The organism is Bradyrhizobium sp. JYMT SZCCT0180 (assembly GCF_018130165.1).
Classification (GTDB): domain Bacteria; phylum Pseudomonadota; class Alphaproteobacteria; order Rhizobiales; family Xanthobacteraceae; genus Bradyrhizobium.
In genome coordinates, this window is sequence record NZ_JAFCLZ010000021.1 from 113222 (window position 1) to 169949 (window position 56728).

Annotated in this window: 54 protein-coding genes (2 of these 54 cut by a window edge); 24 read left to right on the top strand and 30 right to left on the bottom strand. The window is 62.7% G+C overall.

The features are described 5' to 3' along the window. The 3 genes in view from JQ641_RS28085 to JQ641_RS28095 are tightly spaced (at most 26 nt apart) and all read left to right on the top strand, a layout consistent with a single transcriptional unit that may run on beyond the window. On the top strand, nt 1-1150 hold the 3' portion of the coding sequence (locus JQ641_RS28085) for a thiamine pyrophosphate-binding protein (RefSeq protein WP_211999112.1). It extends 650 nt beyond the left edge of the window; 1150 of the gene's 1800 nt are visible here — the last part of the coding sequence; the start codon falls outside the window, past its left edge; the stop codon is at nt 1148-1150. 19 nt (nt 1151-1169) lie between these two features. After that, the gene (locus tag JQ641_RS28090; RefSeq protein WP_211999113.1) at nt 1170-1874 is read left to right on the top strand and encodes an SDR family oxidoreductase; all 705 of its coding nucleotides are present in this window, start codon (nt 1170-1172) and stop codon (nt 1872-1874) included. Between the two features lie 26 nt (nt 1875-1900). Continuing rightward, entirely contained in the window at nt 1901-2284 is a 384-nt protein-coding gene (locus JQ641_RS28095; RefSeq protein WP_211999114.1) for a cupin domain-containing protein, read from the top strand. Nucleotides 2285-2297: 13 nt separating this feature from the next. Here JQ641_RS28095 and JQ641_RS28100 read toward each other — a convergent pair whose 3' ends face one another. From JQ641_RS28100 to JQ641_RS28115, 4 genes are all read right to left on the bottom strand, one after another. Beyond that, a complete protein-coding gene (locus JQ641_RS28100) occupies nt 2298-2522 on the bottom strand; it encodes a hypothetical protein (RefSeq protein ID WP_211999115.1) in 225 nt (74 codons plus the stop codon). Nucleotides 2523-2703: 181 nt separating this feature from the next. Further along, nucleotides 2704-3504: an SDR family NAD(P)-dependent oxidoreductase gene (locus JQ641_RS28105; RefSeq protein ID WP_211999116.1), complete on the bottom strand. Its 801-nt coding sequence runs from the start codon at nt 3502-3504 to the stop codon at nt 2704-2706. 1 nt (nt 3505) lies between these two features. Next, nucleotides 3506-4060, bottom strand: a complete 555-nt coding sequence (locus tag JQ641_RS28110) for a carboxymuconolactone decarboxylase family protein (protein WP_211999117.1) — start codon at nt 4058-4060, stop codon at nt 3506-3508. 64 nt (nt 4061-4124) lie between these two features. Continuing rightward, nucleotides 4125-5069 (bottom strand): hypothetical protein, encoded by a 945-nt coding sequence (locus JQ641_RS28115; RefSeq protein ID WP_211999118.1) that lies wholly within the window; start codon nt 5067-5069, stop codon nt 4125-4127. Nucleotides 5070-5280: 211 nt separating this feature from the next. Here JQ641_RS28115 and JQ641_RS28120 point away from each other — a divergent pair, with 211 nt between their 5' ends. After that, nucleotides 5281-8754, top strand: a complete 3474-nt coding sequence (locus JQ641_RS28120) for an indolepyruvate ferredoxin oxidoreductase family protein (RefSeq protein WP_211999119.1) — start codon at nt 5281-5283, stop codon at nt 8752-8754. Nucleotides 8755-8895: 141 nt separating this feature from the next. Continuing rightward, nucleotides 8896-9300, top strand: a complete 405-nt coding sequence (locus tag JQ641_RS28125) for a hypothetical protein (protein ID WP_211999120.1) — start codon at nt 8896-8898, stop codon at nt 9298-9300. Nucleotide 9301: 1 nt separating this feature from the next. Here JQ641_RS28125 and JQ641_RS38540 read toward each other — a convergent pair whose 3' ends face one another. Next, nucleotides 9302-9430, bottom strand: a complete 129-nt coding sequence (locus JQ641_RS38540) for a hypothetical protein (RefSeq protein ID WP_283815225.1) — start codon at nt 9428-9430, stop codon at nt 9302-9304. Nucleotides 9431-9565: 135 nt separating this feature from the next. Between JQ641_RS38540 and JQ641_RS28130 the strand changes: the two genes are divergently transcribed. Together JQ641_RS28130 and JQ641_RS28135 are read left to right on the top strand one after the other, a co-directional pair. Then, entirely contained in the window at nt 9566-10384 is an 819-nt protein-coding gene (locus JQ641_RS28130; protein ID WP_211999121.1) for an aldo/keto reductase, read from the top strand. 101 nt (nt 10385-10485) lie between these two features. Beyond that, the gene (locus tag JQ641_RS28135) at nt 10486-11658 is read left to right on the top strand and encodes an acetyl-CoA C-acyltransferase (RefSeq protein ID WP_211999122.1); all 1173 of its coding nucleotides are present in this window, start codon (nt 10486-10488) and stop codon (nt 11656-11658) included. 112 nt (nt 11659-11770) lie between these two features. Here JQ641_RS28135 and JQ641_RS28140 read toward each other — a convergent pair whose 3' ends face one another. Beyond that, nucleotides 11771-12007, bottom strand: a complete 237-nt coding sequence (locus JQ641_RS28140; RefSeq protein WP_211999123.1) for a hypothetical protein — start codon at nt 12005-12007, stop codon at nt 11771-11773. 330 nt (nt 12008-12337) lie between these two features. Between JQ641_RS28140 and JQ641_RS28145 the strand changes: the two genes are divergently transcribed. Continuing rightward, nucleotides 12338-13618 (top strand): amidohydrolase family protein, encoded by a 1281-nt coding sequence (locus tag JQ641_RS28145; RefSeq protein ID WP_211999124.1) that lies wholly within the window; start codon nt 12338-12340, stop codon nt 13616-13618. A 1-nt stretch (nt 13619) separates the two neighbouring features. On the opposite strand, the gene JQ641_RS28150 is transcribed toward JQ641_RS28145, so the two are convergent. Beyond that, nucleotides 13620-14540, bottom strand: coding sequence for a DMT family transporter (locus JQ641_RS28150; RefSeq protein WP_349628637.1), 921 nt, complete (start codon nt 14538-14540; stop codon nt 13620-13622). 1 nt (nt 14541) lies between these two features. Next, entirely contained in the window at nt 14542-15786 is a 1245-nt protein-coding gene (locus JQ641_RS28155) for an aminotransferase-like domain-containing protein (RefSeq protein ID WP_211999126.1), read from the bottom strand. A gap of 348 nt (nt 15787-16134) precedes the next feature. Here JQ641_RS28155 and JQ641_RS28160 point away from each other — a divergent pair, with 348 nt between their 5' ends. Beyond that, nucleotides 16135-17856, top strand: a complete 1722-nt coding sequence (locus JQ641_RS28160) for a cation:proton antiporter (RefSeq protein ID WP_211999127.1) — start codon at nt 16135-16137, stop codon at nt 17854-17856. 139 nt (nt 17857-17995) lie between these two features. Next, on the top strand, nt 17996-18820 hold the full coding sequence (locus tag JQ641_RS28165; protein ID WP_211999128.1) for a hypothetical protein: 825 nt from the start codon (nt 17996-17998) through the stop codon (nt 18818-18820). Between the two features lies 1 nt (nt 18821). Here JQ641_RS28165 and JQ641_RS28170 read toward each other — a convergent pair whose 3' ends face one another. The 3 genes from JQ641_RS28170 to JQ641_RS28180 all read right to left on the bottom strand — a co-directional run bounded on the left by JQ641_RS28170 (nt 18822) and on the right by JQ641_RS28180 (nt 22004). Then, nucleotides 18822-20339, bottom strand: a complete 1518-nt coding sequence (locus JQ641_RS28170) for a tripartite tricarboxylate transporter permease (protein WP_211999129.1) — start codon at nt 20337-20339, stop codon at nt 18822-18824. A gap of 169 nt (nt 20340-20508) precedes the next feature. Next, entirely contained in the window at nt 20509-21015 is a 507-nt protein-coding gene (locus JQ641_RS28175; RefSeq protein WP_211999130.1) for a tripartite tricarboxylate transporter TctB family protein, read from the bottom strand. Further along, entirely contained in the window at nt 21012-22004 is a 993-nt protein-coding gene (locus tag JQ641_RS28180) for a Bug family tripartite tricarboxylate transporter substrate binding protein (protein ID WP_211999131.1), read from the bottom strand. Before JQ641_RS28180 ends, JQ641_RS28175 begins: the two co-directional genes overlap by 4 nt. Before the next feature lie 199 nt (nt 22005-22203). On the opposite strand from JQ641_RS28180, the gene ribB reads away from it, so the two are divergent. From ribB to JQ641_RS28200, 4 genes are all read left to right on the top strand, one after another. Continuing rightward, on the top strand, nt 22204-23280 hold the full coding sequence (ribB, locus tag JQ641_RS28185) for a 3,4-dihydroxy-2-butanone-4-phosphate synthase (protein WP_211999132.1): 1077 nt from the start codon (nt 22204-22206) through the stop codon (nt 23278-23280). A 219-nt stretch (nt 23281-23499) separates the two neighbouring features. Further along, the gene (locus JQ641_RS28190; RefSeq protein WP_192735144.1) at nt 23500-24714 is read left to right on the top strand and encodes an acyl-CoA dehydrogenase; all 1215 of its coding nucleotides are present in this window, start codon (nt 23500-23502) and stop codon (nt 24712-24714) included. 194 nt (nt 24715-24908) lie between these two features. Next, on the top strand, nt 24909-25835 hold the full coding sequence (locus JQ641_RS28195; RefSeq protein WP_211999133.1) for an MBL fold metallo-hydrolase: 927 nt from the start codon (nt 24909-24911) through the stop codon (nt 25833-25835). Between the two features lie 34 nt (nt 25836-25869). After that, a complete protein-coding gene (locus JQ641_RS28200) occupies nt 25870-26985 on the top strand; it encodes a L,D-transpeptidase family protein (protein ID WP_349628638.1) in 1116 nt (371 codons plus the stop codon). A gap of 552 nt (nt 26986-27537) precedes the next feature. On the opposite strand, the gene JQ641_RS28205 is transcribed toward JQ641_RS28200, so the two are convergent. The 4 genes from JQ641_RS28205 to JQ641_RS28220 form a co-directional block, all read right to left on the bottom strand. After that, a complete protein-coding gene (locus JQ641_RS28205) occupies nt 27538-27738 on the bottom strand; it encodes an ABC transporter substrate binding protein (RefSeq protein ID WP_211999134.1) in 201 nt (66 codons plus the stop codon). Nucleotides 27739-27777: 39 nt separating this feature from the next. After that, nucleotides 27778-28623, bottom strand: a complete 846-nt coding sequence (locus tag JQ641_RS28210) for a DUF1499 domain-containing protein (RefSeq protein WP_211999135.1) — start codon at nt 28621-28623, stop codon at nt 27778-27780. Nucleotides 28624-28771: 148 nt separating this feature from the next. Continuing rightward, the gene (locus JQ641_RS28215; RefSeq protein ID WP_249150767.1) at nt 28772-29671 is read right to left on the bottom strand and encodes a LysR family transcriptional regulator; all 900 of its coding nucleotides are present in this window, start codon (nt 29669-29671) and stop codon (nt 28772-28774) included. 440 nt (nt 29672-30111) lie between these two features. Beyond that, entirely contained in the window at nt 30112-31740 is a 1629-nt protein-coding gene (locus JQ641_RS28220) for a fatty-acid--CoA ligase (RefSeq protein ID WP_211999136.1), read from the bottom strand. An 82-nt stretch (nt 31741-31822) separates the two neighbouring features. Here JQ641_RS28220 and JQ641_RS28225 point away from each other — a divergent pair, with 82 nt between their 5' ends. Then, a complete protein-coding gene (locus tag JQ641_RS28225; RefSeq protein ID WP_502755003.1) occupies nt 31823-32965 on the top strand; it encodes an extensin family protein in 1143 nt (380 codons plus the stop codon). A 278-nt stretch (nt 32966-33243) separates the two neighbouring features. On the opposite strand, the gene JQ641_RS28230 is transcribed toward JQ641_RS28225, so the two are convergent. Then, nucleotides 33244-33927, bottom strand: a complete 684-nt coding sequence (locus tag JQ641_RS28230; protein ID WP_211999138.1) for a L,D-transpeptidase — start codon at nt 33925-33927, stop codon at nt 33244-33246. A gap of 398 nt (nt 33928-34325) precedes the next feature. On the opposite strand from JQ641_RS28230, the gene JQ641_RS28235 reads away from it, so the two are divergent. Both JQ641_RS28235 and JQ641_RS28240 read left to right on the top strand, forming a co-directional pair. Next, on the top strand, nt 34326-35303 hold the full coding sequence (locus JQ641_RS28235; RefSeq protein WP_192735137.1) for a magnesium transporter CorA family protein: 978 nt from the start codon (nt 34326-34328) through the stop codon (nt 35301-35303). A gap of 232 nt (nt 35304-35535) precedes the next feature. After that, a complete protein-coding gene (locus JQ641_RS28240; RefSeq protein ID WP_211999139.1) occupies nt 35536-35766 on the top strand; it encodes a hypothetical protein in 231 nt (76 codons plus the stop codon). A gap of 40 nt (nt 35767-35806) precedes the next feature. On the opposite strand, the gene JQ641_RS28245 is transcribed toward JQ641_RS28240, so the two are convergent. The 3 genes from JQ641_RS28245 to pdxH form a co-directional block, all read right to left on the bottom strand. Next, entirely contained in the window at nt 35807-36577 is a 771-nt protein-coding gene (locus tag JQ641_RS28245; RefSeq protein ID WP_211999140.1) for a class I SAM-dependent methyltransferase, read from the bottom strand. 66 nt (nt 36578-36643) lie between these two features. Beyond that, nucleotides 36644-37396 carry an SDR family NAD(P)-dependent oxidoreductase gene (locus tag JQ641_RS28250; RefSeq protein ID WP_211999141.1) on the bottom strand — a complete coding sequence of 251 codons (753 nt, stop codon included), beginning with the start codon at nt 37394-37396 and terminating at the stop codon, nt 36644-36646. Between the two features lie 115 nt (nt 37397-37511). After that, nucleotides 37512-38153: a pyridoxamine 5'-phosphate oxidase gene (pdxH, locus tag JQ641_RS28255; protein ID WP_211999142.1), complete on the bottom strand. Its 642-nt coding sequence runs from the start codon at nt 38151-38153 to the stop codon at nt 37512-37514. A gap of 128 nt (nt 38154-38281) precedes the next feature. On the opposite strand from pdxH, the gene JQ641_RS28260 reads away from it, so the two are divergent. Together JQ641_RS28260 and JQ641_RS28265 are read left to right on the top strand one after the other, a co-directional pair. Next, on the top strand, nt 38282-38680 hold the full coding sequence (locus JQ641_RS28260; protein WP_502755004.1) for an RT0821/Lpp0805 family surface protein: 399 nt from the start codon (nt 38282-38284) through the stop codon (nt 38678-38680). A 121-nt stretch (nt 38681-38801) separates the two neighbouring features. Further along, the gene (locus JQ641_RS28265) at nt 38802-39755 is read left to right on the top strand and encodes a DnaJ C-terminal domain-containing protein (protein WP_211999144.1); all 954 of its coding nucleotides are present in this window, start codon (nt 38802-38804) and stop codon (nt 39753-39755) included. Nucleotides 39756-40126: 371 nt separating this feature from the next. Here the strand turns inward: JQ641_RS28265 and JQ641_RS28270 are convergent, their stop codons facing one another. Both JQ641_RS28270 and JQ641_RS28275 read right to left on the bottom strand, forming a co-directional pair. Further along, the gene (locus JQ641_RS28270; RefSeq protein ID WP_211999145.1) at nt 40127-40900 is read right to left on the bottom strand and encodes an anti-sigma factor family protein; all 774 of its coding nucleotides are present in this window, start codon (nt 40898-40900) and stop codon (nt 40127-40129) included. 82 nt (nt 40901-40982) lie between these two features. Continuing rightward, nucleotides 40983-41471: an RNA polymerase sigma factor gene (locus JQ641_RS28275; protein ID WP_211999146.1), complete on the bottom strand. Its 489-nt coding sequence runs from the start codon at nt 41469-41471 to the stop codon at nt 40983-40985. Nucleotides 41472-41739: 268 nt separating this feature from the next. On the opposite strand from JQ641_RS28275, the gene JQ641_RS28280 reads away from it, so the two are divergent. Continuing rightward, the gene (locus tag JQ641_RS28280) at nt 41740-42339 is read left to right on the top strand and encodes a histidine phosphatase family protein (RefSeq protein WP_211999175.1); all 600 of its coding nucleotides are present in this window, start codon (nt 41740-41742) and stop codon (nt 42337-42339) included. Between the two features lie 177 nt (nt 42340-42516). After that, a complete protein-coding gene (gene aroC, locus JQ641_RS28285) occupies nt 42517-43602 on the top strand; it encodes a chorismate synthase (protein WP_211999147.1) in 1086 nt (361 codons plus the stop codon). 82 nt (nt 43603-43684) lie between these two features. Here the strand turns inward: aroC and JQ641_RS28290 are convergent, their stop codons facing one another. Then, nucleotides 43685-43885: a hypothetical protein gene (locus JQ641_RS28290; protein WP_211999148.1), complete on the bottom strand. Its 201-nt coding sequence runs from the start codon at nt 43883-43885 to the stop codon at nt 43685-43687. Nucleotides 43886-44360: 475 nt separating this feature from the next. Here JQ641_RS28290 and JQ641_RS28295 point away from each other — a divergent pair, with 475 nt between their 5' ends. Further along, complete coding sequence (locus JQ641_RS28295) at nt 44361-44600, top strand: hypothetical protein (RefSeq protein WP_211999149.1); 240 nt, start codon at nt 44361-44363, stop codon at nt 44598-44600. Nucleotides 44601-45014: 414 nt separating this feature from the next. Here the strand turns inward: JQ641_RS28295 and JQ641_RS28300 are convergent, their stop codons facing one another. Continuing rightward, entirely contained in the window at nt 45015-45962 is a 948-nt protein-coding gene (locus tag JQ641_RS28300; RefSeq protein ID WP_211999150.1) for an ABC transporter substrate-binding protein, read from the bottom strand. A gap of 1300 nt (nt 45963-47262) precedes the next feature. On the opposite strand from JQ641_RS28300, the gene JQ641_RS28305 reads away from it, so the two are divergent. Next, nucleotides 47263-48447, top strand: a complete 1185-nt coding sequence (locus tag JQ641_RS28305; protein WP_211999151.1) for an adenylate/guanylate cyclase domain-containing protein — start codon at nt 47263-47265, stop codon at nt 48445-48447. Between the two features lie 19 nt (nt 48448-48466). On the opposite strand, the gene clpS is transcribed toward JQ641_RS28305, so the two are convergent. Together clpS and JQ641_RS28315 are read right to left on the bottom strand one after the other, a co-directional pair. Next, on the bottom strand, nt 48467-48772 hold the full coding sequence (clpS, locus tag JQ641_RS28310; protein ID WP_211999152.1) for an ATP-dependent Clp protease adapter ClpS: 306 nt from the start codon (nt 48770-48772) through the stop codon (nt 48467-48469). Nucleotides 48773-48916: 144 nt separating this feature from the next. Beyond that, entirely contained in the window at nt 48917-50233 is a 1317-nt protein-coding gene (locus JQ641_RS28315) for a tetratricopeptide repeat protein (RefSeq protein ID WP_211999153.1), read from the bottom strand. A 253-nt stretch (nt 50234-50486) separates the two neighbouring features. Here JQ641_RS28315 and JQ641_RS28320 point away from each other — a divergent pair, with 253 nt between their 5' ends. Further along, nucleotides 50487-51356, top strand: a complete 870-nt coding sequence (locus tag JQ641_RS28320; protein WP_211999154.1) for a DUF1194 domain-containing protein — start codon at nt 50487-50489, stop codon at nt 51354-51356. 10 nt (nt 51357-51366) lie between these two features. Here JQ641_RS28320 and JQ641_RS28325 read toward each other — a convergent pair whose 3' ends face one another. The 5 genes from JQ641_RS28325 to JQ641_RS28345 form a co-directional block, all read right to left on the bottom strand. Then, a complete protein-coding gene (locus JQ641_RS28325) occupies nt 51367-52617 on the bottom strand; it encodes a class I SAM-dependent RNA methyltransferase (protein WP_211999155.1) in 1251 nt (416 codons plus the stop codon). After that, nucleotides 52610-53365, bottom strand: coding sequence for a TlyA family RNA methyltransferase (locus tag JQ641_RS28330; RefSeq protein ID WP_211999156.1), 756 nt, complete (start codon nt 53363-53365; stop codon nt 52610-52612). The genes JQ641_RS28325 and JQ641_RS28330 overlap by 8 nt, the downstream gene beginning before the upstream one ends. A 2-nt stretch (nt 53366-53367) precedes the next feature. After that, nucleotides 53368-53931, bottom strand: a complete 564-nt coding sequence (locus JQ641_RS28335) for a nucleoside 2-deoxyribosyltransferase (protein WP_211999157.1) — start codon at nt 53929-53931, stop codon at nt 53368-53370. 99 nt (nt 53932-54030) lie between these two features. Continuing rightward, a complete protein-coding gene (gene dxs / locus JQ641_RS28340; RefSeq protein ID WP_211999158.1) occupies nt 54031-55977 on the bottom strand; it encodes a 1-deoxy-D-xylulose-5-phosphate synthase in 1947 nt (648 codons plus the stop codon). 330 nt (nt 55978-56307) lie between these two features. Continuing rightward, nucleotides 56308-56728, bottom strand: the 3' portion of a protein-coding gene (locus tag JQ641_RS28345) for a hypothetical protein (RefSeq protein ID WP_211999159.1). Its footprint extends 878 nt past the window's final position; only the last 421 of its 1299 coding nucleotides appear in the window; its start codon lies off the right edge, out of view; the stop codon is at nt 56308-56310.

Sequence of the window (56728 nt, forward strand, 5' to 3'; positions counted from 1 at the left end):
GGTGATGATCGTGGGGCAGGGCGTCCGTTACGGCGGCGCGGCCGAGGAATTGCTGAAACTCGCCGAGCGACTGCAGATTCCGGTGGCGGCTTCCGCCAGCGGGCTTGGCGCGATCGACTGCAACCATCCGCTCGCGCTTGGCCTCGTCGCACGCGCTGGTCATTACCAGGCCAACCACGCGACGCGCCAGGCCGACGTGCTGCTGGCGATGGGGATGCGGTTCGACGATCGCACCTCGAGTTCGTGGATTCCTGGCTATTCCTTCACCATTCCGCCGACGCGGCTGATTCATGTCGACATCGACCCCGAGGAGATCGGCCGCAACTATCCGGTCGCGCTCGGGCTGATGGCCGACGTGCGGACGTTCCTGCGGCAGGTTCATGCCGAACTCGATCGCCGCGCCGATCTGACAGGGAAGGCCGACAGCCGCAAGAAATGGCTGGCGCAGATCGATACCTACCGCCAGGAATGGGACAAATTCGTTGCACCCGGATTTTCCGACGACACCATGCCGATCAATCCGCAGCGCGCCGCGCTCGAGATCGACAAGGCGCTGCCGGAGAATGCGATCCTGGTCAGCGACATCGGCGTGCACCACAATTGGCTGCTGAGTTTTTGCAAGCCGAAGCGGCCGGACTCGCTGATCGGTTCGATGGGGTTCGGCCCGATGGGTTTTGGTGTCGCCGGCGTGATGGGCGCGAAATTCGCAGCCCCCGACCGGCCGTGCGTATCCGTGTGCGGCGACGGCGCCTTCTTCATGCATGCCAACGTGCTGGGAACGGCGGTCGAATATAATCTGCCCGTGGTCTGGGTGGTCTGGAACAACTACGCCTATGCCTCGATCCGCGGGCTGCAGCGCGGTTATCTCGGCGGCCGTGAACTCGCGACCGACTTCCACGATCCCGTGACCGGCCAGCGCTACAATCCGGATTTTGCCGCGATGGCGCGCTCCTGCGGCGTCGAGGGCGTGCGGGTCGATCGCGCCGGCGATATCGGCGAGGCCATCCGCAAGGGCATCGCCGCCAACAAGCCCTATCTGATCGACGTCGATATCGCCGCCGATATCAATCCCACCGGCGCCGGCGTCTGGGAATTGCCTGGCCTTGGCCAAAGCAAGGCGGGCATCGGCACCCGCTATCAGCCCGTCTGATTTTACTTAAGGAGAGCGCATGTTGCTTGCAGGCAAGAAAATCGTCGTCGTCGGTGGTTCCTCCGGCATCGGTCTTTCCACCGCGGAAATGGCCAAGCGCGAAGGCGCCGACGTTATTGTTTCGTCGCGGAATGTCGAGCGCCTCGACAAGGTGGCGGAAAAGCTCAACGCGATCGCGATTCCGGCCGATGTCACCAGCGATGAAAGCGTCGCAAAGCTGTTTCGTGCCTGCGGCCCGGTCGATCACGTCGTGGTGACTGCCGCGCAACTTCGTACCGGTCCGTTCAAGACGGTCGCGATGGAGGACGTGCGGTCCACGATGGAAAGCAAGTTCTGGGGCGCATGGCGCGTGGCGCGATCGGCCGAGATTCGCCCCGGCGGATCGCTGACCCTGGTCTCCGGCTTCCTCAGCGTTCGCCCGCGGCCGAATTCGGCCATCGTCAGTGCGGCCAATGGCGCGCTCGAATCGTTGGCAAAAGCGCTGGCGCTCGAACTGGCGCCGGTGCGCGTCAATGCCGTCTCGCCCGGTGTGATCGATACGCCGATCCGCGCCGCGATGCCCGAGGAGGCGCGCCGTGATATGCTCGCCAAGACCGCCGCGGCGTTACCGGTCGGCCGGGTCGGGATCGGCGACGATATCGCGCGGCAGATCCTGTCGTTCATGGCGAACGGCTTTGCGACGGGATCGATCGTCTATATCGACGGCGGCGCGCTGGTGATCTGATCGTCGCGGTAACTGAGGAGCACCAAATGGCTTCAGAAGATCACGGCGCTTTCATCCGCAACATCGCCGAAGTGCCTTGGCGCGAATTCCCCAATCATTTTGGCGGCGCGCTGTCGAAACCGCTGGTCATGCCGGAGACGGCGGGCTCGCGTCACATCGATTACCGGATTTCGATGTACCAACCGATGGCCCATGTCATCAGGCACAAGCACAAGATCCAGGAACAGATCTATCACGTGCTCGAGGGCGAGGGGCTGATGGAAATCGCCGGCAAGAACCACGTTGTGCGCAAGCACGATTTTATTTTCCTGCCGCCGGGCGTGGAACACGCGATTTCAAATTCCGGCCTGGTCGATCTGGTGTTCCTCGTCATCACGTCACCGGTGACGGACGACGAGAAGCCGCTGTGACACGACGGCGACATTACGCCGCAAGATCGAGCAGCAGGCACGATGAACCTCTAATCAGCACCTTGCGTCCGTTTGACGTGAGGGCCGGCACATCGCCGTTGATCGCAACGAGTCCAAGCGCAATCAGGCCTTGAATTGTGAATCGATTCATCCGCTGTGGCCGGGATGCGGCGTTGCGTAGATTCTTCAGCACTTCCCACTGGGCGGGCGTCAGATCGTAGTCGACTTCGTCGTTCATGGCGTCCAAGGACTCCCTCACGTTCTCAAGGCGCGTGATAGCGGCCGCTGATGAAATTCGTGCGACCACAACGAGTCAGGATTTGGACGTGCGATGAAACGCCGTCACATCATCGTGTCATTGGAAACCTTCAACTGTTCCGAATCGTGACGTGCTGCACTGCGTCAAAGCGCCATAGTCCTTAACCGCGCCGCACGCTGGCGCCGCCGTCGACCGGTAACGTCACGCCCGTGATGAAACTTGCTTCGTCGGAGGCGAGAAACAGCGCGGCATTGGCGACGTCCCAGCCGGTGCCCATCTTCTGGCGCAGCGGAACCTTGCTGTCGCGCTCCGCTTCGACCTCGGCGCGGGTCTTCTTGAATTCGCGCGCGCGGGTGTCCACTGCCATCGGCGTGTTCATCAGGCCGGGCAGGATCACGTTGGCGCGAATGCCATACTGTGCGTTCTGGTAGGCGAGCTGTTCGGTAAAGGCGATCATCGCCGACTTGGTCGCCTTGTAGGCGACGTATGGATAGGTCGTGATCGCTGCCATCGAGGAGATGTTGATGATGCTGCCGCTCTGTTGCTGGCGCATGATCGGAATGACATGCTTGGCGGCGAGGATGCAGCTCTTCAGATTGATCGCGACGCAACGGTCGAACGCCTCCTCGGTGATGTCTTGCAGTTCGGCATCGCCGCCGGACAGGCTGACGCCGACATTGTTGTGCAGGATATCGACGCGGCCCCACCGTCCATGCGCATCCGCCACCATCGCCTTGATGTCGGTATTTTTGGTGACGTCGGCCTTGAAGGCGATCGCCGTGCCCTGTTTGGCCGCGATCAAGTCGACGGTCTCCTGCGCCGATTCGAGATGGTGATCGACGCACAGCACCCTGGCGCCCTCGCGCGCGAAGGTGAGCGCGGTGGCGCGGCCGTTGCCGATGCCCTCGCCGGGGCTCTGGCCGGCGCCGACGACGATGGCGACACGATCTTTCAGGCGCATTTCATTCCACTCCCGGGATCGGGTACTGTTGCAGTACCTCTTTGTAATAGGGCTCATTGTCGATCTTCATCGTCGCCAGCACGCGCACCACGGCGCAGTAGAACGCGATGGTGACCACGAGGTCGGTCATGTGCTCGTCGGAGAGGTCTTGCTTGATCTCGGCGAAGGTCGCATCCGACATGGCCAACTCGCGCACCATCTCGCGGGCGCCGCGCAAAATTGCTGTCGCCAGCGGTTCGAGGTTCGAGGGTTTGCCCTCGGTCTCGGCCATCATCGCCTTGATGTCGTCGTCGGTGACGCCGAACTCCTTGCCGATCTTCACGTGATGGGTGAATTCGTATTCCGACTTCTCCATCCAGCCGACTTGAAGAATCGCAAGTTCGCGCAAGCGCGGGTCGAGCTTGCTCTTGAAGCGGATATAGCCGCCGATGCCGTTGAAGGCGCGTGCCATGTCGGGCGAGTTGACCAGCAGCTTGTGCAGATTGGTGTTGCGCTTGAGCATGTCGCGATATTCGGGGGCGACCTGGTCGGCTTCGAGATAGGGCAGGCGGGCCATTTTTGTTGTTTTCCTTATTGGCAAGTTCGTCCGGCCGCGCCGGCCGCGACCGCGCTAGGTCGGCTCAGCCATAGAGCGCTTTATGCTCGCTCGCGTAATTGGCGTAGGAATCCTTGATGCTCGCGAGATTGAGCAGCATCGTGGCGACGGGCTTGTCGTCGCTGCCGAACACCGTGGTGCGCACCCACATGCTCTCGGTCCGGCGGCTGCCGCTCAGCGCAACCACCTCGCGTTCGGTGACGTAGTTCTCGCCGGCGAAAAGCGGCCCGCGCAGAAGGCGGATTTCCTGATCCGCGAACAGTCCGACCGCGGGGCCTCGCACCGGCAACCGATCCTCGCGCGCGCGGTATTGAAACAGCACGCTCAGCATCTCCATGGGGATAATAGCCCGGCCCCAGGGATTGAGTTCCTGCGAATAATACGCCGAAGGTTCGGTGATGACCTTCAGCTTCTCGGCCAGCGAAAACGGATAGAGATCGCCCATGTTCTGGTCGAAATCCATTTTCACCGTTTGCCGGCCGGTCTTCATGCCGACCTTGAGGTCGGCGAGAATCACGGGGTCGGCGAGCGGCTTGAGTTCGCCGAGCCGCCGGTGCAGCGCCGTGTCCGTGCCATCGCCGCCGACCGACGCAGTTCCGCGCAAAATCTCGGTGCCGTCGCGTTTGGTCATGCCGATGGTGCAAACGGTCTGGCCCGGCTTCGGCTTCTCGATGTTGGCCTGGACTTCCTCGCCCTCGAAAGCGGGATTGCGATAATGCGCCGAGAGGCAGCCGGTCTCGAACCAGGCCTGGCCCCAGATCCGTTCGCACAGCGGCGCGAACTGGCTGAAATGGGTCGGGCCTTCGATCGTGCCGCCCTGAAATCCCAGCTTTTGCGCTGTCGCGTCGTCGTGGATCGAGGCGTGCGAATCGTAGACCTGCGCATGAAGCATCTGCTTCGGGCTGCGCCACGGCCCGACGAGCACGTCGCCGCTCTCCAGAATCTCGGTCGTGAATGCCGCTTCTGTCATCTCTAGGCTTCCTTGGCTCTCCCGTTGTCGCCAGCGTTTCAAAGAAGACGGGGTTCGGCAAGGGTACGACCGTAATCCACATCGCAGCCGAGATATGTCCTGCCGCCATGCATTCAGGCTGGGCACGCATAGCAAAACCGGTGCATTCTGGCCTGAATTAGACCGGTTCAAAATCGCCGGCAGAGCGATAGACGCGATGGGGAGCGAAAAAATGGCGTTGATGGACGTTGGGCTGGACGACAAGTACCGGCTGGATGCGAAACGCATCTTTCTTTCCGGTACGCAGGCACTGGTCCGGTTGCCGATGTTGCAGCGCGAACGCGACCGCGCGCAGGGGCTCAACACCGCAGGTTTCATCTCGGGTTATCGCGGTTCACCGCTCGGCATGTACGATCACGCGCTGTGGCGTGCGAAATCCTTCCTCAAGGAGCACAACATCGAGTTCGCGCCTGGCCTCAACGAGGATCTGGCGGCGACGGCGGTGTGGGGCAGCCAGCAGGTCGGAATGTTCCCGGGCGCCAAGGTCGATGGCGTATTCGGAATCTGGTACGGCAAGGGTCCCGGCGTCGATCGCTCGATGGACGCGCTCAAGCATGCCAATTCGGCCGGCACCTCGCCCAATGGCGGCGTGATCGCGCTGGCCGGTGACGATCATGGTTGCCAGTCCTCGACGCTGGCGCATCAGAGCGAGCAGGTGTTTGCGGCGGCACTGATGCCGGTGGTCAATCCCGCAACGCTGCAGGATTATCTCGACCTCGGCATTTTGGGATTTGCGCTGTCGCGTTATTCCAGTTGCTGGGTTGGTTTCAAGGCAATCTCGGAAACGGTTGAGAGTTCGGCCTCGATCGTCAGCGATCCCGACCGCATCAAGATCATCACCCCCAGTGATTTCGAGATGCCTCCGGGTGGTTTGTCGATCCGCTGGCCGGACGCGCCGCTGGAGCAGGAGCGCCGGCTGCACGGCCCGAAGATGCAGGCGGTCGCCGCCTTCACGCGCGTCAATCGCTTCGACCGCATCGTGCTGGATTCTAAACCGGCGCGGCTCGGCATCATGGCGACCGGCAAGGCCTATCTCGACCTGCGCCAGGCGCTGGCGGATCTTGGCATTACCGACGCCGAGGCGCAGGCGCTGGGACTGCGCATCTACAAGGTCGCGCTGACCTGGCCGCTGGAGGAGCACGGCGCGCGCGCCTTCGCCGAGGGCCTGCAGGACGTGCTTGTGGTCGAGGAGAAACGCGGCTTCATCGAGGATCAGCTGCTGCGCATCCTCTACAATGTCGATGCTATGAGGCGCCCCTCGGTGGTCGGCAAGCGCGACGAGACCGGCGCGATGCTGCTGCCAAGCGAAGGCGAACTGACGCCCACCATGGTGGCGGCCGCTGTCGTGGCGCGGTTGCGCCGGCTTGGCCATCGCAGCCCGGCGCTGGAACAGCGCTTGGCAAAACTCGAAGCGTTCGACCGGCCCGCGGAGGGCATTGGCGCTGCAAAGCTGCAGCGGACGCCGTATTTCTGCTCCGGCTGCCCGCACAACACCTCCACCAAAGTGCCTGAGGGCAGCCGCGCGATGGCCGGCATTGGCTGTCACGGCATGGCGCTCTCGGTGCCGAACCGCCGGACAGCTACGATCTCGCATATGGGCGCGGAAGGCGTCACCTGGATCGGGCAGGCGCCGTTTACCAGCGAACAGCACGTGTTCCAGAATCTCGGCGACGGCACCTACACCCATTCCGGGTTGCTGGCGCTGCGCGCGGCTTCCGCCGCCGGCGTCAACATCACCTACAAGATCCTCTACAACGACGCTGTTGCGATGACCGGCGGCCAGCCGGCCGAGGGCGGCCTGACCGTGTCGCAGATCGCGCATCAGGTTTCCGCCGAAGGTGCCAAGCGGCTTGCGATCGTCTCTGATGATCCCGAGAAATACCCCAGTAATTATTTCCCCACAGGCGCCACTGTTCATCACCGCCGTGAGCTCGACGCCGTGCAGAAGGAGCTGCGCGACGTCAAGGGCCTCTCGGTGCTGATCTACGACCAGACCTGTGCCGCCGAAAAGCGCCGCCGCCGCAAGCGCGGGCTCTATCCGGATCCGCCGAAGCGGGTCTTCATCAATGAGCGTGTCTGCGAAGGCTGCGGCGACTGCTCGGCTGCTTCCAACTGCGTCTCGGTGCAGCCGCTGGAAACGGAACTCGGCCGCAAGCGCCGGATCGACCAGTCGAACTGCAACAAGGATTTCTCCTGCATCGAGGGTTTTTGTCCGAGTTTCGTCACCGTGCATGGCGGCAAGTTGCGGAAGGCCGATCGCGCCGCGGCCGACCCGTCGGCGTTGTTCGCCGATCTGCCGCAGCCGACTCTGCCGGCGCTGGACGGTGCGTTCAACATCCTCGTCACCGGCATCGGCGGCACCGGCGTCATCACCATCGGCGCGTTGCTCGGCATGGCCGCGCATGTCGACGGCAGGGCCTGCTCGACGCTCGACTTCACCGGATTGTCGCAGAAGAACGGCGCGGTCATGAGCCACGTCCGCATCGCGCCGTCGGCGGACGATCTCGCCAACGTCCGCATCGGACCCGGCACCGCCAACCTCATTCTCGGCTGCGACATCGTCGTCGCCACCAGCATCCCGGCGCTGAGCCGGGCCGAGCGCGGCCTGACGCGCGCGATCGTCAACGCCGATCTGCTGCCGACCGCAAGTTTTGTCATTGATCCCGATATCGATTTCCAGGCGGGCGCGATGCGCGACTCGCTTAATGAGGCGGTTAGCGCCAGCGATCTCGATATCCTCGACGCGACCGGTCTTGCCTCATCCCTGATGGGCGACAGCATCGCGACCAATTCCTTCATGCTCGGCTTTGCATTTCAGCGCGGCGCGATTCCGCTGTCGCTGGAGGCGATCATGAAGGCGATCGACCTCAACGGCGCGGCAATCGAGATGAACAAGCTGGCGTTCTCGTGGGGCCGGCTTGCCGCGCACGACCTGCAGCGCGTGGTCAGCGCCGCACGCTTCAAGGCGCAGGGCACAGCGCCGGTCAAGCGGACGCTGGACGAAACCATCGCTCACCGTGCCGGCTTCCTGGCCGACTACCAGAACGAGGCCTATTCGAAGCGCTACCTCGCCGAGGTCGCGCGCGTGCGTGCCGCCGAAGCCAAGGCTTCGCCCGCGGCGCAGGACCTCACCGAAGCCTTTGCAAAGGGCCTGTTCAAGCTGATGGCCTACAAGGACGAGTATGAAGTTGCCCGGCTTTATTCCGACGGCGAATTCGCAAAAGCGTTGAAGGAGCAGTTCGACGGCGACGCGAGCGTCAAGGTCAGCCTGGCGCCGCCCTTGCTGGCGCGCCGCGACAAGGTGACCGGGCATTTGCGCAAGCGCGAATTCGGCGGCTGGATCCTAAGGGCGTTCGATGTCCTGACGCGCTTCAAATTCCTGCGCGGCACCGCGTTCGATCCGTTCGGCTATACCTCCGAGCGCCGGATGGAGCGGGCATTGCCGGGCGAATATTCCGACATGATCCTCCGCCACCTCGACACGGCCAAACCGCAGGACTGGCCACGGCTGGTGGCGCTGGCGAAAACGGCTGACCTCGTGCGCGGCTACGGCCACATCAAGGAGGCCAATGTCGCGCGCTACCGCCAGGAATGCATGCGGCTGCAGGGCACGATCGGGCAGGGGGTTGCGCAAGCCGCGGAATAAGTTCCGGGCCGCCGGCCGCGGATTTTTCGCGGCCGGCGTAGTTAGCGGGTAACCTTGCCGAAAATCTCGGCTGGAAAAGGCCTGCCGGCTTCCTACATGATCCCGGTTATCGTTATTTTTAGTCATTTCAGGAGGCCCTTGATGGTCCTGAAAAGCGCTTTAGCTGCAGCGGTTTGCACGGGGTTTTTGGCATTGGCCGGCTCCGCGACCGCGGCTGAATATCGTCCGGGTGAGTTGCTCAGCCTTGATCTTCCGAGCGCCGTACTGTCGCCCAAGCGGATCGGGCCGGAAGCGAAATTCGGGCCGGTTCGGATCGAGGCAAGGTCGGAGGACACGGAGGCGGATCTGGATTCGACCATCTGGCCCAAGCTGCCGCCACGCAAGGCGCATGTCGCCAAATCTCAGGCCGAGAAGGCCAGCACTGAGGCGCCGCGCGCCGCAGCGCGTGCGAAGCCGCGCCACAATCCGCTCGATGCGCAGGCGCGCGATGTCAGGATTCAAACCTGGCCGTGCAAGTCCGGCGGCATCTGCAGCTGGCAGCGATAGCTCAGGGTTTTCCGATCAGATAGAAGACAGCCATGATCAGCACGGAGAGCGTCGTGATCACGCCGAGTACGGCGGCGGCGATCGCCGGCAATTGATGGGAATCCAGCCATCGTTGCAACGCGTTGCCCATCGCTCTTCCTGACCCGATCTTGATTTGCCCAGCGCCTTGCGGGCAGACTATTCATAGCGATCTATCCCACGCATCCAATGCCGTCCATGCGGCTTTCGTCTTCCCCGCGACACTTTACGCCTTTGGGAGCATTCAATGGAAAATCTGCAAACGCAGGGCATTGCCCTGCCGAGGCTTGGGCTTGGCACCTTTCGGCTGCAGGGCGATGCCTGCCGCGCCGCGGTTGAAAGCGCGATTGCGCTGGGCTACCGGCATCTCGACACCGCGGAAATGTACGGCAATGAGGAGCCGATCGGCGCAGCGATCGCGTCCTCGCGCATCGCCCGCAAGGACCTGCATGTCACCACCAAGGTCTGGAACGAGAACCTGGCGCCGGACGCGATTCGCCGGGCGTTCGATGCTTCCCTGAAGAAGCTGCGGCTCGACCAGGTCGATCTCTATCTGGTGCACTGGCCGTCGCGGAACATGAACCTGCCGGCGATGTTCGAGACCTTGATGAAGCTGAAGCAGGAGGGCCGCACCCGCGCCATCGGCGTCGCCAATTTCAACATCGCGCTCTTGAAGACCGTGGTCGAGGAGATCAAGGCGCCGATTGCCTGCAACCAGGTTGAATACCACGCGATGCTGGATCAGACAAAGCTGCGCAAATATCTCAGCGCCAAATCGATTCCGCTGGTTGCTTATTGCCCGCTGGCGCAGGGCCGCGTGGCCTCCGACGAGACTCTGACCGCGATCGGGCGGAAACATAATGCGAGCGCCGCACAGGTGGCGCTAAAATGGTTGCTCGACCAGGACGGCGTCGCCGCGATCCCGAAGGCCTCGCGCGCCGAAAGCCAAAAGGCCAATCTCGACGCGCTGAAGCTGCGGCTCGATGACGACGATCGAAAGGCAATCGCGGCCTTGCCGAAGGACAAACGTTGTGTAAATCCCGCCTTCGGGCCGGCGTGGGATTGAAGGCGATTCCTCCTTTTCCGTCCGCCGGAATTCAAGGTTTTTCGCTACACACGGGCTGAGGTCCAGTCCATACTGGGTGGCATCAAAGGGAGGTCTAGAAAATGCGTGAAGCTGTTATCGTTTCCTATGCACGTACGGGGCTGGCGAAGTCCGGCCGCGGCGGGTTCAATATCACCCCTCCGATGTCCATGGCGGCCCACGCCATCAAGCACGCGGTCGAGCGCGCCGGCGTCGAGAAGGACTACGTCGAGGACTGCTATCTCGGCAATTGCGCGCACGGCGCGCCCAATATCGGCCGCCAGGCGGCGCTGCTCGCTGGCATGCCAAAGTCGACGGCCGGCGTTTCGGTCAACCGCTTCTGCTCCTCGGGGCTGCAGACCATCGCGATGGCCGCCAACTCGATCCGCTCGGACGGTGCCGATTGCATCGTGGCCGGCGGCGTTGAAAGCATCTCAATTCCCGGCGGCGGCTCGCCCAAGGAATCGATCGATCCGGATTTGCTCAAGGCCGCCCCCGACATCTTCATGGCGATGATCGACACCGCCGATATCGTCGCCGAGCGCTACAAGCTCAGCCGCGAATACCAGGACGAGTACTCGCTGGAATCGCAGCGCCGCATGGCGGCCGCGCAGCAGGCCAACAAGTTCAAGGACGAAATCGTCCCGATGAAGACCAGGATGAAGGTGGTCGACAAGGCGACCAAGGCGGAAAGCATCGTCGACTACACGGTCGATCGCGACGAATGCAACCGGCCCGAGACCACGATCGAAGGTCTCGCCAAGCTCGAGCCGGTCAAGGGCGCCGGCAAGTACGTCACGGCCGGCAACGCCAGCCAACTTTCGGATGGCGCAGCGGCCGTGGTGCTGATGGAAGCCAAGGATGCCGAAAAGCGCGGCCTGCAGCCGCTCGGCCGCTTCGTCGCCTGGGCAGCGGCGGGCTGCGAGCCGGACGAAATGGGCATCGGCCCGATCTTCGCCGTGCCAAAACTGTTGAAGCGCCATGGCCTCAAGATCGACGACATCGACCTCTGGGAGCTGAACGAAGCCTTCGCCAGCCAGTGTCTGTATTCCCGCGACAAGCTCGGCATCGATCCCGAGAAGTACAATGTCAACGGTGGTTCGATCGCGATCGGCCATCCCTTCGGCATGACCGGCGCGCGGCTCACCGGCCACATCCTGCAGGAAGGCCGTCGCCGCAAGGCGAAGTGGGGCGTCGTCACCATGTGTATCGGTGGTGGCCAGGGCGGCGCAGGCCTGTTCGAAATCTACAGCTGATCGGCCGTTACAAGCGGCTTTGCTGAAGAAGCTGAACGATCATACGAACAAAGAAAATGGCTCCGCGAGGAGCCATTTTCCGTTGAGACGCAAGTTTCGTTGGGCGCAAGCCTCAGTAACGATGCCTCTTGATGATCACGGTCTTGTTGTGGTGACCATGACCACGATGTCCGCGATGGTAGCCGCGGTCACGATGCCCGCGGTATTCGGCGCGTGCACCGTGAGAGTGGTGATGGCCTTGGTGATAACCGCCGCCACGCTTGATCACAACAGTCTGTGCGCTTGCAATCGACGGCACCCCGATGATGATCGCGCCAAGCGCGGCCAAAATTAATCCAAACTTCTTCATTACTTGTCCTCTCCATTGAGCGGATAGAACAGCGCATCGGCGTGAACGTTCCGACGGAACTTGAAGAGAATTATGAATGTCTGTTCAGCCGCGATTGTCTCGAACAGCGGCGCGCATTGGTTCCGCGCACGAGCAAATTTCTTTAGTCCAATAACTCACGCTCGAAACATTGCGTTTCACGTGACTGATCTGGACAGCCGCGCCCCACGGACCGTCCAGCCGCACGGTCTTTGATACCCGTCTGGGTTGATCGTGGGCATGCGCCCGCTTGCGTAAAGCCCGGTCCCGGCGCATCATCGCGCCATAAAAATCATATGGGGGAGCGATGCCATGAGCGGGTTTTCACGCCGTGATTTTCTGAGCCTGTCAGGATCGGCAGCGGTTGCTGCGATGTCGGCACCGGCCAATGCCGCGATGGGTCCAAACGACAAGTTCGACCTCGTGATCAAGGGCGGCGATGTGCTCGATCCCAGCCAGTCGTTGCGGGGAAAACGTGATATCGGCATTCGCTGGGGCATGATCGAGGCGGTTGAGGCCGATATTCCGGCCGCACGCGCCGCGAAGACCATCGACGCTGCCGGCAAACTGGTGACGCCGGGATTGATCGACCTGCACTCCCATGTCTACCCCTATGGCTCGGCGATCGGCATTCCCGCCGACGAATTGGTGCAGGCCCAGGCAACGACGACCGTCGTGTCGGCGGGGGACGCCGGCGTCAACAATATCGCAGCGCTGCGCCGCTACATCGTGGCGCAATCCCGCGCACGGATTTACGCCTTCGTCCACATCGCCAATCACGGCCTGTCGGGCTTCCCGGTCGCCGAACTCTACAACATCGACCACGCGCAGCTCGACGCCTGCGCCATGGCGCTGGCCGAGAATCCGGATTTCCTGCTCGGCGTCAAAGTCCGGATGTCGGAGAATGTCATCGCCAAGCACGGCCTCGAACCGCTGAAGCGAGCGATAAAGGCCTGCGAGATGTGTGGCTGGCCGGCCAAGATGATGGTGCATATCGGCGGCGTCGAGACCAGGGAGTTGATGTCGCAGATTCTCGATCTGCTGCGGCCGGGTGACGTATTGACCCATGCCTATTCCGGGGCACCGAACATCGGCGGTGTCTTCACCAACATCGTGCAGGATGGCAAGCTGCTGCCGGCAGCGCTTGCCGCCAAGCAGCGCGGCGTGATGTTCGACGTCGGGCATGGCGGCGGCAGTTTCGATTTCACGGTGGCTGAGCCTGCGATCGCGGGCGGCTGCCCGCCCGACACGATCTCGTCCGACATCCACGTCTTCTCCGGCAACTCGCCCGGCATGCCGTATCTGCCGAACGTGATGAGCAAGTTCATCCCGCTCGGATTTACGGTGGAGCAGGTGGTGGCGATGGCAACCTCGGCGCCGGCCAAGATCATCAACCGCGCACCGAAAATCGGCACGCTGCAAGTCGGCGCGCCCGGCGACGTCGCGATCATGGACCTGGTGGAGGCGCAGGTCTCGTTCGTCGACACCCGCAACAACAAGCGCGAGGGCAAGCTGCTGCTGAAACCGGTGCAGACCGTGATCAACGGCGTGCCGTTCGGCCGGCCGTATCAGGCGCCATTCGCAGTCCGGTAGTTCAGCCTGATTGCCCCTGCGCGCGGCTGTCGCCGACGATGTCGGCGATGACGGCGGCCATGACCAGGGCGCCGCCGATGAAAACCCGGATTCCGGGAATTTCAGCAAACGCCAGCCACACCCAAAACGGCATCAGCGGCGTCTCCAGCGTTGAGATCAGGGCGGCCTGGTTGGATGGCAGGAAACGCGAGCCGATGAAAAACAAAGTCAGGCCGATCGCGACCTGAAAGAATCCGAACATCGCAAGGATGAACAGGTCGAACGCGGTGACGCCGGCGATGTCGTGAGCAAAGGGAATACTGACCACGCTGCCCAGGATGTTCGAGATCGCTGCAGCCGCGACCATTGATGTGCCTTTGTGCCGCCGCACCATGACAGTCATCGCTGATATCGCCAGCGCCATGAAGATGGCGAGCGCTATTCCACGAATGTCGGAATCGGCGCGCGCGTTGCCGAGGATGATTGCAACGCCGCAGAGCGCCACGACACTCGCCAGCATGGTTCGCAATCTCGGGATTTCACGCAGCCATACCCACGCGAGGGCGGCGGCGAGGAACGGACCGGTTGCGATGATGATCGCGACGTTGGAGACGCTGGTCAATTGCAGGGCAGGGATGAAGGCGAGCATCGCCGCCGTCGAATACGACGCGACCAGCCAGCCGCTTTTCCCCATCCTAGTGAGCTCGTGCAGGCCGGCGCGGCCTTGCAGCAGCACCATCATGGCCGCGATCAGGCCGCCGCCGAACAACCCCCGCCAGAACAGGATGGTCCAGGAATCATAGGCAAGCAGCCGCGTGAAGAACGGCGCGGTGCTCCAGGCGATCGCGGCGGCGACGACGAGGGCAATGCCGAGGCGGTGCTGGGAGGCGGCGCCGGTCACCTCAGGTGCGCCCTCGCGCACCTCAGGTGCGTGCTTGCGCACCTCACGTCCGCGCCCGCTTCTCCACATTGGCGCTTCGCTCGGGCACGCCGAACTCCTTGCGGCAGACGTCCGCCAGCACGGCGACCCCTTCGCGGATCTGCTCATGGGAGGGGCTGGCAAAGCACAGCCGCAAGCGGCTGCCGGCATAGGACTTGTCGGTCGACCATTCCGGCCCCGGGTTGATGGCGACGCCGGCGGCCAATGCAGCCTGATACAGCTTCAGCGTATCGACATTGTCGGGGAGTTTGACCCACAGGAAGATGCCGCCCTTGGGATCCTCGAACTCGGCTGATGTGCCGAACTGCTCGTTGAGCGCCTCCATCAGCGTGTCCAGCTTGGCGCGCAGGCCGCGTGTCAGCTTCGGCACGTGGGTTGCGAAATGCGGCGCGCAATATTCAGCGAGCACCATCTGCTCCAGCGCGCCACTTCCGGCATCGGTCTTCAGCGCCAGCATCCGCGACATCATCTCCCAGGGCGCGACGATGAATCCGACCCGCAGCGCCGGCGCAATCGATTTGGAGAACGAGCCGATATGGATGACGCCGCCTTGCTTGCTCATCGCATAGATCGCGGGCGGGCGCTGGCCGTTCCAGATCAGGTCGGCGTAGCAATCGTCCTCGAAGATCGGCACGCCGTATTCCTGCGACAGTTTTATCATTTCGGCGCGCCGCGCCTCCGGCAGGATCGAGCCGGTCGGGTTCTGCACGGTCGGGATGGTGTAGATGTATTTCGGCATGATGCCGCGCCGCTTGTGGTCGGCCAGAACAGCTGCCAGCGCATCCATCCGCATGCCCTCGTCGTCGAGGGGAATGCCGACCGCCTTGACGCCGAGCCGGGTCAGCCGGCTCAGCGAGCCCTGATAGGTCTCCTGTTCGATCAGCACGGTATCGCCGCGCGCCAGCAGCGTCGTGTTGACGAGGTCGAGCGCCTGCAGCGAACCAGAGACGATCATGACGTCGTCGGCGGTGCAGCCGATGCCTGCGTCGCGCTTGAGTTTCCTGGTGAGGAATTCGCGCAGGGGGCGGTAGCCCTGCGGGCCGCTGGCGAGGCCGTAGGTCGCGAGCGTCTTGCCCTCGCGCTGGAGCACGGCGGTCATCGCCTCGATCAGGCCATCGACCGGCACCTGGTCGGGATCATTGTTGCCGCCGACGAAACTGTATTTGGCCAGACCCGTCCACCGCGCCGCCGGCGCCGGCAATCCGGCCGGCAGCAGTGGTGCGAAATCGAAGATTGATGCGGTAGACATTGGACATTCACTCCAGTTTTGTTTTTCGTTGAGACGGCCGCTGGCGCGGCCCTCCGGTATTTGGTTAGTTCTTACCGGCGATCTTAGTCGGTCGCCGTCGGGGGATGAAAGCGGAATGTCTGCTATCGATGCTGCCCATATGGCGGGGGTGCGTGCAGGGTTCGCCGTCAGGAACCGTCCAAATTTTGCCGGATGCTGGCGGCCGCCTGCGCCTGCGTTCCCGGTGTGGAAAGGATCGACAGGCAGGCAAGAATCGCTAGAAAGAGACCCGTCAGGCGGATGTGACCCATTTCTCGTTTGACCGTTGCGCCCCGGCCTTTAGGTTGCAATGAGGAAAAGTCAGGAAATATGCACGAGCTTATCGGCGATATCACTTTATGCATCCTGTTTGCCTGGGTGCTTGGCTTGCTGGCGCATTTTACCCGGCAACCGCTGATCCTCGCCTACCTTATCGCCGGGTTTGTCATCGGTCCATTCGGCATGAAATGGGTCCATTCCAAGGACTCGATTCACGTCATCTCCGAGCTCGGCCTGATCTTCATGCTGTTCATGATCGGGCTCGAAATCGACCTCAAAAAGATCGTGCGCGCCGGCAAGGTCATCCTGTTCGCCGCGGGCGGGCAATTGGTCGGCGGCTGCCTGCTCGGGATCCTGTTCTTCTGGGGGATCGGGCTGTCGATGGGGGCGGGCCGTTTCGACGCGCTGTATCTGTGCGTCGCCTGTGCGCTCTCCTCGACCGTCATCATCGTCAAGGTGCTGTACGAGAAGCGTGAACTCGATACGCTGCCCGGCCGCATCACGCTCGGCGTATTGGTGCTGCAGGACATCTTCGCGATCCTGTTCCTCGCCGTGCAGCCGAGCCTCGACAATCTCCAGGTGAGCGTGATCCTGATTTCGATCGGCCGGGTCGGCGTGCTGGTGGCGACCGCCTTGGTGCTGAGCCGGTATTTGCTGCCAAGACTTTTCCACCAGATCGCGCGGCGGCCGGAGTTGATCCTGCTCGGTGCCCTGGCCTGGTGCTTCCTGATCGGCGAGATCGCCGAACGGTTGCATCTGTCGCGCGAGATGGGCTCGCTGGTCGCCGGTGTCTCGCTCTCGACATTCCCCTATGCGCTCGACGTCACCGCCAAGGTGACGACGCTGCGGGACTTCTTCATCACGCTGTTCTTCGTGGCATTGGGCATGACCATTCCCATTCCCGGCGCGTCGGTGATTTGGCTCGCGCTGCTGATTGCCGGATTCACCGTCGTTAGCCGCATCGTCACGACCTTTGTGCCGCTCTATCTGATGAAGCAGGGTCTGCGCGCCAGCCTGTTGCCGGCGATCAATCTGGCGCAGATCTCGGAGTTTTCGCTGGTCGTGATCCAGACCGGTGTCGTCGCGAACCATATCAGCACTGAGACTTCGAGCGCGGCGTCGTTCGCGTTCGTCATTTTGGCCGTGATCAGCACCTTCGTGATGGGCAAGAGCGATGAGATCACGCGAGGCCTGATCGGTCCGATGAAGAAGATCGGCTTGCGCGATCTCGATCACGGCCAGGGCGAGGCCGTACATGAGGGCGGCCATGAAGCTCGCCGCATCGTCATTCTCGGCTTCTTCCGCGCCGCGAGCGCGCTGCTGGCCGAAATCGAGCGGCAGAATCCGCTCGTGCTCGAACAGATCACCGTGATCGATTTCAATCCCAACGTGTTCCGGACGCTGGCCGATCGCGGCCTGCACGTGATCTATGGCGACATCAGCAATGTCGATACGCTGCTCCATGCCGGTATCGGCAAGTCGGAGCTGATCATCCTGAGCGTGCCGGATTCGCTGCTGAAGGGCGCCAACAACGAGAAGCTGGTGCGGCACGTCCGCACCCTCAACCCATCAGCCAAGATCGTCGCGACCGCGGATATGCTTCGCGACGTCAATGATCTCTACGCAGCCGGCGCCGACTACGTGACCGTGACCCGGCTCAGCGACGCCCACGAATTGTATACCGTGATCGAGGCCGCGCAGGCGGGATTGCTGGAAGAAAAGCGCGCCGAAATGGACACGCTGCTCGCCGAGCGCAAGGAAGTGCTGCCGTAAGGCTGCCTGCTTGCGGACCGGAAGGGGTGACGTGGGCGTGTGATGTCACGCACGCAGCCGCTTGAACCGGATTTAACGCAGCCGACACTGAGTACCGTATGGCGCGCCATTTCCTGGCGGCAAAGAAATTTTATGCGGTATGCGCTTATCATTATCGTCATCAAATAGCCCTCGTGCATCGAGCCCGGCATCCTCGTCGTCCACGCTGTTCGGTTGCCTGCTGGCGGGAACGGCCGCGATCCTGTTTCAGCTGGCGCTCGGCACCCTTGTCGTGGCGTATACGCCGGTTGTGCCGTGGATCGCCGGGGTGTTCCTGTTCGGTCTGCCGCTGGCGATTGGCATCACGCGATCCCGGCCCGGCCTGTTGATGCCTGCGGTCGCGATCATGACGTTGACGGGCGTGTCGCCGGTCTTTGTCGTGGATGCGCCCTTGTGGGGCCGCACCGTCAATCTGCGTCTGGTCGACGATATTCCTGAAGGTGTCGGCGTCGCCGGCTACACCGCGCCGCGCTGGCGCGTTGCAGGCGAGTTCGCAGGCGAGGCGCGCTTGAGCGGCGGCCGCGGCAGCAAGAGTTATGGCACCCGCCGTCTTGCGCCGCTGGTCGGCGACGGCTGGAGACCAGAGCTTCCCGTCGAAGTCTGGGTCGCGGGCGAAATCAGGGATTCCGGACGCATTCTCGCCTCGCATCCGCAGTTCTGGAACGAGGCCGGCGGTGAATATGTCCGGTTCGTCGGGGTTGGCGTATCCGGCGCGCAGATCATCGCGCGCGATGCGGCCACAAAATTCGGCCTCAAGACGCTGGATGAGCCGCTGATCGTGACGCGCGCCCCCTCGGTTGCAGGCGCCCTTGCAGAGCAATACCGGGCCATTGCGCGGACCGCAGCCGTGCCCTTGCTGGGGTGGGCGGTCTGCATCCTCCTTGCTGCAGGCTTCTCGAAATGGCGCGAGCAGCGCGGGCGGTGAGTTACAGGCTGCTTTCCTGCGCCATCGCGCCCGCAAACGCCGCACGGCGGCGGGCGATAAAGCCCGCGATCAGGATCAAAGCCACCAGGAGCCACACCGTGACCGCGATCGGGCTCTCGACATAGATCCAGGGATCGCCCTGGCTGAGGAACAGCGCCTCGCGAAAGTGCTTTTCGATGTTGGGGCCGAGGATCAGGCCGACCACCAGCGGCGCCAGCTGGAATTTCATCTTGTTGAAGGCATATCCGACGACACCGGCCGCGAGCAGCACCCAGACGTCGAAGATGCTGTTGCGGACGCTGTAGGTGCCGATCACCGACAGCACCAGCAGCAGCGGAATGAACAGGTAATGCGGAATCCGCAGCAGGCTGACCCAGACGCCGACCATCGGGATGTTCAGCGCCAGCAGCATGACGTTGCCGATATAGGCCGATGCGATCAGGCCCCAGAAGATTTCCGGATGCTGGGTGATCAAAAGCGGCCCGGGCTGGATGCCCTGCACCAGCATCGCCGAGATCATCAGGGCGGCAATCGGCGTGAAGGGGATGCCGAGCGCCAGCAGCGGCACCAGCGAGGCCGTTGCGGCGGAGTTGTTGGCGGCCTCGGGCCCGGCGACGCCTTCAATGGCGCCGCTGCCGATCTCGCTGCCATGTTTCGAGGTCGCCTTCTCCAGCCGGTAGGAGGCGAACGAGGCCAGCGTCGCCGCCGGTCCCGGCACCAGGCCGAACAGAAACCCCAAAAACGTCCCGCGCAGCCAGGAGGGCACCGCGCGCTTCCATTCGGTGCGGGTCGGCAACAGGTCGCGCATGGCAACTGATTCCGGCCGGTTCGCGGCGTGGATCCGGTCCTCGACCAGCAGCATCAGCTCGGCAAAGCCGTAGAGCCCGACCACGACCGGCACCAGGGAGACGCCTTCGGCGAGCTCGGGAAGGCCGAAGGTGAACCGGGTTTCGCCGGTGACGGCCTCCTGGCCGATGGTGCCCAGCATCAGCCCGAGCGTCATCGGCAACAGCGCCGAGGCCAGCGTGCCGCCTGATATCCGCGACATCACGATCAGCCCGCCGGCGGTGAGTGCGAAGAATTCCGCAGGGCCGAACAGGATCGCGACCTTGGCGAGCAGCGAGGAGAACATCATGACGCCGATGACGGCCAGCGTGCCGCCGACAAACGAGCCGACCGCGACGATGGTCAGCGTCGCGCCGGCGCGGCCCTTCTTGGCGAGCTGATAGCCGTCGATCGCGGTGACCACGGAAGCGGACTCGCCGGGGATGTTGAGCAGGATCGCGGTGGTCGAGCCGCCATACATCGAGCCATAGAAGATGCCGGCCATCATGATCAGGCCCGCGGTCGGGTCGAGCGAGAAGGTCAGCGGCAGGATCAGCGCGACGCCGGCGACGGGACCAAGCCCCGGCAGCACGCCGATGGCCGTGCCTGCGAACGCACCGGCAAAGGCGGCCAGCAGATTGCCCGGCGTTGCGGCAATGGAGAGGCCGTACAGCAGGCCCTGGAGTGAGTTCATTTGATATCAAATCCACCGTCGTCATTCCGGGATGCGCCGCTTGGCGCAGGCCCGGAATCCATAACCACGATCGTGAGTATGGATTCCCCGATGCGCAATTGCGCATCGTGGCTCGCGCTTCGCGCGCCCTCAGATGCGCCAATTGGCGCATCGGGGAATGACGGAATTGCTAAAACAGCCATTGCTTGAACACGCCCGCCGGCATCTGCACCTTGAGGAGCCGTACGAAAAACACCTCGAAAACGACCGCGATCACGACGGCGTAGATCGCAAGACGCACGATCGACCTGTTGGGATCGTCCGAGAGCAGCCACATGCTCGCCAGCAAAAACAGCGCCGAGGCGATCATGTTGCCGAGAACGGGCATCGCGACGAAATAGATTGCGAATGCCGCAAGCACGGAAAGCAGCCGGCGCAGGTCAGCACCATCGGGGAGCGTAAAGGTGGCCGGCATCGGATCGGCAGCACCGCCGTGCCTTTCAAGCAGCACCGAGATCGCCGAGAGCGCCATCAGCGCGGCCACCGCGATCGGGAAGATCGCAGCTCCGGGCTTGTGCCATCGCCCGAACGACAGCGTCTGCCAGGCGTCAAACGCGTAAGTTCCGGCCAGCAGCAACGCGAGCAGGCCGGCGGACCGCCGCGCCCGCGGCAGCCCAAAACTTCGCGCCGGCGTCACTTGTCGTCGTCCAGAAACTTGACGACCTCGCGGAACTTCTGGTCGTAGCCGGCGAGCTCCTTCTTCATGTCGTCGCCAATCTTGGGATCGGACGTGTAGCCATTGGCTTTCAGAAAGCTCTTGAATTCATCGCTCTCGACGATGGTCTTCGATACGGCAAGCAGTCTGTCGAGGATCGGCTTCGGCAATCCATTCGGGGCGATCACGTAATAGCCGACCGGGAAGGTATCCTTCCACGGCGTCTCGCCGATCGGCTTGGCGTCCGGCAGCAGGTCGTATTTGCCGTCCTGGAACACCGCCAGCACGCGCAGCTTGCCGGCATCGATTTGCCCCTTCATGCCCGGCGCAAAGCCGGCGGTTCCGTCGACGCGGCCACCGAGCGCGGCCAGCGTCGCCTCGCCGCCGCCGCCGGTAAACGGCACCGTGGCGATGCGCAGGCCGGAAAGCTTGTTCAGTTGCTGGATCGCGATGTCGTTGACCGAGCGCAGGCCGGAGACCGAAACCTTCAGCTTGCGCGGGTTGGCCTTGGCGTCGGCCAGAAAGTCATCGAGGTTCTTCCAGCGCGATTCCGCCGGCACCGCGAGGATAACAGGCAGATCGGACAGCTTGGCGATCGACTGGTAGTCATCGGCCGATTTCCAGGCCAGCCCCTTCATTTCGAGGGGTTGGTAGGCCAGCGACGAACTGGAGCCGAGCCCGATCGTGTAGCCGTCCGGCTTGGCGCGGATGACCGCGCCCGTGCCGATGGTCGCGGAGGCGCCCGGCTTGTTCTCGACGATGACCTTGACCTTGAGTTGTTTCTCCAGCAGCTCGGAATATTTGCGGCTGATCGGGTCGGTCGAGCCGCCCGGTGCGTAGGGCACATAGAAGGTGATCTCGCGGGTCGGCCATTCGTCGGCGGCGGGAGCGGGGTGCGACAGGCCCGCGACCCCTGCCATCAGGGCGAACCCCGCCCATGCCATCAGGTGGAAATTCAACCGAAAACGCATATGTCTCTTCCCCGAATGGTGCTTCTTGTTTTTATGGGTGCGACCATGGCGATTGAAGCCGGACCCCGTCAATGGTTTCCTGCATGCCGATTTCGTACAGCGAAACGTCGCAGGCGACGTTCTGCCCTGCGTATTGATGCTGGCGCGGGCCCATGAGTCCGGCTAATGCACTCCCTGTCCAAAGCGAGAATTTGAGAAAATGGCCGATACGATCCAGGAAGTTCTGCAAGCCTTTGCCAACGGCGAACTCGTCGTCGTCACCGATGATGACGACCGGGAGGGTGAGGGCGATTTGATCGTCGCCGCCTCGCTCTGCACCGCCGAGAAAATGGCGTTCATCATCCGCCATACCTCGGGCATCGTCTGCGCGCCGATTACGCAGGAAGACGCGCGCCGGTTCCGGCTCGATCCGATGGTCGCGCATAATGATTCCAACCACACCACCGCCTTCACGGTCTCGATCGACTACAAGCCCGATGGCGGCACCGGGATTTCGGCGGACGAGCGCGCCTCCTGCTGCCGGGCGCTGGCCAACCCGAATGCCGGCGCCAGTGATTTTGCCCGGCCCGGTCATATCTTTCCGCTGATCGCCCGCGACGGCGGCGTGCTGCTGCGTTCCGGTCATACCGAGGCCGCGGTCGATCTCTGCAAGCTCTCCGGCCTGCCGCCGGTCGGCGTCATCTCCGAGTTGATGAACGACGACGGCACCGTGATGAAGGGCATGCAGGTCGCAAAATTCGCTGCCACCCACAAGCTCAAGCACGTCACGATCGCTGACATGATCGCCTACCGCCAGGCGCGCGAGAAGCTGATCGAGCGGGTCGCGACCTTTACGACGGACAGCCCGATCGGGCCGCTGCAGGGCTACGCCTATCGTTCGCCGTTCGATGAGATCGCGCACGCTGCCTTCGTCTATAACGGCATCGGCGACGGCAAGAACGTGCTGACGCGGCTGCACAAGCCCAACATCGTCAAGGATCTGTTCACTGGCCAGGCGCGCATGCAGATCGTGCTGAACCATTTCAAGCAGGCCGGCCGCGGCGTGCTGGTGTATTTGCGCGACGGCGCCGCCGGCGTTCCGGTCGAGCCGGTCGGCGAGCAGAAATCCGCCGAGGCCGATCGCAACCGGCAATGGCGTGAAGTCGGCGTCGGCGCACAAATATTGCGCGATCTTGGTATCACTTCGATCCGGCATCTGACGTCGTCGGTCCATGACTACAAGGGACTGTCCGGTTTCGGGATCGAGATCGTCTCCAACGAACGGCTAGAAGGGTAGCTGCACTCGTCATTCCGGGATGGTGCGTTAGCACCAGACCCGGAATCTCGAGATTCCCCAGGGCGCAATTGCGCCCCTGAGGTTCGCGCTGCGCGCGCCCAGATGCGCAATTGCGCATCGGGGAATGACGTGAAAGGCCCAATTCAATTGCGCTTCGGACGATAGCGCACTAATTTGGCCGCCAATTCCAATCAGGACAGTGATGCGAAAGGGATTTTTATGAGCGTGCGCCCTCAGTCCAAGGACAAACCGACATCGGCGGGTTTCCAGTGGGACGATCCGTTCCTGCTCGACGAGCAGCTTACCGAAGACGAACGCATGATCCGCGACACCGCGCGAGCCTATGCGCAGGACAAGCTGCTGCCGCGCGTCACCAAGGCCTATCTCGAGGAAAAGACCGATCGCGAGATCTTCAACGAGATGGGCGAACTCGGCCTGATCGGCATCACGCTGCCGGAAGAATATGGCTGTGCCAGTGCAAGCTATGTCGCCTATGGCCTGGTGGCGCGCGAGATTGAGCGCGTCGATTCCGGCTATCGTTCGATGAACTCCGTGCAGTCCTCGCTGGTGATGCACCCGATCTACGCTTATGGCGACGACAGCCAGCGCAAGAAATATCTGCCCAAGCTCGCGACCGGCGAATGGGTCGGCTGCTTCGGCCTGACCGAGCCGGATGCCGGCTCCGATCCCGGCGGCATGAAGACCCGCGCCGAGAAGGTCGCCGACGGCTACCGGCTGACCGGCAGCAAGATGTGGATTTCCAACGCGCCGATCGCCGACGTCTTTGTCGTTTGGGCCAAGTCCGCCGCGCATGACAACCAGATCCGCGGCTTCATCCTGGAAAAGGGCATGAAGGGCCTGTCGGCGCCGAAGATCGGCGGCAAGCTTTCGCTGCGGGCCTCGATCACCGGCGAGATCGTGATGGACGGCGTGGTGGTGCCGGAGAGCGCGCTGTTGCCCAATGTGTCCGGTCTGAAGGGACCGTTCGGCTGCCTCAACCGCGCCCGCTACGGCATCTCCTGGGGCGTGATGGGCGCCGCTGAAGACTGCATGGCGCGCGCGCGCCAATACACGCTCGAGCGCAAGCAGTTTGGCCGGCCGCTGGCCGCAACCCAGCTGGTGCAGAAGAAGCTCGCCGACATGCAGACCGAGATCTCGCTGGGCCTGCAGGCCTCCTTGCGCGTCGGCCGCCTGATGGACGAGGGCAAGGTGGCGCCGGAGATGATCTCGATCGTCAAGCGCAACAATTGCGGCAAGGCGCTCGACATCGCCCGCGTCGCCCGTGACATGCACGGCGGCAACGGCATCCAGATCGAATATCACGTGATGCGCCACTCTTCGAACCTGGAAACCGTCAACACCTATGAAGGCGCCCACGACGTCCACGCCCTGATTTTGGGCCGCGCCATCACGGGCATCCAGGCGTTTTCGTAAGGGCCTTGGACAGAGGAGTCCCGGCCATGGCCCCGCATGTTGCTGTCATCGCCCGCGAAGGCGGGCGATCCAGTACGCCGCGGCCTCGCGTTCGCCCCCGAACTCCGGCGATTACTGGATACCCCGCCTTCGCGGGGTATGACGACTGTGGTTGCTTCGCACGTCATGCCTGTAACGCCCTATAGGAAATCCCCATGGCCGAAACCGAAGACGAAACCATCCCGTTCAACCGCGACTTCCCGCTTCAGCCTGGAGTCGTCGACGAAGCCCGCCCGGGCGTACGGCGGGTCCTCTGCGACAATCCGAGCCCCTTCACCTTCACCGGCACGGTCAGTTACATCGTGGGCAGAGGCAAGGTCGCGATCATCGATCCCGGCCCGAACAATGAGGCGCATGCCAAGGCGCTGCTGGACGCCGTGCGCGGCGAAACCGTGACGCATATCCTGGTCACCCACACCCACAACGACCATTCGCCGAACACCGCGCGGATCAAGGCCGCGACCGGCGCGCCTGTCTATGCCGAGGGGCCGCACCGCGCTTCGCGGCCGCGCTTCGAGAGCGAGAAGCACAATCCGGAATCGGGCGCCGACCGCAACTTCCGGCCGGACATCGAGGTCAAGAACGGCGACACCATCGAAGGCTCCGGCTGGGCGCTGGAAGCGGTGGCAACCCCCGGCCACACCGCCAACCATCTGGCGTTCGCCTGGCCCGAGCGGAAGATCAGTTTCGTCGGCGACCACGTGATGGGCTGGTCGACCTCGATCGTGGCCCCGCCTGATGGCTCGATGATCGACTACATGGATTCGCTGGCGCGGCTGGAGAGCCGCCCTGAGGACCTGTATTTCTCGGGCCATGGGCCGGAAATTCCGGAAGGCCCGCGTTTTGTGCGTTTCCTGACCCGGCACCGCCGCGCGCGCGAAGCCTCGATCCTGCATCGCCTAGGCAAGGGCGAGACCGACATCGCGACGATGGTGCGCGCGATCTATATCGGCCTCGATCCGCGGCTGAGCGGTGCAGCCGGCTACTCGGTGCTGGCGCATCTGGAAGATCTGGTGTCGCGCGGCATCGTGACGACCGACGGCGATCCCGTGATCGGCGGCACCTACCGGATGGCTTCCTAGAACGAACCATCTTTCGTCACGTTCGAGGTAAGCAGTGATCCGCGCCATGGTCCGACGTGCACTTGTACTGACCGCGGCCTTTGTCGCGGGGCTGGCGCCGGTCATGTGCCTTGGCGAAAGCAGCAATCGGTTACCGGCCAAGGCAACAAAGGAACTTCCCCCCGAGCTGCTCTCGCTGCTCCAACAGAAGCAGATGCCCAAACATTCACCTATCGTGGTGCGCCTTTTCAAGGAAGAGGCGGAGCTCGAAGTCTGGAAACAGGACACCACCGGCCGTTTCCAGATCCTCAAGACCTATCCGATCTGTCGGTGGTCCGGCGATCTTGGGCCGAAGCTGTACGAGGGCGACCGTCAGGCTCCAGAGGGATTCTATACGGTTACACCTGAGTTGATGAATCCCAACTCCAGCTTCTATCTTTCGATCAACCTCGGCTACCCCAACAGATTCGACAAAGCGAACAACCGCGACGGCAGCTTCCTCATGATCCACGGCGACTGCTGGTCGAGCGGTTGCTATGCCATGACCGACGAACAGATCAGCGAGATTTATTCGCTGGCGCGCGACACATTCCTCGGCGGGCGGCCGTCATTCCAGGTCCAGGCCTATCCGTTCCGCTTGACGCCGGCGAACCTGGCGCGGCATCGAAATAATCCGAACCTGGCCTTCTGGAAAATGCTCAAGATCGGCAACGATCATTTCGAGACGACGCAACTCGAACCCAAGGTGGATGTGTGCAATCGCCGCTATGTATTCGATGCGCAACCTCCCCCAAATTCGCCGCATCCTCTTGTGTTCAATGCATCCGAAAAATGCCCCGCCTTTGTCGTCAATCCGGAAATCGCGCGGCGGGCGCGGGAAAAAAATCGCATCGACGAGCTCGAATACGCCCGATTGCTTGAAGACAACGTACCGGTTGCCCCGATCTACAGCGGATTGGACGGCGGGATGAACAAGGCTTTTCTCGCGCGGTTTCCCGGCAGAGTGACGCTTGCGAAAGTGATGCCGTATGCATCTTACCTGCCGCAATTGCCGCCGATCCCCTGGATCGACAACGATGGCTCGTTGACGAGTAAATGGTTTGGCGCTTCATTCTCCAAACCGATTGTGTGTGATCCGGCTCGTGCCAGATTCCCATCGAGCCGTTGCTGAACTCTTGTCCAACGTCCGCTATGCGTCAAACACGTCACTTTGACAGCGCGCCGCGAACGTCCGCCTCTCCCCGATCAGCGGACATTGCCGGTCAGGTGCGTCACGGCGGGCTACAAAAGCTTGCGCCACTAGATGGAGCTAGAAATCAATCCTTATCGTGCGAGTACTTCTCCAAAAGGAGCCGATTGTACTCATCTCTTACAGCTCTTCGTGAAACATGCCCTTTTCGCTCTTTGGCAATCTTCAGAAGATCAGGATCAGTTGGTGCCCGTGATTTCTTTCTGAATCTGGCAAAGAGTTGGCTAGTAGGCTCCGGGGTTCTTCCAAACAGCCGGTCAAACCATCCCATGGTGTCCTCACCGGTCATACTGCGAATTACGACACTCTATCATCTTGAATTTAGGACACTAGGGTTGGCTTGCGCCTTGGCCGGCTCGCCGGCTTCTTGGTGACTGGCGACGTCCATTTTGCCGCGCATGACAGACTCAAGCCGGACATCTCGCCATGTCCGAAAACGCTACAACGAGACTGATGCGTCGCAACAAGAAAGCTCTACTCGATCACCTCGTCGGCGCGAGCGAGCAGTTCCGGCGTTAATTGCAGCCTGAATTGCGGTGCTGATGTTTGGTTCACGACCAGCTCTAATTCAGTTGGGGCTTGAACAGGCAGTTCGGCAGGATTGGCGCCGCGCAAGATTCGATCAACATAGGATGCGGCTGTCCGGTTAGGGCAATCTTGAGTGTCGTTCTGCACCTGCGCAACCGCGCGGGCAGGGCAACCGCAGTCAGCTTGCTACTGCTTCTTCACCGTCTTGGCCGGCGCCTTCGCGGGCGCCGCCGGTTTCTTGGTGGCCGGCTTGGTGTCGGCCACGGTGTTGATGTCCTCGATCAGCTTGGTGACGCGCGCGGCGTTGCTGCCGAGGTCGCTGTCGAAATAGCGTGAGGCGGAGCGGATATCGACGCGGGAATCCTCGCCGTCGGCCTTGATGCGGATCGAGACGTCTTCGCGAAATCCCATGATCATCGTTTGCGCGATCGCCTCGATGCGCCCCTCGCGGCGCGCCTGCGGCGGGCGTTCGTCGACGACGCGCCATTTGCGCTTGTTGACGAGCGCGAGCGTGATCTCATAGGCACGCTGCGGCGGGACCTCGAGCTCCACCGTCTCGATGTCAGGGTAAGCGACGCGCTGCTGCTCGGCGGAATACAGCCCGGCATAAACCGCGGGATTGGTGCCATCGCCGGCGCGCAGCGGGGCCAGCGCCTGGAAGCGTGGCGGATCGATCGAATCGGTGGTGATGTCGTAGATCCGCGGCAGCTTGCGGTATTGCAGGGCCAGATAGGCGGGGTAGGCGAGGATGGCGGCGTCGATCAACAGCGCCAGCAGGATGCGGCCCATGCCGCGCGAACCGTTCTGCCAGATCGCGGCAAACGCGGCGAGGCCGACCAGGATGGAGAGGCCGGCCAAGGCCAGGGCGCCGAAGAACGTCGCCAGCGCCGGCTTCATTTCGAGGAAGCCGAAGCGGACGATCAGGATCGACACCACCACCGCAATCAGTGAGAACAGTGCGAGGTTGCGCGCCCATGTGGCGAGGCTGGACACGGGCTCCGTCTGGTAGGGAGCGGAAAACCTGCGGGCCATCCTCAAACTTCCATCATGAATTCGGCTGCCGTTCCGGTCGCAATGCTGGAGACCCGGCGCCCTGAACTAGCGCATTTTCCGCACCTCTGGAAAGCAGCTTGCGCCGGAAAATCAGTCCAAATGGTGGTGCAAGGAGCATCATGGCGCGTCATGCCGGATGGCTGAACTGTGTGACCACAAAGTCGATAAAGGCCTTGATGCGCGGGGCGCGGTGGCGGCCGGGGACGGTCAGCGCATGGATCGGAAACGTCTCGGGGATGTGGCTATCCCCAAGCAGCGGAACGAGCGTGCCTTGCTGTATTGCCCGCGCGACCATGAAATCCGCCAACCTGGCGACGCCGAGTCCGGCTACCGCCATATCGAGCAGCAGGTCGGCATTGTCGCTGGTAAATGTGCCTGACACGGCGAGGCGATTGATGCCCTCATGGGTGTGGAAGGGCCATTGCGACCACGCCGGCCCGGGTAGCGTCAGGCAATTATGCTGCTGCAGATCAGCCGGCACGTGCGGCGATCCCCGTTGCTTCAAATAGAGCGGACTGGCGCAGATAACGCGTGTCGCGTCACCGAGCTTGCGCGCCACAAGGGTTGAGTCGCCGAGCGCGCCGGAGCGGATGGCGACGTCGACCTGCTCGGCAACCAGGTCGACCTGGTGGTCCGAAACATGAAGCTCGACGCTGATGTCTGGATATTTGGCGAGGAAAACAGGAAGGGCGGGCCCGAGTATCTGTTTGGCGAGGGCTGTCCCGACGCTGATCCGCAAGTGACCGCGTGGCAGCCGGCTTGCCGCCGTTACCTCGGCCTCGGCGGCTTCGATCGATGCGAGGATGTCCCGGCTCCGGGCCAGAAACAGATCGCCCTCGGCGGTCAGGGCGAGCCTGCGCGTGGTCCTGGTCAACAGGCGCACACCCAGCCGGTCTTCGATGCGCGTGACCAGCTTGGACAAAGCAGAGGGGGTCAGGCCGAGATCGTCTGCCGCGGCCGCAAAGCTGCCCCGCTCGACCACCCGCACGAACCCATTCATCTCGGCCGAGGCTGCGTTGATATTCATGAATTTAGTTCACGAGTGAATATAAATACTAGCCGATTATATCACGTTGGAAACGTAATAATAGTGGTCGCAGTCAATAAAGGAGCGGCCGCCATGTCTTGGGAAATGAAGCTGCACGGTCACGTAAGGGCTGTTGAAGGTGCGCTGCGCCATCCGGACGGCAGCCCCGATATCGCCGCTTACGGCAGGATCGCTCACCGCGAGCGGGACGCGGCCGTCGTTGCCGCCGTGCAGGACACAGCCCGCAGCCTGCGCGCGATGTGGTCGTCGATCTGGCGTGTCTTGGGTGGGTCCTTGGGCCGTTCGGGGCGCATCCGGTCGAATGCGCCCCTCCGAGGCTAGAGCGTTTTCCAGCGAAGTGGACGCCGGTTCGCGTCAAGAAAACGCGTCAAACCAAAAAATCTAGAGCCCCGTTCCGATTTTATCGGAACGGGAAAGGTCTAAGCCGCAGCGTTCGGGAAACGGTAGCTCTTGAACTGGTCGCGCAGCGCGGTCTTCAGGATCTTGCCGGTCGCAGTGTGCGGAATGCCCTCGACGAAAGCCACGTCGTCCGGCATCCACCATTTCGCGATCTTGCCATCCATGAATTTCAGGATGTCCTCGCGGCTTGCCTGCTGGCCGGCCTTGAGTTGCACGATCAGGAGCGGGCGCTCGTCCCATTTGGGATGATAGATGCCGATCACGGCGGCCTCCGCCACCGCGGGATGGCCGACCGCGAGGTTCTCCAGATCGATCGATGAAATCCACTCGCCGCCAGACTTGATAACGTCCTTGGAGCGGTCGGTGATGCGCATGTAGCCGTGCTGGTCGATGGTCGCGACGTCGCCGGTGTCGAAATAGCCGTGCTCGTCGAGAATCTCGCTATCGACCTTGAAGTAGGCCTTCGCGACCGCAGGGCCTGCGACCTTGAGCCGGCCAAAGGTCTTGCCGTCCCACGGCAGTTCCTTGCCGGCATCGTCGGTGATCTTCATCTGAACGCCGAACGGCGGATAACCTTGCGTCTGCAGGATATCTAGCCGTTCCTCGCCGCCGAGTTCGGCAAATGGCGGCTTCAGCGCCGCCACGGTGCCGATCGGGCTCATCTCGGTCATGCCCCAGGCGTGGCGTACGCGAACGCCCATGTCGACGAACGCCTTGATCATCGAGCGCGGCATCGCCGAGCCGCCGCATACCACGCTCTTCAGGTGGGGCAGCTTCAGGTTTCCGGCGGCCATGTGATTGAGCAGCATCAGCCACACCGTCGGCACGCCGGCGGTGTGCGTGACCTTCTCGGTGTCGAGAAGCTCATAGACCGAAGCCCCGTCGAGCTTGGCGCCCGGCATCACGAGCTTGGTGCCCATCGAGGGTGCGGAGAATGCGATGCCCCAGCTGTTGGCGTGGAACAACGGCACCACCGGCAGCATTGTCTCGGCGGCGCTGGTGCCGAGAGCGTCGACATTGTTGGCCATCAACCCGTGCAGCACGTTGGAGCGGTGCGAATACAACACGCCTTTTGGATCGCCGGTGGTACCCGAGGTGTAGCACATCGCGGCTGCGGTATTCTCGTCGAAGGTCTTCCACTCGAACTTGCCGTCGGCTTCCGCGATCCAGTCCTCATAGGCGACCGCGTTCTTCAGCGTGGTCTGCGGCATGTGGGCCTTGTCGGTGAACACGATGTAGCGTTCGACGCTGGGCAGGCTGCCTGCGATCTTTTCCAGGATCGGAATGAAGGTGAGATCGGTCATCACCACGCGGTCCTGCGCATGGTTGATGATCCAGGCGATCTGGTCGGGGAACAGCCGCGGGTTGACGGTATGGCAGATCGCGCCGATGCCCATGATGCCGTACCAGGCTTCAAGATGGCGCCAGGTGTTCCATGCGATGGTGGCGACGCGGTCACCGAGCTTGATGCCGTCGCGGTCGAGGCGCTGCGAGACTTTCAGCGCACGATCGCGAATTTCGGCGTAATTGGTGCGATGAATGGGCCCTTCGACCGACCGCGTGACGACCTCTTGCGTACCGTGATACTGCGCCGCGTGTTCGATAATCCGGTGGCAAAGCAAAGGCCAGTCTTGCATCAATCCGAGCATACCCACGTCCCTCCCAAAGGTTATTGTCTCGCGCATGATCCGCCAAAGTGCCGGTGTCTTGGCGTGCGATCATGGAATTGACATGAACTGTAGCGCGGAGAAAGCAAGCCGAAAATGGGCTTTTGGCGCCTTTGGTCGCACGGCAGCGGCAATGGTTACCGTTGCGGTGGGCCTGCTTCTGCCCGGCGTGTTCTGCGAACCGGCCCTGGCGGCCAAAGCCTCCCGATCGACGCCTTGGGGCGACCTGTTCGGGATCCACCCGCCGAAGCCGCGGGCAAAGGTCCACCGTGCGGTGGTGCCGCTCCCGCAGCCGCGCCCGGCCGATGCCCCCTCCGCTGAGGAGCTTGCCAAAGAAGCTGTCAAAGAAACTGCCAAAGAAACTGCCAAAGAAACTACCAAGGAGACCACGAAGGAAGGCAAGCCCACCGAACAGGCCACACCCCAGCCACCTCCGCCCTCGGCCTGCCGGCTGGCGCTGACGGAGGCCATCGCCATTGCTCCCAGCATTCCCGATATCCGCGGCGCCGGCGGCTGCGGAGGGGAGGATCTGGTGCGGCTCGAGGCGATCGTGCTGCCGGACAAGCGTCAGGTCTCGGTGAAGCCGGCGGCGATCCTGCGCTGCGCGATGGCTTCTGCGTTGGCGGACTGGATTCGGTCCGACATCGCGCCGCTGGCGGCGCGCCTCGGCAGCACGATCAGCGATCTCGACAATTTCGACTCGTTCGAATGCCGCGGCCGCAACCGCATCGTCGGCGCACGACTCTCCGAGCACGGCCGCGCCAATGCGCTCGACGTTCGTGCCCTCAAGCTGGCCAATGGCCGTTCAATCTCGCTCACTGATCGCACCGTGCCGCGCGAGGTGCGCGAAGCCGTGCTGCATTCGGCGTGCGCGCGGTTCTCGACGGTGCTGGGTCCGGGGTCGGACTGGTACCACGAGGACCACATCCATCTCGATCTCATGGAACGGCGGAATAATTACCGGATCTGCCAATGGAACGTGTGGGACCCGCTGCCGCAGACAGCGCCGCTGCTGCCGGCCGAGCGGCCGGAAGAGGCGCCGCCACGCGAGGTTGCCGCAAAATCCGACGGGTCCAAATCTGACGCCGCCAAACCCGCGGCGGCGAAATCCGGCGCCGCCCCGGCGGATGAGAAATCCGATGCGGCAACGTCCGATCCCGATCCCAAGCCCGCAACAAAAAAGCGCCGGCAAAACCGGCGCTCATGATTGTCCACTTGCGGCGTCACCAGTCGCGCCCAATACGTGACGATTCATTGGCGTAACTCCAGCGTTTACGTGCCGGTTTGGGCTCATTGCGGAAGATGGCTGTGTCATTCTGGCCGCATTGCCGCGGACTCTGCGGATTCCGCGGATTCCGGTCGATATTTTAGCCACACCCTCGTTTCAATGCGGCTGATTGCGCGGGTTGGCCGCGATAGCGCGCGACCAAATAAAAACGCCGGCAAAGCCGGCGTTTTGATCTCGTCGCGATGGGATGCAATCCGCTATTGCGTTATCGAACTGCCGCCGCCCTGGAGCGCCATCTTCGAATTGTACGGCGAGTCACCCTGCTTGGGGTCGAGCACCACCACGATCGTGCCTTGCTTGACCTTGCTATAGAGGTCGATGACGTCCTCATTGGTCATGCGAATGCAGCCCGAGGAAATCGATGCGCCGATATATTCCGGCTGATTGGTGCCGTGAATCCGGAACAGGGTGTCGCGGCCGCCCTGGTAGAGATAGAGCGCGCGGGCGCCGAGCGGATTGTCGACGCCGCCGGGCACCGACGCGGGCAGGCCTTCGATACGCTTGTGGATATCAGCGGTCGGCGTCCATTTCGGCCATTCAGCCATGTTGCCGACCTTGGCAATGCCGGAGAAGGCCAAGGCTTCTTCGCCGACGGTGATGCCGTAACGGATCGCCTTGCCGCCGTCCTGCACCAGGTAAAGATAGTGGTTGTCGGAATCGACCACGATCGTGCCGGCCAGTTCGCGGCGGTGATAGTCGACGATGGCGCGGCGGAACGGTTCGGCCACCGGAACCTTGGCGTAGCGCGCCTTTGCCAGCTGGACCTTGTCGTTCGGCTTGAGCGTGGCCTCCGGCGCGGCCTGATAGCTCGTGGTCTGCATGCAGCCCGACAACATCAGGCCCGCAGCCAGAATTCCCAACTTTGCCTTCAGCGACGTCATTGCACTTCCAATCGAACAATATCGCGATTACGCGCCAATTTGCGTCGTAACCGCCACGATTCCAATAATCCCATTATTGGCAAAAACCGGTAATTATTCCAGTGCTTAGACGCTTGTTCGGCGCTGCGGGAGGCTGGCTGTGGCTTTTTTGCCGCAAGTTTTTCGATTTCCGGTTGATTTATAGGCAACGCCGGCGTCCTTGCCGAATCGTGGCCACGCTGCCGCCACCCCATCGCCATAAATGTGGATGGCGGGTTAATACGCCAGTCATCAAGCGCTTGCCAGAATCGCGTTTAGTCCGCTCGGTGCCTGTGGCGTTTTCGTGCGGAGCGGGTACGGGTTTCGCGTGAAGAAGACACGCCAGAACCAACGACCGCTGCCCTGTTCCGGAGTTTCCCATGTTGTCAGTGTACGTCCCCTCTGAATCCACCCTGAAGAAAGTCGAGGTGCCGGAGCCGGCGACGTTGCCGGAGGCCGCGGTCTGGATCGACATGGTGAAACCGACGAGCGAGGAAGACCGCGCGGTGGAGCGGCTGACCGGGATCGCGGTGCCGACGCGGGAGGACATGCAGGAGATCGAGATTTCCAGCCGGCTCTATATCGAGAACGGCGCGCGCTACATGACCGCGACGCTGATGTGCCATTCCGACACCGACATGCCGCGGACGACGGCCGTCACCTTCATCATGGCCGGTCACCGTTTGGTAACCGTGCGCTACGACATGCCGAAGCCGTTTGCCCTGGTGGAAAACAAGCTGGGGCGGTCGTGCATGCCGGGCATCACAGGCGAAATGGTGCTGATGGAACTTGTCGACGCGGTGATCGACCGTTGCGCCGACATTCTGGAGAAGGTCGGCGCCGACGTCGATCAGGTTTCCCATGACATCTTCGAACCCGAAAGCGAGCGTCACGGCCAGGCCAAGCGATATTCGCAGATCCTGATCGCGATCGGGCGCAAGGGGGATTTGACCTCGAAGGTTCGCGAGAGCCTGGTCTCGGTCGGCCGCGTCGTCACCTTCCTCTCGGCGGTCATGGAAGGCGTCAAATGGTCCAAGGACATGCGCGAGCAGCTCAAGACCATGCAGCGCGACGTCGCCTCGCTGACCGACCATGCGTCCTACCTTTCCAACAAGATCACCTTCGTGCTCGACGCCATGCTGGGCGTCGTCAATCTCGAGCAGAACAACATCATCAAGCTGTTCTCGGTGATGGCCGTGGTCTTGATGCCGCCGACGCTGATCGCCTCGATCTACGGCATGAATTTCAAGGCGATGCCGGAGCTCGAATGGGCGCACGGCTATCCGATGGCGCTGGTGATGATGCTCATGGCAGCCGTGCTGCCTTACTTTCTTTTCAGATGGAAGAAGTGGCTGTAGTCGCAACCTGGCTGTAGTCAGCAAGGTGACTGTCGTCACTGAGGTGACTGATGTCACCGAGGTGGCCGTAGTAACCGAGATGTTAAGGCGCGCGCATGATCTCGGGGGCATTCATGCACCTTCAAAAAAAACAGGAAGCTGCCCCAATTGTACGAGTAAAATTTGAGCGTCGCGATGAACCTTTGCGCGACAGCTTTCTGCGATAACGCTGTCACAAGCCGCGAGGACAGCAATGGTTGAAAAATTCATAACGTCACCCCGCAACGTCATCGATTTTGCGAGCTACCAGCAGGGCCGCATCGTTGGCAAGGCGCAGGCGATCGCGGCGCGGCTCTGCCGGCATTGCGGTGCTGCGCTTGCCGATGGCGAGAACGAAGACGAATGCTCCAGCGCCTTCAACGTCGAGGCGATGGACCCGCGCAACGCGCCAAGAAAAACGCGGAGCAAGTTCTACGCCGAGTGATCTGAACCAGTGGCAGCCTGATCTCGCTTGGCTGTCCAGTCTATCGCTTCACCTGCTGCGCCGTCGTCACCACGACCTCGGTGAGGTGGCCGTCGCGGCTCAAGGGAAGCAGACGCTGCTCAACATCACGCAGCATCGCTTCCACCTTGTCGCCAAGCACATCAGGCGAGGATGACGAGAAGGTGAGCACCCGGCGCGCCAGGTCGCGCACGCTGACCTCGTGGCTGGTCTCGACCCTGATCACATCGGCCGCGTGAAACCGCGTGCCGGCGAAAAAGCCCGCCAGATCCCGATGGGTTCGCGCGCCGCTCCCTGCCTCCGACCACAGGCTTTCCTTCGACCAGGTGCGCCGCGTGGTGTTGTAGTCGTCGAGCCACGGGTTGCGTCCATCCGTGGCAGAGAAAGATGCGCAAACGAGAATGACGCCGTCGGGCACCACCAGCCGCTCGAGGCGCGCCAGCGTAGCTTCGCGATCCATCCAATGTAGCGCCCTCCCGATCGTCACGACATCGAAGCCGCCGATGTCGTCAGGCAGATCTTCGGCTTTGCCTGCGATCAGGGTGAAGGCTTGCGAAACGTGCGCCGCCGCGTTCTTGGCGGCGGCGAGCATGGCCGGCTCCGGATCGACGCCGACGATGCGGCCAACATAGGGGGCAAAGCCGAGCGCCAGCAGCCCGGGCCCGGTCCCGAGGTCGATGAGCGCGTGTTGCTTCCCGAATGCCAGCCGCTGCGCCACCTCGCGAAAGAAGGCGGGCGGATAAGGCGGCCGCAATTCCTCGTACAGCGCAACCGTGGTGGCAAAGCGTCCCATGGTGAGGCCGACAACCCTCTTGTCGATCGGAACGGGTGCAGGATCGCACCCGCACCGCAAGAGCGGCTAAACGTGCTGGCCGCCGTTGATGTGGATCTCGGCGCCGTTCACGTAACTGCTGGTTTCGGTGCACAGCACGTAGATGATCTTGGCCACCTCGTCCGGTGTACCGAGGCGGTGCATCGGGATCTGCTGATCGACGATCTTCTCGGTGCCCGGCGACAGGATCGAGGTGTCGATCTCGCCCGGCGCGATCGAATTGACGCGGACGCCGACGCGGCCGAAATCGGAGGCCATTTCACGCGTCAGTGAAGCAAGTGCCGCCTTCGACGTCGCATAGGCCACGCCGGCGAACGGATGCACGCGCGAGCCCGCAATCGAGGTGACGTTCACCACCGAGCCCTTGGTGGCCTTCAATTCCTCGATCAGCCCGCGCGCCATCATGATGGGGGCGAAGAAATTCACCCGGAAAACATGGCTCCATGTCTCGATGTCGGTATCCATGGTGCCCATCCGCGTGCCGCCTGCAGTCTTCGGCGAAATCGCGGCATTGTTGACCAGCGCGTGCAGCGCGCCGCCTTCGAGGCGTTCGCGGATTTCCGAAATCGCCCGCGTGGTGTCGGCATGGTCGCCAAGATCGACCTGGATGTGATCCTCCGGCCCGGCATCCCACGGACAGTTGTCGGGGAAGGGATGCCGCGAGCAGGTGATGACGCGCCAGCCGGCCGATGAAAAGCGGATCACCGTGGCATGGCCGATGCCGCGGCTGGCTCCGGTCAGGAGCAACGTGCGTCGCGGCGCATTGGTGGAAGTCGACATCAACGATTCTCTCATTCTCCGTCATGCCCGGCCTTGTGCCGGGCATCCACGTCTTGCTTTTGCTGTCGAAGAAAGACGTGGATGGCCGGGACGAGCCCGGCCATGACGGCTTACTTTAGGGATAGAGCCGGACTTTGGTCCATGGTTGAACCGGCGCGTCGCGGCGGAATTCGATGCGGTCGTGGAGGCGGAACGGACGGTCGTGCCAGAACTCGAAACGGACCGGCTCGATGCGCCAGCCGCTCCAGCCTGGCGGACGCGGCACCTCGCCGATGACGTGCTTGGCGGCGACCAGCGCGATCGCCTGTTCGAAGGCAAAGCGGCTTTCCAGCGGCTGCGATTGCTTAGAGGCCCAGGCGCCGATCTGCGCCTGCTTCGGGCGGGTGGCGAAATAGGCGTCGGCTTCTTCCGGCGTCACGGGCGACACGTTGCCGCGGATGCGCACCTGACGGCGCAGCGATTTCCAGTGAAATAGTAAAGCCGCCTTAGGATTTGCGGCGAGTTCGCGGCCCTTCTGGCTGGCGATGTGGCTGTAGAACACGAAACCATCCGCATCATAGCCTTTCATCAGCACCATCCGCACGTCGGGAAGGCCGTCGGCGTCGACGGTTGCGAGCGCCATCGCGTTGGGGTCGTTCGGCTCTGCCTTCACGGCTTCGGCGAACCACGCACCGAACAACGCAAACGGTTCCTCGGCGGCGGTAAAATCACCCGATGTTAACGGTGTCGGGTGTTTGATGGAGGTTGTGTCGGTCATGCCAGGAGTTCCAGTTGCGTCCGTTCGCGTCAGAGAGCGCGCTACAGTCCCAGTATAGGTTCGCCCTATATAGGACATGGGGACGCATTGGCCTATCGGCGATCCGGCCGGCGGGCGCGGTGATGACCATGATTTTGATCGGCCTCGGCGCGGGCGGTTGCAGCATGTCCCGCTCCGACGTCCTCGCCAAGCTGGAAGAAAAAGACGTGACCGGGTCGGTGACGCCACCGGCCGCCCCTCCGGTGCCGACTGAGAGCGATCTGGCCTTTGCCCGCACGGCCGCCTCCGATGTACTGACAAAAGGCGGCAAGGATTCCAGCCAGCCCTGGGAAAACCCCGAAACCGGCGCGCGGGGTTCGGTGACGCCGCTGTCCCAGGCCTATGCCTCGGACGATGGCCGCACCTGCCGGGATTTCCTGGCCAGCTACGTCAAGGATCGTGCGGAAAGCTGGCTGCAGGGCGCCGCCTGCCGGGGTGAGCAGGGTCGATGGGAAATTCGCACCCTCAAGCCCTGGAAACGGAGCTAAACTACCCCAGGCGTTTTGGGGCCTGGGCAGTTGCAAAAATGCAACTGGCTCCCCAGATGAAGGCAAAGCGGGCGAATAGCCCTTTGGTTAGAACCGATTTCCCGTGAAGGAGACGTGACGGATGCGCGACCCCTATGAGGTCTTGGGGGTGCCGCGGGGCGCCAGCGCTGCGGCGATCAAGAGTGCTTACCGCAAGCTCGCCAAGAAGCATCACCCCGACAGCAACACCAACGACCCGAAATCCGCGGCGCGTTTTTCCGAGATCAACTCGGCCAACGAGATCATCGGTGACGAGGACAAGCGCAAGCAGTTCGATCGCGGTGAGATCGACGCCGAGGGCAAGCCGCGCTTTCAGGGCTTTCCCGGCGGCGGCGCGCGTGGCCGTGCCGGCGGTCCGGGCGGCGGCTTTGAAACCCACACGTTCCGCAGCGGCGGCGGGCCCGGCGGCGGCGGCTTCGAGGACATCCTCAACAGCATGTTCGGCGGCGCGGCCCGCGGGCAACGTCCTGGCGGTGGCAAAGGATTTGAATTCGACACCGGCGGGATCGGCCTCGACCTCGATCTCAGCGTCGCCATGACGGTGTCGCTGGAGGAGTCGGTCAAGGGTGCCGAGAAGCGCGTCCGGCTGCCGACCGGCAAGGAGCTCAACGTCAAGATTCCGGCAGGCGTCGCCGCCGGTCAGCAAATCCGGGTGAAGGGCCAGGGCGAGACCGCGCAAGGCCATCCGCCGGGCGACCTCCTGATCACCGTCAGCATTGCGCCGCATCCCTTCTTCAAGATCGACGGCAGCGATCTGCGGCTCGAGCTGCCGATCACGCTCTATGAGGCGGTGCTCGGGGCCAAGATTCGGGTGCCGACCCTCGGCGGCGCGGTCGAATTTCCGATCCCGAAGAACACCTCCAGCGGCCGCACCTTCCGTCTCAAGGGCAAGGGGCTGCCGAAGGCAGGCGGGACCGGCGACCTGTTCGTCACGACAAGGATTATTCTCCCCGACGGGAACGATGCCGAGCTTGAAGCATTGATGCAAAAGTGGCGCGACGGGCACCCTTACAATCCGCGCAGCGATTTCGGCTGACCAAAAACACGTCTAATAAACGAGCGGAGTGCGGCAGGCCATTTCCCGATACAATTCAGGCGCTTCCCTTTAAAAGGGCGGCCTCGAAAGGGGGACCAGCGCGGTACCAAACCCCGATCGAGGCCGCTTGCGCCGATCGGCGGATCGAGCGCCACTCATTTTCGCGTGATCACCCAGTGCGATAATGAGACGCGCCGATGTCTTGATTCCAGATTTTCAATGTCAGAATTGGGACAAACCGCTTGACCTAAAGCGTTTTCGAGCAAGGCGAGCCCCGCACTTGATGCGGAGCGGACACCGGCCCGCGTCAGCAAACCGCAACAAACACGCGCACATTCAGCAGGTGGTGGACGTGGGTTCGACCCGTCGGTTCAACCCCCGGTCTTTTCCATCTGGTCGTACACGGACTGGGCTATCTGCGTCAGTCGGCCACGGTCGCCGACGCTGCTCACCACCACATAGGCCACGCCGCGATCGGCCCAGAACAAGGCGCTCTCCTTGCCCTCTGACGAAAATCGCATCTGCGTCGCCTCGGCTTCCGACTTTGCCGTGTAGATCGTGAAGCGCTCGCCCGATGCGCTCTCATACATCATGAACGAGGCAGGCCCGGTGGCGCCGGGCAACAGCCGCCCGCCGACCAGCTTCAATCCCGCCGCGGTCAATTCCGGCGCGCGCACCAGCCAGCCGCAGCGCTTGGTCAGCCATGCCTGCAGATGCGCGCGTTCGCTGCCGGGTACTTCGACGGGATGGCGCACTTCGACCACATAGAGCCGGTGCGCATCGAGCGCATCGGTCGTGAAACTCTGCAGCGCCGAGGGGGCTGCTGCGGCCCCGCGCGCCATCCAGCCGATACCGCCGCCGACAATGAATGCCGCCAGCGTTGCGGCAATCGCGCCGTAGAACCATTTGCGCGGCTGGCGCACCAGCCGCTCGATCTCGAGCCGCCTCGGCACCGCCTCATCGACGATGCCGTCGTAGCGGACATGCAGCGCTTCCGCCATCGTGCGCCACGACCGCACGCGCGCCGCATCGTCGGGGTGCGTCGCGAGCCACGCTTCGACATCGCCGCGGCGCTCCGCCGGCAGCTCGTTGTCGACGTAAGCATGCAGCTCGTCTTCGGTGACGGGAATATGGGGGTTGGTCATCGTCGTCGTCTCTGTCTATTCGTGATCTGAATCTGCCTATGCATATCGCCTGCCATCACGCGTCTTGGTTGAACCTTCTGCATCACTTCACCCGCCTGAGCGCGGTGCGTTCGCCCTCGAGCGAGGCTTTGACGTGCGCGCGCGCGCGGGCAAGCCGGGACATCACGGTCCCGATCGGTACGCCCAGGATGTCGGCGACCTCGCGGTAACTCAACCCTTCCAGCATCACCAGCAGCAGCACCGAGCGCTGCTCTTCCACCAGCGTCGTCAACGCGCGAGCGATGTCGCGGCCTTCCGCCTCGGTCCCGCTGGCGTCCGGGTTGTTGTCGAGCAGCGGCATGAATTGCGGCCGCCGCGCCAGCGATCGCCGCCGGTTCTTGTTGAGGTTGGTCAGGATCGTATAGAGCCAGCTCCTGACGTCGCCGCCGAGAAACAACCGTTCCGAACGCAACGCGCGCACCAGCGTGTCCTGCACCAGATCGTCGGCGATATCGGCGTCGCGCGCGAGCGCTCGCGCGTAGCGGCGCAGCGCCGGAATCATGGCTTCGACACTTTGGCGAAACGCGGTCATTGTCACCCGATATTCAGGTCGGTACGGCGCGAACGCCTTAACCAACATAACACCTAAACGACGCGTCTATTCCGCCTGTCGAGGCCGAGGCAAGACAGCGTTGATCCCAGGGTTAATCCCAAGGTTAATCTTGGGATTACCCTCAAGCGGATTTGGACTGTACCCCGCTTCAGCGCTGGTGTACCTCCAGCCGTAATACCAAGGCGCGACTGGAAGCCGCATGCCGCGCGCTCTCCCATTCGTCGCTCAGGGAATAGCCGCCAGTCCGATGCCTGCGCCCGTCATCTATTACATTCGCCATGGCGAGACATCGTGGAATGCGCTGGGCCGGCTGCAGGGCGTGCAGGATATTCCGCTCAACGATCTCGGCCGCAAGCAGGCGGCCCATGCCGGCAACGTCCTCGCCGATCTCTTCGCGCGCGACGGTCGTGACAAATCGGAGCTGGCATTTGTCGCGAGCCCGCTGATCCGCGCCCGCGCGACGATGGAGCTGGTGCGCGGCTCGCTGAAGCTGCCGCGCGACGGCTACGCGCTCGACGATCGTTTGCGCGAGATCGGCTACGGCGAGTGGGAAGGCGCGACGCTGCCAGAGATGCAGCTGCGCGACCCTGATCTCTATGCCCGACGCCAGGCCGAGAAATGGACGGTGTCGCCGCCGGGCGGCGAAAGCTATGTCGACGTGCAGGCGAGGATGCAGGATTGGTATGCGTCGGTGGCATCAGACACCGTCGCGGTGGCGCATGGCGGCACCGCGCGGGCCCTGATGGTGGCGCTCGGCATCGAGACGCCGCTCAGCGCCGCCGACCTGACCATCGAACAGGGGGCCGTTTACGTCTTCCGGGACGGGGCGCTGCAGAAGTATAGTTAAACCAGCCGTCGTCATGCCCGGGCTTGTCCCGGGCATCCACGTCTTTCTTTGTATATACAGCAAGTAAGGCGTGGATGGCCGGGACAAGCCCGGCCATGACGAAGACGAGGGTATTTGACCCCTTGAGCCGCGCGCGTTAAGTCAGAATTGACTTACTGTTCGAGGCTGCGCGCAAAAATGTCCTTCAACACCTTCGGCCACATGTTCCGGGTCACGACCTTCGGCGAGAGCCACGGGGTCGCGATCGGCTGCGTGGTCGACGGCTGCCCGCCGCTGATCCCGCTGACATCAGAGGACATCCAGCAGGATCTCGATCGCCGCCGTCCCGGCCAGTCGCGCTTCACCACCCAGCGCCAGGAACCGGATGCGGTCAAAATCCTGTCCGGCGTGATGGCCCATCCCGAAACCGGGGTGCAGGTGACGACGGGAACGCCGATCGCGCTGCTGATCGAGAACACCGACCAGCGCTCGAAGGACTATTCCGAGATCAAGGACAAGTTTCGTCCCGGCCATGCCGACTTCACCTATGAGGCCAAATACGGGCTGCGCGATTATCGCGGCGGCGGACGCTCGTCGGCGCGCGAGACCGCCACAAGGGTCGCGGCCGGCGCCATCGCGCGAAAAATCCTGCCCGATGTGAAAGTGCGCGGCGCGCTGGTGCAGATGGGTCCGCACAAGATCGATCGCGACAAATGGGACTGGGACGAGATCGCGCGCAATCCGTTCTTCTGCCCGGACAAGGACAAGGCCGCGTTCTTCGAGCAGTATCTCGACGGCATCCGCAAGAGCGGCTCCTCGATCGGCGCCGTGATCGAAGTCGTCGCCGAAGGCGTGCCGCCTGGCCTCGGCGCGCCGATCTACGCCAAGCTCGACGGCGAACTGGCGGCGGCGATGATGAGCATCAACGCGGTGAAGGGCGTCGAGATCGGCGCCGGCTTTGGCGCCGCCGAATTGTCGGGCGAGCAAAACGCCGACGAGATGCGCACCGGCAATAACGGCACGCGCTTCCTGTCCAACCATGCCGGCGGCGTGCTGGGCGGCATCTCCACCGGACAGCCGGTGGTGGTGCGCTTTGCGGTCAAACCGACGTCGTCGATCCTGTCGCCGCGCCAGACCGTGGATCGCTCCGGCGCCGACACCGACATCATGACCAAGGGCCGTCACGATCCCTGCGTCGGCATCCGCGCGGTGCCGGTCGGCGAGGCCATGATGGCCTGCGTGCTGGCCGATCACCTGCTGCGCCATCGCGGGCAGGTCGGCTGAATAGGTTTGTAGGGCGGATTGGCGACCTGTCCGCCGTAGCTCAACGAGCGAAGGCGGAAGCGCAATCCGCTGTTTTTGGATCTTAGTCCTTGCGGCCGTTATTGTCTGCGCGCTGATCAGCAGATATGTCGGGGACATTGAACAAAGCAGCTGGCTTGGTCCGCGTGATCATTGCGTCGTAATTGCCCGCAAGGCGTAACAGGCGTTGCTTAATGAATGGATCGGCTTGAGTGGCGAGTTCACGTATCTGTCGTGCTCGCTCCTTGTAAAAATCATCGTCCATCTGGGAATCCCCACTAAACACCTCGATGGCTTATAGAGACGATCTCGTCTTGTTCATGTGATTGAGGACACAGTTCAGGCATTTTCTGCGATTTACTGGTACTGTTCCGCGGGTCGTAATCGTTCGCGAATGCAGCGTTTACAGTTTCTGGCGCGCATGGTCGTCGGCCACCGCGGAATGCTTCCACGGCGATAACAAGAGATAAAGGTCGCAGGCATTCGCGCGCTGCGACCCGCCGGGCGCAAAAAAAATTAGTAATAAAAATGCTCGATCCGCCAATCCCGGTTATCCCAGAGACTGCCCCCGGTATCGACGAGTGTGGAGTCAAAATTGAAGTTCCCGCTGCGAAACACATCAAGTGTTGCGAACCCGAGACACAAAGAGGATAGCCGTCACGCGCCTCGCAAGTGGAACCCGAATTGCTCTTGTTCTGTTAGGTATAGGCCGAGCGGCCCCCAACCAGCCGAGCCAACCTATGCCCAAGGTCCTCGTTTCAATGCCGGAATTGCAGCGTCGAGCGTTGTTAGAAGTGAGAAGGCAGCCCGGCTGTCATAACGTCCAGGAAATAGCGATCAATCGTGCTGCAAAGCACGCTGAAAATAACTGGTCGCTCTGTGTGCTCGCAGCGGGCGCGGCAGATGCCAATACCGCCGCGCGCGCGGCGATTCACGTCCAAACTGTTTTGCGCCGGGACTATGATCTGCTGACGGATTGATCTGTAGGTTCATAAATGGAAGGCGGAGATCAAATGGACCACCGCTTCACATTCTCGATATTCACGATTGAGATCAACGACAGGCCAACGCTTGCGCTGCAGGCTAAGAGGCACGCGGACGCGGAACGTCTTTGCGAACACGGCCAGTTACGCACAAAGTTGAGCACAATCACGTCTCATGGGACCCCGTTGTGCGATGCCACCGCCACGATGAAGGTCAGGTTGGCTACCGCTGAAGAAGCAGCTCTTTATCGGCGAGCAACGCAATCGACCGAGCCATCAAGTGACACTAGCGTTGTGTATCTTGTGGATCTCGATGGATAAGCCGCGAGTGTCCGCTTTGCCTACGCATTACGGACTCAACGCGGACATCGAGCCAGGTCCGTTTCGTGCCATTACCGGAAGTCGCCGCGTTCATTCAACCACCTCGTCGGCGTGTACCAAGAATGACTCCGGTATCTTCAAACCGAGTGCCTTAGCCGTCTTCAGATTGATGACGAGGTCGAACTTGGTCGGCTGTTGGACCGGTAAGTCGGCGGGCTTCGCCCCGCGCAAAATCTTGTCGACAAAGTTAGCCGTAAGCCGCAATAGCTCGGTCATGTTCGCGCCATAGGACATCAGCCCGCCCGCGTCGACGAAGTCTCGGACTTCAAAAATCGTTGGAATTCGCCCCGCCAGCGCCCGGGTGGCAATGGCGAAGCTGAGTGGGACACCAACGACATACAGTGCATCCGCACGGCCCTTGATGGCCTCGAAGGCCGGTGCAGCATCCTCGGCGCGCCGGATTTCCAATATGGTCGCCTCAAGGCCGAGCGTGGAGGCCGTCGCCTGTATCTCATCCATCCTGCTCTGGAAACGGGGACTATTGGCATTGACCATTACCGCCAAGCGGCGGAAACCAGGGACAACCTCGCGCAGCAGATCGAGGCGCTTGCCAGCAAGACCGATCGGATTGAGCGCTAGGCCAGTCGCATTACCGTCCGGTCGCGCCAAACTTGCGACGAGGCCGCTGCCAACCGGGTCGCCGGAAACAAAGACAATTGGGACGAGCGATGTCGCATGCTTTACCGCGAGGGTCGGAGATGCCCCCACTGTGACAATGACATTGACCTTGAGCCGGACAAACTCGGTCGCGATTTCGGTGAAGCGCTCGGTGCGTCCTTCCGCAGACCGATACTCAATCGCAACGGTCTGCCCCGCGATCCAACCGAGTTCGCGCAACCGCTGCTCGAAACTTGGGGCCGACCGGGCCGGGCCAAAGAATCCGATGGTCGGCAGCTTCGCGGCCTGCTCCGCCCGCGCCATGCTCGGGACCATAACCACCGCGACGCCGACGAGCGAGATGAACTCGCGTCGCTTCATGTTCATCCCCACGCAGGGAGACTATCGTACCGGCCTATTCTAGCATCCCGCGCGGCTGAGTGCACCTTGAACATGACTCGTGAAGGATTGGCCAAACGTCCGTTTAGGGTCAATCGCGTCGGTTTGGCCAGACCACAACTACTTCCGGTCTACCCCTGTGAACCGACATTCTCAGGATAAGCAGGCACGTCTCAAATGTGCCAATACCGGAAGTGACAGCGGGAAGCTGGCGATCAAAGGTTTTGCCAGCGTCAAACAGCCGAAGCTCTCTCAAGCGGTTCGATCAGCGACCTCGCTGAAAACGGCTTTGTGAGATAGGCGAGGCATCCGGATTGATGCGCAGCCTCGCGAACCCAGGGGTATCGTTACCGGTCGTGAGGTAACGGGCACGGAAACGCCTGCGGCTTTGAGACTATGTCTCAGTTCGAACCCCGATCCGTCGCTCAGGTTGCTCCAATCCGCTCTACCGACGTGGCTGCGTCGCTCCCCACGCAAGCGCAATCTCGCGAGCCGCGTGCGACAAATCAACCCGACGGGCAAATCAATTCTGTTTTACGGAAATCGTGTCAAGTCCTAAATTTCCGAAAATCAAAAACATTTCCCTTCCCTCCACCCCAAATCACCGGCACATTCTCGCAATCCCGTCCCACTCTGAGGGGCGTTGGCCATCGTCACAACGAGGGGCGGGTTGCGGTGGACGCAACAGTTGCGATTGACGGTCGTGGCTGAAGCGTACGGCGAAAGCGTGTGGTCCTGGCGCCCGTAACGGCGTCAAGCTCTGAAGAAGCTAACGCTTCGGAGGGGTGACGGTGGCAATAGAGGCCGTCTCACCGGGGAGAGCGCGTTATAAGCCGTAAAGCCATTGCGCAGGGAATGTCGGATGTTCTCCGCTGCCCTGTATGCTCATGTGCAGCATTCTTATGCACAATCGCACATGAGACCGCGGGTGCAGCGCGCATCCGGCATTCCCTGCGCCCTCTGACTTTCGGGGGCGGAACGAAATTGAAAACCTCGGGCGCAATGCGTCGCGAGAAAGCGAACACATATTCAGTTGTCATCGCCCGGCTTTGACCGGGCGACCCAGTATTCCAGAGACGCTGATGATAGAACCGATTAGCCGCGGCGTACTGGATCCCCGCCTGCGCGGGGATGACAGCGTCGTGTGGGGCCGCACTATCCCCGTCATTGCGAGAGAAGCGGGGCGGGCATTCGCGCGACCCGGTGGCTCGCGGATAGACCCCCGGCGGGTTGTGATATCAGCCTTGACGCGCGCCGAACTTGCGCGACAAATGCCGACGCCATGAACACTTCCGAGCTGCACCAAATCACTAACTGGTTGATCGACGGCGCAAGGTCCGTGGTCAACTCGCCGCGGCTGATGGCTGAGGTCTGCGAGCGGCTGGTGGAGGCCGGACTGCCGCTGTGGCGCGTCGGCTTCTTCGTTCGAACCCTGCATCCCGATATCTTCGGCCGCAACTTCATCTGGCGGCTCGGCGCGGAGGTCGAGTTCGGAACGGTCGATTTCAAGATTCTCGACTCGCCGGATTTTCACAAAAGTCCCCTGATCCATGTGTTTCAGCAGGGGCTGGAGGTTCGCGCCCGTGTCGATGACCCACAGAGCATGCGCTTTCCGATCGTCGAGGACATGCGCGCCGAACGCGTCACGGATTATGTCGCGCTGCCGTTGTTGTTTACGGACGGTGCGGTGCACGCTTCGAGCTGGACCACCAGGCAGCCGGGCGGTTTCACTGATGATCAGTTGGCGGCACTCCGACAAATAACAACGCCGCTGGCGCGGGTGATCGAGATCATCAGTTTGCGCCGTACGGCGTCGAGCCTGCTCGATACTTATGTCGGCAATCGCGCCGGTGAACGGATCCTGGGCGGACAGATTCGCCGTGGTCATACCGAATCGATGAATGCCGCGATCTGGCTGTCCGATCTGCGCGGGTTTACGGCGTTGTCCGACCGCCTGCCGTCCGAGACCGTCGTGGACATCCTCAACCAGTATTTCGACTGCCAGGTTGCGGCGATCCGCTCCCATGGCGGCGAGGTCCTGAAATATATGGGCGACGGATTGCTGGCGGTGTTTCCGATCGACGAATATGTCGGCGACGAGCAGCAGGTTTGTTCGCGCGTGCTCGAAGCCGCCCGTGAGTCCCGGGCCAGCGTCATGGCAATGCGGTATCCGATCGGGGACACCATCGAACGCTTTCGTTTCGGCGTCGCCCTGCATGTCGGGCGGATCCTCTACGGCAATATCGGCGGCGGCAACCGGCTCGACTTCACCTGCATCGGTCCCGCCGTGAATCTGGCGGCGCGGCTGGAAAAGATCGCCAGCCGCCTGCAGCGCACGGTGGTGGCATCGGAAGGATTTGCCGGCATCTGCCGGGGAGGGTGGAGCGATCTCGGCGAGTTTCCGATTGCCGGATTCGCGAAGGCGGAGCGCGTCTTTGGCCTGGTCGACGAAACCTCGCCGGCCTAGCCGCAACCAACCTGTCCCGCTATTCCTCGGGCTCGGTGGTGAACAGCAGCGGATAGCCCTTGGCGCGGCCGGCGTCGGTGGCGCGGGTCGCCTTGGTCTCGGCGACGTCCTTGGTAAAGACGGCGACCACGCACACCCCGCGGCGGTGCGCGGTGATCATGACCTTGTGGGCCTGATCTTCGGTCATGCGGAATTCGGCCTTCAGCACCGTGACGACGAATTCGCGCGGCGTGTAATCGTCATTGACGAGGATAACCTTGTGCAGGCGCGGCCGTTCGGTCTTGGTTTTGACCTTTGTTTTTGGCTTGGCGACGGTATCGATCATTCCTGTGGCGGCTCCGAAGCAGCGAAAGCGTTTTCGAGCGAAGCGGATACCGGTTCGCATAGCAATCAAGTTTACGCAGATTGCGTAGACTTATCTGCGGTAGAAAACGCGTCAATAAATGAGAGCGCTTCGACGGGCGCGCCGTCAGCCGGCGCGGCAATCCGCCAGGCGCTGCGTCATGCTCTGATCGCCGCGGCTGACGGCCGTCTCGATCAGTTTACAGGCTCCGGGCCGGTCGTGAAACTGGGCGTTTTTCGACAGTTTCAGGTCGATCAGCGCGGCCATCGCGCCGGGTTCGTCGAGTTCCGCGGCCTCGGTAGCGTAATAGAGCAGATGCTTGGGATTCCTGATCCGGACCTCGGGATTGCCTGCGAGGATCCGCACCACCTCAAGGCGCGCGTCGAGGTCCCACACGCCGGCCTGGTCGAGCAGGTTTGCAGCCTGCTGGACGTCGCGGGGTATCACCTTGCCTTCGAGATAGAGCCGACCCAGCACGCCCTTGACGCCTGTCGTGTCGGTGCGCGCCGTGAGCAAGGCGAGGGCGCGCTTGGGATCGGCGGGGCCGCCTTCACCGGCGATCAGCATTTCGGCCAGCGGTGGCGGCGCGCCGCCGGGATCGGGCCGCAGCGACTCTTCGAGCAGCGTTCGCGCGCGAACCGGGTCGTCCTTGCGGATGGCGATCGCCAACTCCCGCCTGGCGCCGAACACGCCGGCCGCTGTCATTCGCTCGAGGATGTCGATGCCGCGGGCGCGTTCGTCCGGCCTGTCCGACGTCACCAGCAAGCGGCCGAGCAGCACCTGAAGGTCTGCCTTGCTCGCGTCTTTCGCCGGGTTGGCGACGGCGCGCTCGGCCCAATACCGCGCGGCAACCGGATCGCGTTTCACCGTCGAACCACGGTTGAGCAGGATCGCCAGCATCTGCGTGGAAAAGGGATGTCCGAGTTCGGCAGCCTTGTGCAGCGCCCGATCGGCCTCGGCGCGTGTCACCATCGGCACCTTGTCGAGGTCGCCGCGGTCCCAGGATTTGTGATGCTCATAGAGTTCGTAATAGGCCTCGGCGTTGCCTTGTGCGGCGGCCTCTCGCAGCAGCGCCAGCGCCTCGCCCTTCCTTGCGTAGGGCATCGACCGCGCTACAGCGACCTTGAAATGGGTGTTTTCGGGCTGATTGACGAATGCCAGGGTGCAGCTTTCGCTCCGCAACGTCCAGCGGCGGCGCAGCGCCTCGTCGCTTATGTAGCCCTTGGGATTTTCGGAAAGGCGCAGGCAGAGTTCGCCGGCATTGGCCGAATTCAGCGCTGGTTCCGCTGGCGCAGCCTCGGGCTGCGCCGCGCCCGACAATCTCGGTGGCAGCAACAGCGCCGCCGCGACGGCGAGCGTGGAAAACAGCAGGACCGACGGCACGACCGCGCGCGGCGACATTCGCCGGCGCTGAGTTTCGGGACGTTTGGGGGGTACGACCATGTCCATGCCATCCGCGGCCTGGTCGCCGCACGCCCCTTCTGTCGCGTTGAATGCCGGATTTGTTCAATCGGACATCACCGTATTCCTACGTGCTGTGGCGGATCCTTACGCCATCGCGAATCGAGGCGCGGCAACGCTTGCCTCCAATCGAGGCAGTGGAGAGCTAACCCAAATGTGAAGGACAGATGATATCTGCCCTTTGCGCGGCGCAATTTGCGTGTCACCATTGTCACCAGTCGACGGGAGGGCAGCGATGCGCTGGTATGTCTCGATCGGAGCTGTGCTTGTGGCAGGCGTACTCGCCGGTGGCGATGTCGCGGGGTTCGCCGCGCCGGGCACAAGGAGCCAACTTAGCCATCCACCGAGCCGTCAATTGGCGGACAAGGGAGCCACGCCATCCGTCGACGTCGAACTGGTTCTTGCCGTCGACGTTTCCTATTCGATGGACATGGATGAGCTGGCGATCCAGCGCGAGGGGTACGCCCAGGCCATCGTCTCGAAGGAGTTCCTGCAGGCGCTGAAGACCGGCCCGCACGGCAAGATCGCGGTGACCTATTTCGAGTGGGCGGCTTCCACGGATCAGAAGATCATCATTCCCTGGCGATTGATCGATGGTCCGGAAACGGCGGATGCCGTTGCCAACGAGATCATGAAGACCCCGATCCGCCGGGCGTCGCGCACCTCGATATCGGGTGCGATCAATTTTGCGATGCCGCTGTTCGACGAGAATCCGCATCGCGGCTTGCGGCGCGTGATCGATATTTCCGGCGACGGTCCGAACAACAACGGTGGTCCCGTCGTCGTCGCCCGCGATGCTGCATTGGAAAAGGGAGTCGTCATCAATGGTCTGCCGATCATGGTGAAGGAACCGTCTTATTCCACCATGGATATCGACAATCTGGATGCTTACTATGAGGATTGCGTGATCGGGGGGCCCGGCTCGTTCGTGGTGACCATCAAGGAGCGCGAGAAATTCAAGGAAGCGATCCGGACCAAGCTGTTGCTCGAAATCGCGGGCCGCACGCCGGAGCGTCCGGTGGTGCCGGTTGCCGCCAGGGAGAAGGAGCCGCGGGTCAACTGCCTGATCGGGGAGAAGATCTGGCAGGACCGTTGGGGGCGGTGATCTCTGCTGCTCAACGTTTGCGCGCGAAGCGCGCCACCAGTTCGATATGCGGCGTGTGACGAAACTGGTCGACCGGGGTCACGCCCTCGATCGCATAGCCGCCGTCGATCAGGATTTTGGCATCGCGCGCGAAGCTCGTGACGTTGCAAGACACTGCTACCACTGTCGGGATTTTGCTGGCCGCAAGTTGGGTCACCTGCGCCTGCGCGCCCTGCCGCGGCGGATCGAACACAACTACATCGTAATCGCGCAGCTCCTGCGGCATCAGCGGCCGGCGGAACAGATCGCGCGCCTCGGCCTTGACCGGCTTCAGTCCCGACGTCGATGTGGCGGCCTTCTGCAAGGCCGCCACCGCGCCTGCGTCGCTGTCGAAGGCGGCGATCCGCGATTTGGTGGCGAGGCGAAGCGCGAATGGGCCGACGCCGCAAAACAGGTCGGCGATATGCTTGGCGCGCTTGCAGTGGCCGGCGACCAATGCGGCGAGCGTTTCCTCGCCGGCCACGGTCGCCTGCAGGAACGATCCGGGCGGCAGGGCTACCTGGGCCGCACCGATGCTGACGACCGGCGGCGTTCGCATCAGCACCAGTTCGCCATGGCGCGTCAGCCGCGCCAGTCTGTGCCGCTCGGCGACACCAGACAATTTGGCGATCAGCGCTGTCGCGAGCGCACCGGAGCCCCGCACGTCGACATCGAGGCCGCTACTGGTGGCCGTGATCTGAATGTCGAGCGGCTTTCCAACCGAGATCAGCGGTTCAGCGATCGCCCAGGCAGCCTCAAGCGCGCCGTCCAGATGCGGGTCGAGGATCGGGCAACGGTCGATCGGGATGATGTCGTGCGAGCCGGCCGCCGCAAAACCAACCTTGAGCACTTCATGCGTACCCATCCGCGCGTGCAAGGTGATGCGGCGTCGGCCAAGGCCATGGGCGTCGATCAGGGGCGCGACCTCGCAAGCAATCCCGGCTTGCGCCAGCGTCGCGACCACGATCTCGCGCTTCCAGGCGCGATAGGGCTCGGCGTCCCAATGCTGGATGGCGCAGCCGCCGCAGACGCCGAAATGCGGACAGAAGGGGGCTATGCGCTCCGCGCTGGCGCATTCGACCTTGATCAACCGCCGGCGGTCGGGATGACCCGGCACGTGCTCGACCTCGACCGTTTCGGCGCCGAGTGCGTAGGGCACGTAGACGCTGATGCCGCCGGCCGTGACGACGCCGTCACCGCGATGGCCAACATGGTCGATGACAAGGTGTTCGGCTTCAGCCACGGCGCGCACCGAGGAAGAATTCGATGTTGCCGTCGCCGCCGGTGATCGAGGATGGAAATATCTGGATGTCGGTGCAGCCCTGCGAGGTGGCGAATGCCGCGATGTCGTCGCAAATTTCCTGATGCACCATCGCATTGCGAATGATGCCGCGCTTGGAGTGCTTTCGTGCCGCCTCGAACTGCGGCTTGATCAGCGCCAGCAGATGCATGGGCGAGGCCGCCAGCGACAGCGCCACTGGCAACACCGCCTTCAGCGAGATGAAGCTGACGTCGATCACGACGATGTCGGGTCGCGCGGGCAGGCGCTTGCCTTCGAAGGCGCGGATGTCGGTCGCTTCCATCGAGACGATCCTGGGATGGCCCTGCAGCTGATGATGCAGCTGGCCGTGCCCGACATCGATCGCGAACACGAGGCTGGCGCCGTTCGCGAGCAACACCTCGGTGAAGCCGCCGGTCGATGCGCCGACGTCGAGGCAGACATGGTCCTCGATTTCGATCGGATATTGTTCCAGCGCGCCCGCCAGCTTGACGCCGCCGCGCGAGACATAGGGATGCGCGGGTTGCGCGGCCAGATTCGCGTCGGCGGCGATCAGGTCGGACGCCTTTGCGACCGGTTTGCCGTCGGCCGTTACGCCGCCGGCCTCGATCGCGGCGCGGGCGCGAGCCCGACTTTCGAACAGGCCGCGTTCGACCAGCAGCACGTCCGCGCGCTTGCGGGAAGCAGTCTTGTTGTCTTGCGTGTCAGCCAATTTCAGCTCGATTTGCCTTTGACGTGATCCACCGCCAATTCGACGCAGGCCTCGAACGCGGCGAGGTCGTGCCAGATATCCACGGATGGCTGACGCGGTGTTACCAGCGGGCAACCGTGCAGATCGAGCGCGTGAATCATCATGAGATTATCCGGCCAGCCGAAATGTTCCACGGTAAGCCCCTCCGGATCGACGAGCCGGCGGTCGGCAGATGTCGCCACGTCGCACATTCGCGCGACGCGATCGCGATAGACCGTCGGGTCGTTGCTGTAGGCAAGACAGAACTTGCCGCGACCCGCCGCATAGCCAAGTTCATAGACCGTACCGGCGTCGGCACTGGGGCCCCGAAATGGCGTCAAATTGGCAATAATGGCATCCGCCGCATCCATCATCGCTTCATTGGCCTTGAAGATCGCAAGCGAAGCGTCGCTGGCCGACAGGTCGACGACATTATCGAGCGGATAAAGTCCGGTTAGGCCATGGCGTGCGCAGATTTCAACCTTGCGCCGTCCGATCTCGATCGCGTCCGGCAGGAATACATCGGGGCCTGCCAGATAGATCTTCATGGGATCACCGGTTATTTCAGACGCGTTTTCTTGACGCGAACCGGTTCCCACCCCGGATCAAATCCGGGGCAGGCTTTCGCCCGAAAACGCCATGCAATCTCAGGCGAGCTTGACCGTCTCGGCCTTGTAATCCTTGCCGAGCGCCTCGAACACCTTGGCCACGATGCCCTTGGCGTCGAGGCCGGCATAGGCGTACATCGCGTTCGGCGAGTCATGGTCGATGAACTCGTCGGGCAGGATCATCGCGCGCATCCGCAGGCCGCCGTCGAGCATACCGTTGTCGGACAACGTCTGCATGACGTGCGAGCCGAATCCGCCGATCGAGCCTTCCTCGATCGTGAGCAGCACTTCGTGTTCGCGGGCCAGCTTCAGCACCAGGTCGACGTCCAGCGGCTTCATGAAGCGGGCGTCGGCGATCGTGGTGGAAAGGCCGTGGGCGGCGAGTTCGTCGGCGGCCTTTTCGCATTCGGCCATGCGCGTGCCGAACGACAGCAACGCGATCTTGCTGCCCTGACGGACGATGCGTCCCTTGCCGATTTCGAGGGGAATACCGACTTCGGGCATCTCGACGCCGCGGCCTTCGCCGCGCGGATAGCGCACCGCGCTCGGACGGTCGTTGATCGCGACCTGCGTGGCGACCATGTGAACCAGTTCGGCTTCATCGGAAGCGGCCATGATCACGAAGTTCGGCAGACAGCCCAGATAGGCGCTGTCGAACGAGCCGGCATGGGTGGCGCCGTCGGCGCCAACGAGACCGGCGCGGTCGATCGCGAAACGAACCGGCAGGCTCTGGATCGCCACGTCGTGGACCACCTGGTCGTAGCCGCGCTGCAGGAAGGTCGAGTAGATCGCGCAGAACGGCTTGTAGCCTTCGGTGGCGAGGCCGGCCGCAAACGTCACCGCGTGCTGCTCGGCGATACCGACGTCGAAAGTGCGGTTGGGGAAGGCCTTGTTGAAGATGTCGACGCCGGTGCCCGACGGCATCGCCGCGGTGATAGCGACGATCTTGTCGTCCTTCTCGGCTTCCTTCACGAGGCTCTGGCCGAATACGTTCTGGTAGGCGGGCGCGTTCGGCTTGGCCTTGGCCTGCGCGCCGGTGGCAACGTCGAACTTGACGACGGCGTGATATTTGTCGGCGGAGGCTTCGGCCGGGCCATAGCCCTTGCCCTTCTGCGTTACGACATGAACCAGGATCGGGCCGGTCTCCATGTCGCGGACGTTCTTCAGCACCGGCAGCAGATGGTCGAGGTTGTGACCGTCGATCGGGCCGACATAATAGAAGCCGAGTTCCTCGAACAGCGTGCCGCCGTCCATCATGAAGCCGCGGGAATATTCCTCGACGCGGTTGGCGCGGTTGGCGATGATCTTCGGCAGGCGCTTGTTGATCTGCTTTGCCGCCTCGCGCAGCGTGCGGTAGGTCTTGCCGGAGTAGAGCCGCGACAGATACGCGCTCATCGCTCCAACCGGGGGCGCAATCGACATGTCGTTGTCGTTGAGGATGACGATTAGGCGCGAGTTCATGGCGCCCGCATTGTTCATCGCCTCATAGGCCATGCCGGCAGACATCGAGCCGTCACCGATCACGGCGATGATGTTGTTCTTGCCGCCGGAGAGGTCGCGCGCCACGGCCATGCCGAGGCCGGCTGAAATCGAGGTCGAGGAGTGTGCGGCGCCAAACGGATCGTAGTCGCTCTCGCTGCGCTTGGTGAAGCCGGACAGGCCGCCGGCGGTGCGGAGCGTGCGGATGCGATCACGGCGGCCGGTGAGGATCTTGTGCGGATAGGCCTGGTGGCCGACGTCCCAGATCAGGCGGTCGCGGGGCGTGTCGAAGACGTAATGGATGGCCGTGGTCAGTTCGACGACGCCGAGGCCGGCGCCGAAGTGCCCGCCGGTCACCGAAACCGCGTCGATGGTTTCCTGGCGAAGCTCGTCGGCAACCTGCTGGACCTGCTCGATCTTGAGCTTGCGAAGGTCATCGGGCGTGCGGATGGTATCGAGAAGAGGCGTCTTACTAAATTCGGTCACAGCGATATTCCAATTTTGCATGTCGGAGCGAATGGTCCGACGCGAGATGGGTTGCGCGTTAACCGCGCAGCGAAAATCCAGAGCCCGGGTGCCATCTCGGCAGGCCGATTTCTGATTTGAAAGCCAAGATACACTCCGGATCGAGCCATGTGATCTACATCACGCTGGTCCGTTTAACCCTTCCCGGTCAGTTTCTTCAGCCATTTGAAGAACTTACTTCCGTCAGAAATGACCGGCAGACCCGCTCTCCACAGCCCATAGAATTGCATCCTTTACACCAAAGCGGCGGCCAAAGCCAACCCGGTGCTAGGTCAAGGTTCCCGGCCGTTCGGTTCAAAAACCTCGATTTTTTTAACCGCTCCGGCGGGCGGAAGGTTCCATGCCGCCTAAATCGTCGGCATCCGGCGCGCCGGTCCTGGCGGTTTCGATCCGTTTCCAGGCCCATTCGCGCGCGGCCGGGTCGCCGGTTGCGACCGCCAGCGCGGCGTCCGGAAGGGCCATGCGCGCGCTCAGGGGGATCGGTCCGCAGACGATCATGAAGAAATCGTAGGCGTCGGGCTGCTCGTTGGCCATCACGAACTGGAAATGGACCCGGAAGAACTGCCAGCGGAAGGTCTCGTAATTGTCGGCCCGGACGATGTCGCGGAAACGCACCGCCACGATGGTGGGATTTCGCCGGGCATTCCCGACCTCGATGCCGTGGCTCTTGATCGGATCGAACTGGTAGAAGTTCATCACGTCCTTGCGGGCCTGGCAGTCGATCCAGTCGATC

Coding starts and splice junctions, on each gene's coding strand:
- JQ641_RS28320 (WP_211999154.1), top strand. CDS start 50,487: ATGCGCTGGTATGTCTCGATCGGAGCTGTGCTTGTGGCAGGCGTACTC.
- JQ641_RS28265 (WP_211999144.1), top strand. CDS start 38,802: ATGCGCGACCCCTATGAGGTCTTGGGGGTGCCGCGGGGCGCCAGCGCT.
- JQ641_RS28120 (WP_211999119.1), top strand. CDS start 5,281: ATGGCGTTGATGGACGTTGGGCTGGACGACAAGTACCGGCTGGATGCG.
- JQ641_RS28215 (WP_249150767.1), bottom strand. CDS start 29,671: ATGAATATCAACGCAGCCTCGGCCGAGATGAATGGGTTCGTGCGGGTG.
- JQ641_RS28180 (WP_211999131.1), bottom strand. CDS start 22,004: ATGCGTTTTCGGTTGAATTTCCACCTGATGGCATGGGCGGGGTTCGCC.
- JQ641_RS28190 (WP_192735144.1), top strand. CDS start 23,500: ATGAGCGTGCGCCCTCAGTCCAAGGACAAACCGACATCGGCGGGTTTC.
- JQ641_RS28305 (WP_211999151.1), top strand. CDS start 47,263: ATGAACACTTCCGAGCTGCACCAAATCACTAACTGGTTGATCGACGGC.
- JQ641_RS28220 (WP_211999136.1), bottom strand. CDS start 31,740: ATGCTCGGATTGATGCAAGACTGGCCTTTGCTTTGCCACCGGATTATC.
- JQ641_RS28245 (WP_211999140.1), bottom strand. CDS start 36,577: ATGGGACGCTTTGCCACCACGGTTGCGCTGTACGAGGAATTGCGGCCG.
- ribB (WP_211999132.1), top strand. CDS start 22,204: ATGGCCGATACGATCCAGGAAGTTCTGCAAGCCTTTGCCAACGGCGAA.
- JQ641_RS28125 (WP_211999120.1), top strand. CDS start 8,896: ATGGTCCTGAAAAGCGCTTTAGCTGCAGCGGTTTGCACGGGGTTTTTG.
- JQ641_RS28115 (WP_211999118.1), bottom strand. CDS start 5,069: ATGACAGAAGCGGCATTCACGACCGAGATTCTGGAGAGCGGCGACGTG.
- JQ641_RS28235 (WP_192735137.1), top strand. CDS start 34,326: ATGTTGTCAGTGTACGTCCCCTCTGAATCCACCCTGAAGAAAGTCGAG.
- JQ641_RS28090 (WP_211999113.1), top strand. CDS start 1,170: ATGTTGCTTGCAGGCAAGAAAATCGTCGTCGTCGGTGGTTCCTCCGGC.
- JQ641_RS28335 (WP_211999157.1), bottom strand. CDS start 53,931: ATGAAGATCTATCTGGCAGGCCCCGATGTATTCCTGCCGGACGCGATC.
- JQ641_RS28290 (WP_211999148.1), bottom strand. CDS start 43,885: ATGGACGATGATTTTTACAAGGAGCGAGCACGACAGATACGTGAACTC.
- JQ641_RS28295 (WP_211999149.1), top strand. CDS start 44,361: ATGCCCAAGGTCCTCGTTTCAATGCCGGAATTGCAGCGTCGAGCGTTG.
- JQ641_RS28240 (WP_211999139.1), top strand. CDS start 35,536: ATGGTTGAAAAATTCATAACGTCACCCCGCAACGTCATCGATTTTGCG.
- JQ641_RS28270 (WP_211999145.1), bottom strand. CDS start 40,900: ATGACCAACCCCCATATTCCCGTCACCGAAGACGAGCTGCATGCTTAC.
- JQ641_RS28300 (WP_211999150.1), bottom strand. CDS start 45,962: ATGAAGCGACGCGAGTTCATCTCGCTCGTCGGCGTCGCGGTGGTTATG.
- JQ641_RS28105 (WP_211999116.1), bottom strand. CDS start 3,504: ATGCGCCTGAAAGATCGTGTCGCCATCGTCGTCGGCGCCGGCCAGAGC.
- JQ641_RS28210 (WP_211999135.1), bottom strand. CDS start 28,623: ATGGCCCGCAGGTTTTCCGCTCCCTACCAGACGGAGCCCGTGTCCAGC.
- clpS (WP_211999152.1), bottom strand. CDS start 48,772: ATGATCGATACCGTCGCCAAGCCAAAAACAAAGGTCAAAACCAAGACC.
- JQ641_RS28095 (WP_211999114.1), top strand. CDS start 1,901: ATGGCTTCAGAAGATCACGGCGCTTTCATCCGCAACATCGCCGAAGTG.
- JQ641_RS28165 (WP_211999128.1), top strand. CDS start 17,996: ATGCGCTTATCATTATCGTCATCAAATAGCCCTCGTGCATCGAGCCCG.
- JQ641_RS28170 (WP_211999129.1), bottom strand. CDS start 20,339: ATGAACTCACTCCAGGGCCTGCTGTACGGCCTCTCCATTGCCGCAACG.
- JQ641_RS28140 (WP_211999123.1), bottom strand. CDS start 12,007: ATGAAGAAGTTTGGATTAATTTTGGCCGCGCTTGGCGCGATCATCATC.
- JQ641_RS38540 (WP_283815225.1), bottom strand. CDS start 9,430: ATGGGCAACGCGTTGCAACGATGGCTGGATTCCCATCAATTGCCGGCG.
- JQ641_RS28225 (WP_502755003.1), top strand. CDS start 31,823: ATGAACTGTAGCGCGGAGAAAGCAAGCCGAAAATGGGCTTTTGGCGCC.
- aroC (WP_211999147.1), top strand. CDS start 42,517: ATGTCCTTCAACACCTTCGGCCACATGTTCCGGGTCACGACCTTCGGC.
- dxs (WP_211999158.1), bottom strand. CDS start 55,977: ATGCAAAATTGGAATATCGCTGTGACCGAATTTAGTAAGACGCCTCTT.
- JQ641_RS28275 (WP_211999146.1), bottom strand. CDS start 41,471: ATGACCGCGTTTCGCCAAAGTGTCGAAGCCATGATTCCGGCGCTGCGC.
- JQ641_RS28135 (WP_211999122.1), top strand. CDS start 10,486: ATGCGTGAAGCTGTTATCGTTTCCTATGCACGTACGGGGCTGGCGAAG.
- JQ641_RS28145 (WP_211999124.1), top strand. CDS start 12,338: ATGAGCGGGTTTTCACGCCGTGATTTTCTGAGCCTGTCAGGATCGGCA.
- pdxH (WP_211999142.1), bottom strand. CDS start 38,153: ATGACCGACACAACCTCCATCAAACACCCGACACCGTTAACATCGGGT.
- JQ641_RS28280 (WP_211999175.1), top strand. CDS start 41,740: ATGCCTGCGCCCGTCATCTATTACATTCGCCATGGCGAGACATCGTGG.
- JQ641_RS28130 (WP_211999121.1), top strand. CDS start 9,566: ATGGAAAATCTGCAAACGCAGGGCATTGCCCTGCCGAGGCTTGGGCTT.
- JQ641_RS28195 (WP_211999133.1), top strand. CDS start 24,909: ATGGCCGAAACCGAAGACGAAACCATCCCGTTCAACCGCGACTTCCCG.
- JQ641_RS28110 (WP_211999117.1), bottom strand. CDS start 4,060: ATGGCCCGCCTGCCCTATCTCGAAGCCGACCAGGTCGCCCCCGAATAT.
- JQ641_RS28230 (WP_211999138.1), bottom strand. CDS start 33,927: ATGACGTCGCTGAAGGCAAAGTTGGGAATTCTGGCTGCGGGCCTGATG.
- JQ641_RS28315 (WP_211999153.1), bottom strand. CDS start 50,233: ATGGTCGTACCCCCCAAACGTCCCGAAACTCAGCGCCGGCGAATGTCG.
- JQ641_RS28160 (WP_211999127.1), top strand. CDS start 16,135: ATGCACGAGCTTATCGGCGATATCACTTTATGCATCCTGTTTGCCTGG.
- JQ641_RS28250 (WP_211999141.1), bottom strand. CDS start 37,396: ATGTCGACTTCCACCAATGCGCCGCGACGCACGTTGCTCCTGACCGGA.
- JQ641_RS28260 (WP_502755004.1), top strand. CDS start 38,282: ATGATTTTGATCGGCCTCGGCGCGGGCGGTTGCAGCATGTCCCGCTCC.
- JQ641_RS28100 (WP_211999115.1), bottom strand. CDS start 2,522: ATGAACGACGAAGTCGACTACGATCTGACGCCCGCCCAGTGGGAAGTG.
- JQ641_RS28155 (WP_211999126.1), bottom strand. CDS start 15,786: ATGTCTACCGCATCAATCTTCGATTTCGCACCACTGCTGCCGGCCGGA.